Source organism: Halioxenophilus aromaticivorans (assembly GCF_042850945.1).
Lineage (GTDB): Bacteria > Pseudomonadota > Gammaproteobacteria > Pseudomonadales > Cellvibrionaceae > Halioxenophilus > Halioxenophilus aromaticivorans.
Window position 1 is genome coordinate 3,627,791 of the sequence record NZ_AP031496.1, and the last position, 57,671, is coordinate 3,685,461.

Below are 57,671 nucleotides of genomic sequence, written 5' to 3' on the forward strand. Positions count from 1 at the left end.
TTTGCAGATACGGGCACGTCATCTAGTTATCTATTCCAGTGTAATTCTTAGCAAAAATAAAGCGCCGCCATTGCTCTTCGTGGCAATGGCGGCAGGCCAAACCTTAGAGAGCTTTACATCGAGACAAATGTTATTCCTAATTTTACGGTGGGACCGTATTCCTCATATTGAGCATTAAAGCCCCGAGAGCCGGTGTAAACATAGTACGCTTCATCGGTGATGTTCTGCACTTCTAAATTGATATTTAACTGCGGGGTCACAAAATAGTGTGCGGTAAAATCAATAAAGGTTTGCTCGTCAACGTACAAATCGTGGGCAGCGTCATCCAGGCCGGCGACTTCTTGCAAGTATTCAGATTTAAAATTGGCCGACAACCGTAAGCTTAGCTTATTGTTTTCCCACCCCAGCATGGCATTGGCTACCGTATCAGACATATACGGCATATCGATATCCCGACTATCGCCTCCATTGCCTATACTCGCATCGGAGTCACTAAGGGTGAGATTAGCTGCCAGCAAAAGACCGTTCCAAGGCGTCGACAAATGGGAAAGCTGTTGCGACCAAGCTAGCTCTAAGCCATACAAATCAGCGCTATTACCATTGGCAAAGGTTTCTGCCTGATCAAAATCCACCCAAGCGCCTGTGCCCGCTATATCGGTGGCATAGATAAAATTATCGATTTCTTTGTAAAACACAAACGCAGAGATCACGCCGGCTCGGCCTAGATAGCGCTCAACGCCTAGATCCCAATTAACCGATTCTAAAGCCTCTAATTCTGGGTTACCAAAGGATGCCTCTTCGCCATCGATAACGAACCCTGGAGCCAACTGTTCAAAGGAGGGCCGAACCACTGTATTAGTGAACGCAAAACGGAATTGTGTATCATCATTCAGTTCATAACGCACATGTACTCCGGGCAACCAATGGTCATAGTCATTGCCGGCCGATATCGACTCATAGTCGTCACCGTTTAGGCCCGTCCCACGCGCCTTAAACTCGGTAGCCTCGTACCGCAGTCCAACGATGGCATGCATTGCACCGCGCTCGAATGTATTCATCAGGTAAGCAGCAGTAATATCTTCGTTCATCACAAAATCTTCGATTCGAGACTCTTCTTCATCCCAGAACTCTTCTGCTTGCAAACCTGATATCAGTCCACGCAGACCAGCAGCGTTTATCGACGGTCCAAAAGCGCCCAAGCTATAATCAACCTGAGCACCACTGTAGGCAGTCATTAACAATTGATCATCCGCAATGCCAAAATCGGCAAAGTCTTCGTACTTGTACACGTTGGTATTATTATCTTTCTCGCGCTCACTGCGTTTTGCCCCACCCTTAATGGTGGCGTCAATACTACCGATTTGATAATCGTGGCTGATATCAAATTTAAGATTGGTTTCTTGATCCGTAGTTAGTTGATCGGTCCATTCAACTTCCGCCAGTTCAAATTGACTGGCATCGTAAAAGGCTTCCGGGCCAACCAACACTGGGCGGGAATAACTGCGCACGCCCATGTCAGCAAAAACATCTGTGCCTTCAAATACCGCGCCGGCAATATGGTTAGGCGTGTCCTCGGAAGACTCGCTAAAACCCAACTGTGCCGATAAACGCCAGGTATCTAAATCCCAATCCCCCCCGAATACATAGGATTCGATCTTCTGTGTTTCTTCTCTGTCTTTAACTTCGCGCCAGCCCTCAGCTTCACTAGAGCTGCCAGATGTCACGGCATCAGCAAATTCAACCCCTGCGGCTTCTCTTGTCTCGGTGTCAGTGAACTCACTGTAGAGAGTACGCAGATACATTTGTGCGTTGCCGTTGAATTTATAGTCTAAGTTTAAGCCGGCGCCGGAGCGTTCCCGAGTAATGGTGTAATCACGCATTTCAGACTCTTCTAGCGCGGCTGCTTCGTCAAAATCCCAGGCGCCGCCGATTTCTACGTTATCTGAGCCGAAATCGCGCTCTTGCCAACTAAAAGCCAACGCCACACCAAGGTTATTCTCACCGCCTAAGATACTGAACTGGTTACTAAAGGCACCGGATAATTTACCACTGTACTCTTCTTTGTTGTCATCGTAGTTACCTTCGGTGGAGAAAGTGTAAAAGGTGTTATCACGGTCAAAAGCAGTCAAGCTCTCCACCGCAATACTTCCACCCAGAGAATTGGCATCCATATCAGGTGTAACGGCTTTCACGACTGAAAGTGTCTCTACCAATTCGGAAGGCAGAACATCCAGAGCTACCGCTCGTGTATCGCTGTTAGGAGAAGGGATTGTTGTACCGTTAATTTGCACGCTGTTCAGGTCTGGTCCTAAACCACGAACACTGACAAATCTTCCCTCTCCCTGATCACGCTCAACAGACACGCCAGGTAAACGCTGAACCGCCTCTGCGATATTTTCGTCGGGTAGTTGCGCTACCGCATCGGCGCTAATGACAGATTTAATGCTGTCTGCCAAACGCTGCTTGCGGATGGCCTCATCCATACTTGCGCCCTGGCCAACAACCAACATCTGTTCTTGAATTACACCTTGAGTGGTAGCATCACTCTGGGCCAGAGCCGACACAGACACCATGCCCAGCAGGGGCAAGGTACTCTGCATCAAGTGAGATACCAACACGCGTCGTCTACGGTGAAAAAAATCAGCAGCCAAAAAAATCATGAAGTGCCCTTGTGTGTTTTGAATGGGTGGCTCATTTATTCCCGACGGACTATGTCCACTGGGATCAGTTTGGCTGGCAATGCTAGAAACACTAAATGACGAAAAAATGACACTAGTAACGCTAGATAGGCTGAATAACGACCCTTATCTACCTGAATGGTGAAAAATGATCTTTTTTACCCGCCTCCATACATAGGTAAGTCATTAAATTGCAGCGCCTAAACCCAAAACAGAGGAGCCGGCGCGTCACAAATTGGTAATTTCCCCTTAATCCTATCAATGACCTGAGCTAATTCACCCCCCCTGACTGTAAACAAACGGTAACATTGGTTTGTTGAGGTTCACCTTAACCTCTACAAATAGCTTGCAATCCATGCCGAATTTTATACGTCTACATATAACTAAGCTTGTTTTTATTCTACTTAGCGCCAACACGACGCTTTTAATCTTCTTGGCAGCCGGAGATGTTAAAGCTTTGTCGGTTTGGTCCGGAGCCGACATTTTCGCCGAAGGGGGCGCAGGATTATTGACCTTGGTTTGGCTATACCTGATTTTAAAAAGCCGTCCTAGCGGTCGCATCACTAATCTTTTAACACTCGGCTTGGGACTTATGTTTGTCGCTTGGTGGGCGGATACTTTGGATGAATTCATTGCGCTACCAGACGCTATCACTTGGGACCACTGGTTAGAGTCTGGATCCATGAGTTTAGGGTTAGTGCTTCTGACTTATGGCCTGTACCATTGGCATCACGAACAACTGGCCATCAGCCAACAGCGGCAAAAACAGGAACGGCTCGTGAGGGAGCATCGCTACTTTGACCACTTAACGCCCCTCGCCGGTGCTCAATATTTAAAAGACCAAATTGATTCTGACCGTAAGCAAAGCCGTCAATATTCGAGCTCCCTCATTGCTCTGGATTTGGATAATTTCGATGCTGTAAATCAGACCTACGGCCACGCCGAAGGCGACCGGGTGCTTCAGGCCGTGAGCCAAATCATATTATTGAACATCCGAAACCAAGATTTGCTATGTCGCTTAGCGGGAGATAGATTCGTAGTCCTCTTGCCCCACACTGGGGAAAGCCAGGCCAAAATCTTCGCCGATGAAATCACCAATAGCCTTTTCCATTACGCCTATCGCAGTTACACCCATGGCGAAAAGATTTCTATAAGCGCTACAAGCGCTGTGATCATGGCGCACCAAGAATCCAGTGAACAGCTGCTTTCAAGATTGCAGTTAGCCATTGCGAAAGCCAAGACACCTTTAGCGAGGAGAGCCTGATGTGCCAATGGTATACCAGCCAATCACCCTTAATTCCATCACAAGGGATACCGTTAAACCTGCTGGATCTATTCCAAAGCTACGACCCTACCTGCCATCATTTATTACGCAGCACTAAGCTTTTTTTAAGCGACATTATTAATACCGATACCCCCCCAGTCATCAGTACTCATCAGCTTGTTACTTTAATCGGCAATGCTACGAATCTAACGAACACACCAGACACAGCCTTTTTAATTGGCCAGCGTTTTTTTAACAGTGATTCCGGGCCAGCCAACGCAGTGCTGTTGAATTCCCCCAACCTCTACATCGCATTAGAAACGTTGCAGAGATTCCAACCGTTACTGTCGCCGCTAATGACGCTTAAGTTCTTTCACGACGAGCAGGATTGCTTTATTTTTTGGCGTGATGATTCAGGTAGTCACAAACTGAACACCAAGCTTGTCGAAATAATGACAGTAGCCTTGGTAAGCTACTGCAAAAGACAGTTTGGACAGCATCCACCGTGGAAGATCTATTTCAACTATCGCGCACCCAATCACTTAGAACAGTATTGGTTACACATTGGAGAAAATTTGTACTTCAACACAGCCATCTGTGCAATGCGTATCCCTAAGGAATACCTTTTTAAACAATGGCGAGAAGAAAGCCTGTCTTACACTTTACGCAAAACCCAAGCTGAGGCGCAACTTAGCCTGCTACCAGCACAACAATCTTTAATAAGCAGAGTTAACTGCGTTATTGCGACAGGATTACAAACCGGAGACAAACGATACATGCAACTAGAGACAGTTGCAGAAGCTCTGAAAATAAGCAGCGCCACTTTGAAGCGTCATTTGAAATTTTACAACACGAGTTACCAGAAATTGCTGGATCAGGAAAGGCTTTACCAAGCTGTATATTTAATGCATAAAGAGAAACTAACACAAAGCGCAATAGCAGAAAAACTCGGTTTTCATGATAACTCCAGCTATCGCCGTTCGTTGAAACGGTTGACAGGCATTTTGCCATCGGAGCTAGGGCTAATATAGACTTCCTTGGCTAATTATCTCACTGTATTACGACGAGAATAATTCATTTCACTGTCGCTGACCTTAAACTTTTGGATTAGCGAAGAAAGTTTGGTCCCCAGTTTATCGATATCTTGGCCTAAGACTCCCGCCTTGTGAGTGCTCTCTTCAGCGTCACTAAAGTTAGCCGCCATGGATTGATAGCCACTTAGCACCGAATCAAAGTTACGTCGCTGGCCATTAATGGCAGCGGCAATGGTGTCTACTCGCTCGGTAATCAGTGTCATGGCGTCGTTAACAGATCGCAATTCTTCGGATGCACTGTTGACGTGCTCATTGGATTGATCGGTACTTTCCTTACCGCGATTGATATACGCCACCACTTCCTCTGTGCCCTGCACTATCGCATTAACCATATTGGCGACTTCGTCTGTGGATTGGCGGGTTTTTGAGGCTAGCGATCTAACTTCATCGGCTACTACCGCAAAGCCCCTACCGGCCTCACCGGCTCGGGCAGCTTCTATTGCCGCGTTTAGTGCCAACAAGCTGGTTTGCTCCGATATGCTATTGATGACATCTATAACCACCGCAATTTGGTCGGTATCCGATTTTAATTTGTCCAGTGCCGTAACCGCGCTCCCCATGTCGGAAGACAAAGTGTTGATTGATGATAAAACTCCACTCACGGCGGTATTTGCTTTGGTTGCCACTTCAGTACCGTGCTCCGTGGCCGTACCGATCTTGGCCAATTCATTATCCAAGGTATCGGTGGATTGGTTGGTTTCTACAATGCACTTATTTAAATTTTCTGCGTGGTTTTTCTGGGTATCGGTGAGGTTAGACAAGGCGCGATTCACATCGGCCAGATCCTGGCTAAGAGGCACCATCCGGGCAATGGATTTGAGCAACTCAGAAAAAGTGATATCGATGTTTTCTATAAACGTGTTTATTCCTGTGGCTAGGGCAGCCATCTCTGTTTTGTCATTAACGCTTAACCGCTGGGTAAGATCCCCCTCACCTTGTGCCACCTGCTCTACGGTATGCCGCATGGCCTTTATGGGCCGTATGATAACCGCCGCTGAGATATAACCTAAGATAGCCCCAGCTAACGCCGCGATAGAACACACGACAATGGTTAAAAACACCTGTGAGTTACGAAGTTTATACAGGGGGGCCATGGCTTCGGCTTCGTCAATCTCGCTCATAACCACCCACTCGAGATTGACAAGCTGTATGGGTTTATAGGCAGATAAAACCGACACGCCTCTATAGTCGTCAAAGATTGAAAAACCGGTTTCGCCGCTCAACGCCGCGCGTGTGCCCTCTGTAACTACTGCCTGCAAGCCAATGGTGGTTTTTTTTGCCATCATTAACGCCAACTTTGAGGCATCATATCGTATCGTTTCCATTAGCGCTTGGTAGCCCTCGGCATCTTCTAACAGGAAACGACCATCACTGCGCATGGTGGAGTCTTGCCCCACTAAGTAAGTCTCTCCACTCAAACCTAAGCCGGAATTTTGCCAGTTTTTGTCGTGCGTCATTACTTGATTTATGCCGTCCACCGGCATTTGAAAAATCAGCACGCCAGTGAGCGAGTCACCGTTATAGATAGGAGAAGCAATAAAGGATGCAGGCGCATTGTAGGACGGTACGTAGGCTGCAAAATCGGTCAAGAATGCACGCTGATTCTCGCCAGAACCTACCGCCATTTTAAACGCTTTACCTATACCAGAATCAGCGTAGGGCCCAGTCCTTAGAGATGTCGCAAAATCCAACTCCTTAAAAACCGAGTAAACAATGGAGCCGGTCTCGGCGTCCACTAGAAAAATATCGTAGTAACCGAAAGCTCTTTGATACTGACGAATAACCGGATGGACTTTGGCGTGTATTTGATCGTAGCGAGTACCGGCTTTACTGGCTAATAGTTCGTCTTTTTCGCCTAGGGCTGCTGTATTGTCACTGATATAGGCGGTTTGCAAAGCCTTGGCCTGTGGCTGAATTGTAAGCAGGCGAGCTAAATCACTGCCTTGCCCTGAATTCAGCTGCCTAAACTTAGTGTCGAATTGGTTTTCGTAATATTCGGTTAAGGACGTTGAACCAATTGGCTCTGGAGAGAAGGATTTAAATGCCTCTTTAAAATCCTCCATAGCCTCTATGATCATTAGGTTGGAAGAATACGTGATAACCTGCTGTTCAATACTGTTAAAATAGTTTTCAATGCTCGCGGCAGTTGTGTCGCGCACCGCCGTGAGTTTGTTTTCAGCATCTGCGGTTAAAGTCTGAGACGCGTTATTGATGGAAACCCAACTGACCACAATGCTCGCCACAAGCGTTGGCACAAAAGTCAGCATGGTACCCAATATGACCAAGCGCGTCTGAATCTTCATGTATGCCCCAGTGCAGAGTTGCCCAAAACATTAAGCTTAGACAAAATATACAAAATAAAAGGCTGGGCGTGTTCTAAAACCTCTAAATTAAAAGATTGTGGTGCCAGATTTTAAATATTTACGATAGGTAGTTTTACCGCGGAAATATCAGGTGCCAATTCACTCTACAACGGCGCGAACAACAAGCAAAACTCAAATGATCCGGTGGCTGAACGAATTCAGGCTTCCCGATTCAAACGTCATTCCAAAAGCTTAGCCGTGTTTGGCTCTACCCCCAATAACTACGCCAATCCCGCCCAAAATCAATCCTGTCGCCACAGCCAAACGGCTGGTGATTATTTCATCGGCGAATAAAACACCACCCAGGGCTGCTAGCAAGGGTACTAACAATTGCAACACCGCGGCTTGAATTGCGCTTAACCCTGTCAGGGCAACATACCAGACTGCGTACCCTACCCCCGAAGCCAAACCGCCGGAAACCACTGCTAAAATAAATCCCTTTGTGGAGAGCTGGCTGTATGAAAAGGTGACTAAGAGCAAAACCAAGACCAACGGTAAAGTTCTTACAAAATTAAACGTAGTATCTTGAATAGGGTTGGTTGAGCCTTTGCCTGCTAGGGTATATAAACCCCAGGCAATACCGGCAGCAAGCATCATAAAAAAGCTGCCCATGGGCGGGGCTGTTACGCCTGGCAGCATAAGATAGACAAAGCCGATAAATGCGATGATGGCTCCCAACGCTTCTAGCCTGGTCAGCCGGTTACCCTGCAGCAAGCTAACGGTAATCATCGTTAGTTGCACCGCAGCGAATAAAATCAACGCGCCTGTCCCCGTATCCATTTGCACATAGGCATAGGAAAACCCCAGGGCGTACACAAACAACATTACAGCGGATTTCCAACTACCACTGGATTTGGGCTGGTTGTCTGTTGTGAGCAGTCGGTGAATCAGCAGTAAAACGGCGATGCCTGAAATCAACCGTACAATCGTGAACGTGCCTGCATCGATGGCTTCGCCGCCCAAGGCCAATCGGCACAGTATAGAGTTACCGGCAAAAGCGATTAGGGAGAGACTGGTTAGCAGGACAATTTTCACAGGCGCACTTTATTGAGCAGTTTATTGGGCATTATTTAAGCTCATAGTAACGCCGGCACAGACAGCTGGCCATTGGCCCAAGGTTGGAATTAACGGAGGGAACTTTCGCGGCTTTGCATGGTATCGCCTGCTAACTGTGATTTATTAAGCCGTACATCTTCACAGTCAAAACTGAATATGTAGTCAAACCTAGCTATTTTGCCAAAGCTAGATATTCAGTCAAACCTAGATATTTAGTCAAACCTATAGACACCAGTCACATTCTTACAATCAAAAACCATGCAAAGCAATTAACTAAAAGACAGACAGTAAGAACTATGAAAGGGAATGAAACCCAATCATATTGCCTTCGGTATCTTCTGCCACACAGATATGGCCATGATCACCGATAGACATTTTTGGCACTTGCAATTTACCTCCGGCCGCCTCCACTTTGGCGCCTGGCTTAGAGCAGTCTTCGGTATCGAAGTAAACTAACGTGCTGTTGCCGCCAGCACTCACCCCCTTCATTTTGCAGAGTGCACCGCTGGCGCCCGGACGCTGCCCCATTGGGAAAGCCCACATCTCCGGTTGCGGGCAGTCGCCCCCCTCACCTGGCACGTCCAAGCGGGTAAGCTCAACCTCCAGAACCTGCTCGTAAAACGCCTTAGCGCGCTCCATATCATCCACATAAATTTCAAACCAGCAAACCGCATTACTATCCATAGTTGTCTCCAATATTTTTTGAGAAGCAGGCAACACTATCGCTGTGCGGCTAGCTTCATAATAGAGTTGGTGTCGATTTTGCGTATACGTCTATAGATTCAGAAAATCGCTCATATCTTGGGTGGATTTTGTAATTTATTCAAGCAAATTCAAATGACCAGGAGAACTTACATGAGTCGTTTAATCAAAGAAAAGTCGGATAACTTAGTGGCGGCAACCTTTGAAGACGAAGCCCACAGCAAAATCGCGGTAGATACCCTTGTAAAAGAAGGGTTAATCAGTCGCGATAAAGTTGATTTAGTCACACCCAACGACAATGGTACGGATAGAAAACTGGAGCCGGAATCTAGAGCCATTAAAAAAACGCTTTGGTTCTCACACATCAACATGGGCGCGTTCGGTTTTGTATTTGGTTTTATAGCGTCATTGCTTTTAATTATGTTCGGCCCTACGGCCACCCAAGCCTCTCCCTTGTTTACAGTTATTGCAATGACTCTGGTGTGTACGTTGGCCAGCCTGATGCTCGCAGGAGCGCTCAGCCTGCGTCCAGACCACGACCCAGTTGCCTACAACGTAAAGCACGCAGCAAGTGCTGGCCGCTGGTCTGTCGTCGCCCACGCAAACAATCGCCAGCAGGCCAAAGAGATCACCCAGGCGCTTAAGCCCACTGCGAAAATTGTCACGTCGAGCTGGTAATTTAGGCAGTCAACCACATTCACGAATCAGGAAAACGAACCCCATGAATTTTAAAAAAGCAGCTTTCGCAAAACGTACAACAGCGACCCTCGTACTGATTGGCGTTTCCTTCTGCAGCTACGCTGAGCACCATGAGACTAAAGCGGCGGAACTGGAAGTTCCAATGATTGATACCAAGGGCAAAGCAATAGGTACGCTCACCCTAACTGAAACGGCTAATGGCGTCCTAATCACAGGCGAATTAGAAGGGATCAGCAAAGGAGAACACGCTTTCCACATTCACGAAACTGGCAGCTGTGATGTTGCGACCGGGTTCAAGTCCGCGGGCGGTCACTTATCTGGCCAACACAGCCACGGTTACAGAAGCAGTGAGGGCCCACACCCCGGCGACATGAGCAACATCCATGTGATGAGCAAAAAAGCTATTGAAATAGAAACATTTAACGCAGCGGTAACGCTGGGCGATACCGACGTTGCCACGGGTCAAACCTCATTGCTGGATGACGATGGCACAGCCATAGTAATCCACGAGGGCGCTGACGACTACGAGAGCCAGCCCTCTGGCGCGGCTGGCAGCCGGGTGGCCTGCGGTGTGATCATGATGCAAGAGCAAATGAGCTCAGCGGCCCACTAACTCTCGATTATCTGAGAGCTACTAAAGAAAGAACTACGAGAGATTTTGAGTGCGCACCGACGGGGGATAGAATTATCCCCCGATATCTTTATAACCCACTAGCTTTATAACCTGCTATCGTTCATACGTCCACGACGACTTCTACCCCGCCCAATGAGGTCTGCACTTGATTGTCAGCAAAGATGTCGTCGCAGACCCGTTAGCCGATGAGTCATGCGGGCTTTAAGGCACCCGACAACAGATCGGTTAGCTCAGCCCAAGCCGCCTCGGCCTGTGCCTCGTTGTATACTTTCGAATCTGGCGGGCACCAGCCGTGGGAAGTGCCCTCGTAGACCTTGATGGTGGCATCCAATCCAGCATCGCCATAGGCCTCAACCAATAAGGGTTTCATCTCGGGAGATTTCTTATCATCGTCTTCAGCGATGGCATGTAAAGCTACCGCCTTAGACTTAGACACGGATAGATGCGGGCTGTCTGGCTCGTTGGTCGCCAATCCACCACCATGGAAGGATGCCACCGCCGCAACCTTATCTGGGTACATCACTGCCGCTTGCATGGTAAAAGTGCCGCTCATGCAATACCCCAGCACCGCTCTTGGCTTAGCAGTGCTCACCTCAGGCTGCTGATCCATAAAGTCGAACACTGCTTGCGTGTCCATAGCCACAGCCGCCGGCGTCAGCTTGGCTCGCATGGGCCGCAGAATAGAGAAGGCCTCCGCTGATGGAAAACTAACACCCTTTGGTAAGGCTAGGCCCTCTAGGTCTCGGTAAAACGGGTTGACCACAACCACCGCGTAACCCTGGCTGGCCAAGCGCACAGCCATAGACTCAAACGCAGGCCGCAACCCTTTGATATCTGGCCACATCAATACCCCTGGCGCAGCGCCCCCCTTGGGGTATGCTAGAAGAGCATCCATATCGCCCTCTGGCGTTTTAATAGACACGGCTCGTTGGTTCACACCCTGGGCATCAGCGAACTGTGGAAACGCCATGGCGAGACCTCCAGCAGCAGCTAATTTAGTAAAATCTCGTCTATTGATACTGCCGCCAGCCTTCTCGTAGCTCTCATAGGCATTGGCCGTTGTTTCATCGCACATAGATCCCACTCTCCAATTTATTGGTCGTCTATTTAATACAAACGAATTTATAGACACCAAAGTTACCAAATTGTCACACAATCACACCTATTACCGTACAGAATCCTTCCCTTTTAAAGTAATTGATGACAAAGCTTTCGCCTGGAACTCACCCTTCGTCGTCAAAATAACCCCAAATGGCTTTGGCTACCCCATAACAGCTGGCGAAAGCCAAGAGGTGTTCTATAACCAATGAATACATTTACAACTGAACGTTGGCACAAAATTTCACATTAATTAAAAATCTGAAAACATATTTGCCAAACAATAAAAATACACATGTCGCCTCCGTCTTTAGGAGGGAAACCTAGAAATTCAGAGTGTTTGAGCTAGAGTTTGTTGTGGGCCCAAAGGAATCCGAGGCAAAAATAGGTGCTGTCTCCCGGCTCAAAGATAACAACATAGCCCCTTACACCAGGGACGAATCATCAGTTTATGTCATTAGTATGCGACGAGCTCCGGGTCACTCAGATGCAATCCATCAAAAGCTACGGTTTCGAAAGCCTTGAAAGGGAAATTTTAGCGAAGCAAATTCGTACCATCAGCACTCGCATGCACAAAAGCTGGCAATACGACGGAGAAGGCAAGGACGGTGACATCGTGTTGGTTAAAAAGCCCACCCAAGTCGCCACCCATACCATTCAGGTGTATGTAGGCAAACAACCTATAGACCAATCGCTGCCCTTTTTAGAGTCGCCTGTAAGGATGATGCAGCTGATCTCTTTGCTAGAGCAATTAACGCCGTCAGAAACCTCGGTGATTGACAGCATAAACAACCTGATAACCAACAGCCGGCACAGCCAGTTTGTTATCCCCTGTAAATTTGGCCTTGTGGGTTTCAACACAAAAGACAAGAAGCTGTCTACCAAACAACGTAGCCTGGCAACCTTTATTAAGAATTTAGCCTCTGAACCCGGCGAGCAGTTTTCATTAAAGCACGCCAAATCCGTGCCGGCCGACTGCACCTGGGAATTTACCGCGTCTTATCGCACTGTCGCTTGGCACCTTGCCAAACTGCAGGGGCTGAGAAAAATCAAAGATTTGAGCCAAGGGCAAAGTATAAAGCTGGCCTCCTGGCCCAGGGTAACCGAGTGGGATCCCACGCCGCTGAATTTTAAATTGGCGACACTGGTGACTCGGCAGTTTTTACCCATTTCTCAAATCGCTCGGCTGTGCAAAACCTCGGAAGAGGAAGTTGTAAGTTTTCTACATTGCTGCCGAGCCTGTGGTATCACGATTTTGCAGCAGCAAGTTAAACATCCTCCAGCCAACCAGCCACGGCACGTGGTAAAAGATAAAGAGTCCTTGGGTTGGTTGCGCAATAAAATCAGAACAGTATTTAACTATGGCCATTAAAGTTATCTTTGTAGGCCCCATGGGCGCAGGTAAGACCACTGCCATTCGCACAATCAGCGATTTTGACCCCATCTCTACCGAGGCCAAAAATAGCGACAGAGCCTCGGTGGACAAGGCCTTTACTACCGTAGCCATGGATTACGGTGAGCTAACACTGGATTCCGATCGCAAGCTAACGCTGTACGGCGTGCCTGGCCAAAAGCACTTCGATTTTATATGGCCAATCGTCGCCAATGGCGCGTTGGGTGGCGCACTCCTGTTGGATTGCAGCCGCGATGACTGGCAAGAAAGCCTTTTATATTACGTTGATTCATTCCGCGACCTAGCAGACACCGGATCACTGGTACTGGCGTTAAACAGAGCCGCCGATGAAGATGGCGTTGCTGATAGCGTGATTCAACTGTGCGAGAAAATCGATTTAGCCCTGCCGTTTTTCTTCACCGACCCGCGCAATAAAGATGATGTTTATTTATTACTAGAAGCTTTGGCGATCAATGCCGAATTGGATAGCGAATTATACGGAGACATGCATTGAAACTCTCAGCAGAGCAAAAGGAGGCAATAAAAGCCTACCTAACAAATGCACCCGGCAATCGTGAAATGCTAGAAAGCTTATTACTGGCAACCTCCGATGGCCGACGGGTGGTATTTTCAAATTACACAAATAAGCAGTTTGAAAGTAATCGGCTATCCGCCATGGCAGCGTCTCTTTCTGGGCTAAGCCTAACGTTGGCAGAGAGCTGCGAGAAAACCGGCACCGTCGGCGGCATCGTTGAAACTGAGGACGGATTAATCATCAGTGGCTTGATCACAGCGGAGGCGCAAGACTACGTTTTACTCGGCATTTTTTGTAAGGGCATCCAGCACGGCATGGCCTTATGGAATTTTAAAAACCATCAACTAGAATTCAAGAAACTTCTATCTAAATAAGACCAGTATACGAGGAATTTAACATGTCCAACATCAACGAAACATTGGCAGAATTAATGAAAACCGACGGCGCCAAAGCGGCAGCTGTAGTAGATTACAACAGCGGTATGCTATTGGGTGGCACAGGCAGCGGCGTAGATCTTGACCTAGCCGCCGGCGGCAACACCGAAGTGGTTCGCGCCAAAATGAAAACCATGGATATGCTCGGCTTGGATGCGACCATCGACGACATCCTGATTACTCTTACCGATCAATTCCACCTAATTCGCCCCACTAAAAAACTGGACGGCCTATTTTTGTACTTTGTGTTGGATTCGGCCAAAGGTAATTTAGCGTTGGCTCGCCGAATTTTGCAAGGTGTCGAAGATAAGCTAGAAATCTAACAGCGCCTTCAGCCACCGCCACAAAAAAACGCCTTGCTCAATGAAAACTTGAGCAAGGCGTTTTTAGTTTGGGCAACTCAACAGCGACTCGATGAGCAACTGGTGGCTAATGTGACCTATTGGTTGTCAGCGGATTTCTCATTTTCAACTTTAGTAATTATAGATAAGCGCTCCTGCCAAGGGTCGTCCTTAACTTCGGCAGTGGCTTCGCTAGTAAAGTCCATCAATGGCCCATTGGCACCCTGATAAGTCGGCCAAGCCTCAGAACCCGCGTCATTTGGATTACCAGTTTTAATGAAGTTGGTAAATGCATTGATGGCTAAATCCGCCGCCTGTGCATCCTTTGGTGTTAAATCATCGCCGTATTTGGCGGTAACGGTATCCAAAAAGTAAGGAATTTCCGTGGCGTGTGGGGCACCCGTTTGCCATTCGCCCAGCATACTTTCCGCAACATACGAGAACCGGTAAAGCCATACCGGCTGACCAAAGCGCGTGAATTCACGAGCGGCATAATGGGCCGGCTCGGTCATAAACTGATCGGCTCCTACCATCATTTTGAGCACGGGCAAGGGCGCGTCACCTTCGGGGTCGTAGGCTTTACGCGCTTCGTCGGCGTAATCGCCAAACCAGGCAAACAGCTCTTCTTTGCTGTCACCCACGCCAAAACCGATATCCGCACTGGTAGTACCGATTAATACCGGCACCTTAGCGGCCTCGCCACGGGCAATGCGCGCACCAGTAGCATCGGTAATGATATTGTTGTCCCGGATTGGGCCACCACCGTAGGTAATCGGGCCCTGTGGGGGGGCGAACAAATACGTCATGCTAAGGCCATCGGTTACGTCCTCGGCACTTAACGCGCGCAATGAAGCCAAGGCTTCTGGGCCTGTCCCCTCGATACCGTTAGCCTCGGCAAAATTCAGCCCCACCTTTTCCGCTGAGATCTGATCGCCTTGATCTTCGCTTAGCATGCGGGTGCCGCGATTGGATCCACGGCCGCCACCAGACATAATAATGGCCTGCTGGAACAACCCTTGAGACTCTTTAATGAGCATAAGGTTGAATACGGAAAAGCCACCGGCGGATTCACCCATAATTGTGATGGCATTGGGGTCTCCACCAAAGGCTGCTGCGTTGTCTTTAATCCACTTTAGCGCGGCAACCTGATCCATTTGCCCGTAATTCGCCAATGGCCCTTCAGCAGCTGCCGTTAGGGCTGGGTGAGCAAAAAAGCCAAACCGCCCCAAGCGATAATTGATACTGGCAAACACAACGCCTTTGCGCGCAAACGGGCTACCATCGTAAACTTCAGGCGAAGAGCCTCCATTCACCCAACCACCACCATGAATCCATACTACCACGGGCAAACTGGCGTCGTTGCTGTCTGCTTGCTTCCACACGTTTAGCACCAAACAGTCTTCTGCCGGCGTGGTACCCAGGGGCGCAGCATCACTGGGAAATGGCTCTTGCATGCAGTCGTTGCCGTATTGCGCTGCGGATTTTTCCCCCTGCCAACTGATTGGCTGTGGCGCACGCCAGCGTAGATCACCCACCGGCGGCTGGGCATAGGGAATGCCTTTAAACGCCAAAACGTCGCCTTCCACAACACCGCGTACAGTACCGCTGCTGGTGTTGACGACCGTGGCTTCATCCACTGCTGGTGCCACCGGCATGGCGTCACTGCTTTGCTCCTGTGAGGGCTGAGTACTTGGCTCTTTTTGACACCCCATAAGAATACTTCCACATAATGCCGCTGACACGGCTACTGCTCCGAATGAGCGTAAACTCTTCATGGTCTAATCCCTTTTTTGTAATTTTACGACTGCTCGGTTGCCGCACAATACTGTGCGATAAATTCGCTGTGCGATGGCATTTGCGCAAGGTTATTGGCCACAAATGCTTTTAACTTTTCTAGCTGAGCCTGCAACGCTTGGGGCGGTAAAATATGCCCGGCGCCATGACGGCTTTCAGGGAACAAGCCCTGCCCCATCATTACTTGTATCCAAGAGTCCACCCTAAATAAATTAACCGCATCCGGCCAAACATAGCCCTGCTCTTTAAATAATTCTAAGCGGTGGGCTAGGCTTTCGGGTATCGCCATGGTGCGATAGTAATTCCAAAAATCGCTGTCATCGCGCCGGGTTTGCTTGTAATGCAAAATAATAAAATCTCGCACCGCCTCCCATTCAAACCGTGTCTCCCGATTAAATCTATCCGCCAACGGCGCGCTATTACCAGCGAAAGGAAACAAACGCATCAACCGAATTAACGCGGTGGTAATAAGATGGATACTGGTTGATTCGAGTGGCTCTAAAAAGCCATTGGCCAACCCAATAGCGACGCAGTTTTTCTTCCAGGCAATGTCTCGCATCCCGGTTGTGAATTTAATAACACGAGGTTGGGTAAGCGTGTCGCCGGATAAATGTTCGGTCAGTGTTTTTTGGGCGGCGGCGTCATCACAAAACTGGCTACTGTAAACAATGCCATTGCCGGTACGGTGTTGCAGCGGTATTTTCCATTGCCAGCCAGCTGAGTGGGCGGTGGCTTTCGTGTAAGGTATTGGCGGCTCGGTACTTTTGGTTTGCACGGCTTGCGCGCTGTCCGAGGCCAGCCAATGGCTCCAATTTTCGTACTCTACATTTAAAGCCTCGCCCAACAGCAGCGATCTAAAGCCGGTGCAATCGATAAAAAAGTCAGCGTTAAGCTCACGGTTTTTATCAAGCTGTAGAGACTGAATATCACCCGTAGACGGGTTTAGTTTTGTTTCAACGATTTTACCTTCTACCCGGTTAACACCTATGGCTTCGCTTTTTTGCCTCAGAAATTGTGCGTAGGCGGTGGCATCTAAGTGAAACGCGTAGTTAACTGGCGTTTTACCGGCCTTAAGCGCGAATTTACTGGCCTTTGCAGCTTTTAACTCCAGGCAATAATCCTCAAGCGAGCCGCCAAAACCCTGAGCATTGGCCGCCAGCCAATACTGGTGAAACTCGGTGAGCCAGGTGGTTTGACCGATAGCGCCAAAGGAGTGCACATAGGACTCCCCTACCCCACCCCAGTTATTAAATTCGATACCCAGCTTAAAGGTTGCCTGGGTGGCTCGCATAAACTCGCGCTCGTCTATTTCCATCAATTGGTGGAAAGAGCGCATGGTAGGAATGGTCGCCTCGCCGACACCCACGGTGCCAATCTGATCCGATTCCACCAGGGTGATATCCAACAAACTGCCCAGGCGCTTAGCCAAGGCGTAGGCGGTTAACCAACCTGCGGTACCGCCTCCGGCGATGATGACTTTGGTTTTGTTTTGTTGCACCAATTACTCCGAGTCTTTTAGCGGTTTAAACTGCGCTGTAATTGCGCCCGTAGCCGGCGCGCGGTGTTGTCGTCTAACTCAGCTAATAGGCCTTGGCAGGCCTCTGGCAGATGTTCAGTTACCTGGGCCTCATCGCCAAAAATATAGTAATCAAATAACTCTCGCCAGGCGGCTTTCTCGGCATCTGAGCGGCCGCGCAATTCCAACATGGCGTGCATTAATACATCCAGGGGGTTACCCATGTAACGCGGCGCGTTGATCCACCAATAATTCACCATTACGTTAAACGCATCTTTGGCTTCAACCTCATGCCACCACATACTGGGGTAATACAGTGCGTCACCGGGTTCCATGTCTGCAATAACGGCATGTTGTTCGGCTTGTTTAAAACGAGGAAACTTGTCGTAATCCGGTGCCTTTAAATCCACCATGGTAATCACCTGCCCGCCGGGCGTGGGTGACAGCGGCCCTGGGTATAAGTTACTGACTTGGCTGGGCGGGAACAAGGTAAAACGCCTGCGGCCCATCACACAACAGGCAATGTTTTTGGGGATATCGTAGTGCGCAGAAGCTCGGGATTGAGTGCCAATCCAAACCTTTGCAATTTGTTTGCTGCTGGCAAATTCAGGGTGGTTAAAAGCCAAGCTATTACTGCTATCGATGCTTGGAAAGGCCTCGTTTAACAGTAGCGAATTGATGTAGTAGTACGGATGCGATTGAGTACCCATACCATTAGCAATACGGCTAAAAACATCGTTTAGAGTGACAGTTTCGGCGCGGAAATTAAACCCGGTACACTGCTCATTGTAGGCAAATCGAGCTTCAATTTCTGGCTCCCCCACATACACTGTGGCGGGCTTTCCGTTGTAATTTTGCAACAAAAAGTCCATTCCACTGCGAGTAGAAGCCAAGCCAGCTTGAACCATGGGCCAATGGCCTACCACGCCTTTTAAAATGACTGGCTCGTTAGCGTCAAATAATTGCTGGTAGGGAATATCATTCGGATCTACACCGTGTAGCTCACGCGCCGCTTGCGCCATTTTCTCACCTTACCATTGTCTAAACTTAAAGGCCGGCCATGGTTTTCATGTTTTTCTTGTCAATCAATTGGGTAAAGTTGGCCAGTGAGGACACCATAAAATACGCCAAGCCTAACACGCCGGCTTGGTTTAATTTGGCCAAAACATCACCGCCCAGTCTAGCCAAGGCTTCTTGGTCGATGGTGAAGTAGTTTTTGAATTCAATTTGGCTGTCTTCGGTTAAATTGATGGTAATGGCCACTTCTTCCAACAATTTAAATTCCTGCAGCAGTGCAAACAGGACTTTATCCAGGCTGATGCCGGCATCAATCACCTGCAGCACTTTTTTAACATATTCCAAATACGGGCTTTCGCCGCCCTGCTCTAGAAAAACACTTTCGCCGTCTCCGCCACAACGTGGATCGGCCTCATCCAACATGATGACAACGTCCTCGGCCTGGCCTTGCTGCTGATCGGATTTCTGCAAGCCAATGGAAAATGGGCCGCGCGCCAAGGTCGCAGGGATATGGGTGCTCTGCCAAGCTTCGTTTTCTAGAAACAGATTTTCGTCTTTTTCAAAGCCCAAAATAGCATGGGCGTGTAACTCTTGGGTGTTCTCATCACGGTGGATAAGAATCGGGAATTCTTTGTGCAGCTCAGAAAACTCACTGCTAAATATCAAAGTGCGATTGACGTGATCACCAAAGGCTTGGGTAGCTCTAAGGTCGATTTTCAAATCTTTATGGTCTACGTTATTGAGTATTTTTTTTGTCATAAAAACCAGCGTCAATGAAGGAGCTGTATGCGCTCAAGGTGAGTGAAGTATAGGAAGGGGATAGTTTGCCAAAATTACCCCCCGGTGCATAGCACCAGGGGGCAAAGCAGAGCTTCACTTAGAAGCTGTAACGAGCGGACAATACGTAGCGTGGGTCTGCCTCAGCATTCCACCACTGCATACGCTTGGTACGGCTGTACAGGGTCTGACCTTCGCCAGTAATGTTGATGCCATCCAACGCAACAGTGAAGTTGTCGTTGAAAGAGTAACTAACATTAAAGTCGATTTGGTCGTACTCATCTACGAAGTTTGGCAAACCTGCTAAACCAGCATAGGTGGTTGACGCCAAGAACGCATCACGCCAGTTGTAAGCGATACGAGCAGACCAACCGCCCTTCTCGTAGATCAACACGGCGTTGGCAGAATCCGACAGACCTTCCAATGCGAACTGGTTTACGGTAGGAGCTGCGGCTAAGTTGTAACCTACATCACCGTCAACCAAAGTTGCGTTGGCTTGGAAACCAAAGCCACTTTCACCGAAGAAGTGCTGCCACGCCAACTCGAAACCATCAATAATAGCGGTTTCGGTGTTAACCGGCTGAGATACAGAGAACAGGAAGTTAGGATCTGTTGCACCTGGCAAGATATCGTACAAGCCAATGATATCCAATGCCTGCTGGGCACCACCTGGTTGAGACGGATCAACGTAATCTGCCGCTCCACCTGGGAAGTCTGCAGGGTTATCCAAGATAGCCGCCATGGTAAACATATTTTGCTCGTTTACCGTGTAGCCACCGGCAATCAACGCATCTTGCGCCGCACCAGATAAAGTCCCTGCTGCACCCGAGGTAGGATCCTGCAAATCGAACAGTTCTTCTTCAACGGTTTCAGTGCCCACGAAGTTATTAACTGTTTTGCGGTAGTAACCAATCGATGCGTAGCTTGAATCGTTGTAGTAGTACTCTACTGACAGGTCAAAGTTGGTAGATTCCAACGGATCAAGTTGAGCAGTGCCGCGCGAAGCAGTTGGCGTACCACCGAGCGAAGTCAACGTGGCAGGAGCGGTTAGACTGGTGGTCATAAACATACGATCGTAGGCTGGGCGAGCCAGGGTTTGGCTGATAGACGCACGCGCTTTCCATTGCTCGGAAATATCCACCGAGAAATCGATGTTCGGCAGGATATTGTCGTAGCTATAGCTTTGGCCGATGGTGTTCAAACCAACGCTAAAGGCCGGCACAAAGTCGTTGTCCGAAGTCCAAGCGTACTGCTGCACGGTGTTTTGGCGGGCAGACGATTTAACGTCGGTTTTCTCATAACGCACGCCAACAGAAGTTTGGGTGGTCATACCGGCGATTTCACCGTCGAAGGTAGCGCCCACGTACATTGAGAAAATCTCTTCCTCAACGGTGTTGTCGTTAAACGCTGCTTGGTTCAAGTTGTTGAAGTCATAGGAATCGAAAGAAGAATCCAGCGCTTGACCAAAGGCATACGGATCAACGCGGAAGGCTTCACGGCCCAGTACGGTTAGGTAATAGCCATCAGGAATGATGTCAGCGGCACCTGGGTAACCGTTTAAGCTGAAATCATCAAATTCACTGGTGACGTTTTCTTGGTTAAGCAAACTTGGATCCGGAATATCGCGATAGCCCACACCCCAGCCACCCAAGAAATCTTGAGTTTCTGAGTGAGTTTGTTGCATCTCAGACTCTACATAACCGATACCAAAGTCTACGCGAACACCTTCACCTTCATCCCATGTACCATCGAACTGGAACTGGTTGATGTCGGTTTCTTGCTCGGAGTAGATAGAACGCAGGGTTTGGGTAGCGATATCAGCGGCATCTAAAACGCCGTTGCCGTTACCACCGGCAGGGCCAGTGTTTTCTACCACACCCACACTAACCTGAGGCACGCTACCGCTGTAATCTGCTGCCTGCCAACCGGCACCCGCAGCTGCTACGTTGGCACGCCAGCTGTTAGCACCGTTTTTGCCGTCGCCGCCCGCTTTTGCCGTTGAAGTAGCCGCATCAAAACGCAGTACAAGTGAATCGCTGGCGTGGAATTCTGCGTTAAAGCCGAAAGATTGCAATTCATCTTTGGTGGCGTCATCCCAGCTGGCGTAGAACAAATCTTTACCACGGCCGTCGGGCTCAGCAATTTGCTCAACCAAGCGCAGAGGCGTGGCAACCACATCGCTGCCGTCAAACTCTACAAAGCTAAATGCACGTGAGAACCAAATGCCTGGCACCAGGTTTTTAGATTCCAAAGTGTTGGTGGTGTACAGAGCATCTGCGGTTAAGGTTAGTTTGTCAGACGGTGCAAATTGCAGCGTTAACATACCGTTGGTACGTTCGCGGTTAATATCTGCGTTGTTAACACCGACGTTGTAAGGAAGGGCCATCAGCTGGCCTTCTTCCGGCGCATTAACTACTTCAGCACCTTGCAAGAAGCTCAAATCATCGCTGTAGTCGAAAAAGCTGTAACCGGATACGTTAACACCGCGTGAGCCAGAGCTACGCTCTTGGTATGAACCAAACACAGAAACACCGAAGGTGCCTTCGTCGTTGGCCCAGCTGTACAATCCGCTTAATTCAGGCGTGACGCAGTCTTCACCAGACTCATCCATGACACCTTTAATACCGATAGAACCTTTGTTGCCGGCTTCAAGAGGCTTGATGGTTTGAACATTGATGGTGGCACCAACGCCGCCGGTGGGAACAGACGCTTTACCGGTTTTGTACACTTGCAGACCGGCAACACCTTCAGAGGCTAGGGATGAGAAATCGAAAGAACGTGAAGTACCTTGGCTGGCAGCGTCGTCAGAGTTACCCGTAATAGTGGTTACGTTTGCGGCAGGCATCTGACGGCCGTTCAGCGTTACAAGGTTAAAGCCGCCGCCAAAGCCACGTACAGTAACCTCAGAACCTTCACCGTTTACTCGGTTGATGGAAACACCCGTAATACGCTGCAAAGATTCCGCTAAGTTCGTGTCGGGGAATTTACCCATGTCTTCGGCAGAGATTGCGTCAACAACACCGCTAGAATCTCGTTTGATGTCCATGGCACGAGTCAAGCTGCCCCGTACGCCCGTAACAACAACCTCTTCCAGCATCATTGCTGCATCTTGGTCTGATTCTTGTGCGAAAGCTAATCCAGTTCCAGAAAGAAATGCCAGTGTGACACAGGTAGCTAATGGTTTTTTATTAAATGCTGATTTTTGCATTTGCTAGCTCCAGTTTATTTATTAACCAGTTTGTAAACCTATATTTATTAGTATTTTGCTTTTTGTTTTACTTATTTTTTACATATCGCCTCCCGACTTCTCTAACCTGCCCGCCGGTTTAGCCAGCTAGACAGAATCCCTCAAGTGCTGTTGTAAATGGTTTTATTTGTGCCTAGCTCATGGAAAAAGTAGCCTAATCAACTACGCTTTTTTAAACATCGGCTTTGCGACAGCGCTCAAAATTGACAACGCTGTCACCAGAAGTGGTAAATGATCAACAACTCTAATTCTGGCTTAACAGTTTGAATGCGGGCCAAAACTCATACTTTAGACCCAGTACTTTGGGGTGAGAGGAGCTGCTCATTTATCACCTTATATTTTCGGGGCGGCTAGGTGCATCGCATCTCACCCCGTTTTCGTATCCTGACTCAACGCCGATCTAAGCTCGAAGCCCGCGGCAACCATTTTCTACTACTCGTTGCATTTCATTGAGCGACCGAGAACAACTCACAAACAGTCGAAGCAAATATGTGTTTTCCGCCAAACCTAAAGTACTCTTCGTTAAAGCATTGGGTGTGAGCGGTACGATTAATCATCCCAAATACACTCAAGTAATAGCACAAGACTTAATGTGCACAACTGAGCAGACGCACTTACCGGTTAAAAACAGGCTTAAAGCGCCACTATTTGGTTATTTAAAAAATCCCTGTTACTGATGTCAGCCAGCGCCACATTGGAGGCGAGCCGCAATTAGATTTCGCTACTATTTAGGTAATAGCGCCCGAAAACCAATGCCGTAACAATGAAAAACATAAGATGTGGTGAGAGCTAGTGGAGAGACGAGCCCTGTAATGTGATTGGTAGTAGACATAATTATTGTTCGCTCTTTTGGCTTATAAGTTTTATAGGTTTTTTAATAATATTTTTTAAACTTCTGGGCTATTTAATCGCTGCCCAGGCAGTTATCCCATTTGTTGCTGTGTGTAAACCTCTTGCACCTGCGAATGTAACCGATTACATTCACCGGCGCAAGTCTGCAATTGCGAACAAATTTCAGCGTAGATACGCTACTCTAAAAAGAAATAAAAACCGGCTACACAGCCCCATCAGGAGCTTGCAATGACTCAAAGCAAACACCCTCCAAGCCCCCAGAGACGCGCCCTTTTGCAAAATTTAGCATTGGGCCTAGGCTTAGCTAGCCTTTCCCCAGCGCTTATTCGCGCTGCCGAAAGTGCTTCTTCTGGAAACACAGACGCGAGCAGTGTTTTCACTGCTGAACAATATCAGTTCATCACTCAAATATCCGATCTGCTGATCCCAGCCACAGACACCGCTGGTGCTGTAGGCGCCGGCGTACCGGCGTTTATCAACCACTTGGTTACCAACGACTTCAGTAGCGAGCACCAACAGGACTTCCTGCTGGGTTTAGGCGTATTCCAAACAGAAGCGGCAAAGCGCGGAAAATCCTTTGTTACCTTGAGTAACAAAGATCAAGTTAAAGAACTCACTAAATTAGACAAAAAAGCCTATCGCTCTAAGCCACCGGAATGGGCGGAGTTTTATCGAGAATTAAAATCACTCGTATTGTTTGGCTATTACACCTCTGAGCCTGGCGCCACCCAAGAGCTGATTTATTCTGCTGTACCTGGCCCCTACCAAGGCTGTGTGCCCTACGAATCCATCGGCCGCGCCTGGGCGACTTAACCACAAAATCGCCCAAAAACTTGATAAAAATACAGTCTGAGAGAAGATTTTATGAGCACACCCGTTTATGACGCCATCGTCGTCGGCTCTGGTATTTCCGGCGGCTGGGCCGCTAAAGAATTCACTGAAAAAGGCATGAAGACTCTCCTGGTAGAGCGCGGACCAGAATATAAGCACCAGCAGGATTACAAATACGACTTTACTAATCCCTGGGAATTACCGGCACGCGGCAAGGTTGCCGAAGATACGCTGGCAAATGAATACGCTATTCAACAGCGTTGTTATGCAATGAACGAAATGACCCGTGAACGTTTTGTCAAAGACAACGAGCACGAATACATTCAGGAAAAACCCTTTGATTGGATCCGCGGCTATCACACCGGTGGCCGCTCCATCATGTGGGGCCGCCAAAGCTATCGCTGGAGTGACTTGGATTTTGAAGCCAATAAAATTGATGGCCACGGCGTCGATTGGCCTATCCGCTACGCAGATTTGGAAAGTTGGTACGACTACGTAGAAGAATTTGCCGGAATCAGCGGCAACATCGACAACATACCCCATGTGCCCGACGGTAAATTCCAACCGCCCATGGAGTTGAACTGCGTTGAACGCGAAGTCAAAAAACGTTTAGAGTCTAAATACGATAACCGACACTTGATTATCGGCCGCTGTGCGCACCTGACTAAACCCACAAAGGTCCACATGGAACTGGGCCGCGGCGCTTGTATGTCACGTAACCAGTGCCAGCGCGGCTGTTCTTTCGGCGCGTATTTTAGTAGCCAAAGCGCTACCCTCCCCGCGGCTCGTCGCACGGGTAATTTAGAAATGACCCACAACGCCATCGTAAAAGAAGTTATTTACGATGAAGCAACCGGCCGCGCCAAAGGCGTTAAAATCGTCGATCGCACCACCTTGCAGGAGCGCGAGTACCACGCCAAGGTCGTGTTCCTATGCGCGTCCACCATTGGCACCACTCAAATAATGCTGAACTCTCGTTCACGTCGTTTCCCCAACGGTATTGGTAACGACAGCGGCGCCCTGGGCCGGTACTTAATGGATCACACCATGCACGTGGGGGCCACCGGCACCATGGAAGGCTTCGATGAGCACTACTATAAGGGCCGTCGCCCCAATGGTATTTACATCCCTCGTTTCCGCAACCTGAAGCAGCAAGACGCTAACTACGTGCGCGGCTTCGGTTACCAGGGCGGCGCCTCTCGGCCCAGCTGGCAAGCCGGTATGGACCAGCCTGGTATTGGCACAGATTTAAAAGCCAGCCTTAAAAACCCAGGCACTTGGCAATTCCGCTTAATCGGCTTTGGTGAAATGCTGCCCTACGCTCACAATAGAATCACCCTAGATGAGCAAAACACCGATCAATGGGGCATTCCGCTTCTGAGAATGGATTGCGAATGGGGCGATAACGAGCACAAAATGCGTGAAGACATTGTGGATTCGGCCGTTGAAATGCTGAAAGCGGTTGGTGCCAAAGATATCGTCTCCACTCATAATGATCATGCTCCTGGCCTAGCCATTCATGAAATGGGCACAGCCAGAATGGGTAAAGACCCCAAAACCTCCGTGCTGAATAAACACAATCAGTGCCACAGTGTGCCAAATTTATTTGTCACCGACGGCGCGGCCATGGCATCGTCCGCCTGCCAAAATCCCTCACTGACCTATATGGCCTTAACCGCTCGTGCCGTAGATTTCGCGGTCAAAGAAATTGAAACGGGCAGATTGTAAGATCGAACCGGGGCCGTAGCGAAGCCGGCCCCTTTCCTCTAACGCTATCTCTAACTCTAAAAACAACAGCAAGCCGACCATGGAGTGAACACAATGCAAGAATTATCACGAAGACAGTGGCTTAAACTCGCTGCAGGTGCCACCGCCGGCGCCTGTGCACTGGCCAGCCCATTACGCCTGTTAGCGCAATCGGGTAACAGAGGTCCATCATTTGGCGTGCAGCTTTATACTGCCCGCGCACTGATGGAAAAAAATGTCGCCAAAACCCTGGCTAAAACCGCCAAAACCGGGTTTAAAGAAGTCGAACTGGCAGGCTTATTTGACAACGCACCCAAAGAATTTAAAAAAATGCTGGACGACGCAGGGCTAACTGCTCCATCTAGCCACATTCCTTTGCAAGGCTTTGAGAAGGATTTCGGTAAGACGTTAGAATCCGCCCTCACCCTGGGCAACAAATACATTGTTTTACCTTACATAATGCCGGAACAGCGTCAGTCTTTTGATATCTACAAACACGTGGCCGACCTTTTAAATACCTGTGGCGAACAAGCCAAACAAGCCGGCATTACCGTGGCCTATCACAATCACGATTTTGAATTTGAACAATTAGCCGAAGGCCAGCCAATGGCGTTTTTGTTAAATAACACAGACAAAGACTTAGTTCAGTTCGAATTAGATTTATACTGGGCTTCAAAGGTGAACCAAGACCCTGTGGCTATTTTTAAACAGCACCCCGGGCGCTTCCCATTGTGGCATGTGAAGGACATGGCCAAAGATGGCAGCATTGCCAATGTGGGTGAAGGCACCATCGACTTTCAACGTATTTTTGATGCCGCCAACGTGGCCGGCTTGCGCCATGGTTTTATTGAGCACGACAGCACCAAAAAACCCATCGCAACGTTTAAGCGTGGTTACAAAACCCTGCAAACCCTGCAACTGCCAAGCTGATTGGCCAATCAATTACGCAATTACACAAACCAACGTAAGTACAAAGGGCCTTGGGGCCCTTTTTTTTAGCGCTCCTTTTCCATACCCCCCTCGCTTTCCATTTTCTTTTATAACGCAAAAACCGATTACCGCGGTGGCTCTACTTTAAATTCCTGTAACCGACTGACGCATTGATTATTAATTGGTCACTACGCAACTCCGTTCACCCTCAGTTTAATACCGCTTAATTAATAAGGTAATTCTGCAATAGGCGCTGCTGATTTATGCCGGCCACGCACTTATTTCTATACCCGCTAAAGTTGGACCTACGCGCAAAAACTACGCCAGCCAAACTGCCCGCCATAGCCAACAGCCATTGCGCTATACCTATAGAACCTTCCATCACGGCAATTACGCCGTTGGTTTTCTCTTGTTAGACACCCACAATAAATCGGGAGATCGATAGATGCCAGAAATGCGCAAATTCACCATTGCTTTTGGTGGGGTAGTTTTTAGTGCCGGAGCCCTGTTATTAACCGCTTGTAGTGACAGCGGAAGCAGCGGTGGCAATAATCTCGTCAATGGTGGCGGCGGCAACGGTACCACCACCGACCCGGTGTCTTTTTCCGGTGAAGCGGCGAAGGGTATTGTTATCGGCGGCGTTGTTAACGTGTATCCAATTGTGAATGGTTCGGTGGATACAAGCACGCCCCTGGGCTCCGGCGTAACAGACTCTACCGGAACCTACACCGTTGAACTGGCCGACTACGACGGCGAACCAGTACAAATTGAAATTGCGGCTGCTGCCGACGACAGTACGTCCATGATTTGTGACTTATCCGGCGGCTGTGGTGACGGCGTTGGTTTTGGCGACAGCTTCCCAGTAACTGATTTCTCGCTTAGCGCAGTGGTAACCGAAATCACCGACGATACACCCTCGGTAAGTGTTACACCACTTTCCACCGTGGCCTCTCAGCTGGCAATAGAAACCCTAAGCGCAGGTACCGAAACCAATATTTTACAAGCTATCAGTAATGCCAATACCAGCGTCGCCAACCGCTTTGGTATCACTGGCGACATCACCCAGGTGGATGTGGTTGATATCACCAATCCCACGGCGGTGAGTGCCGCAGACGAATCCGCGCTGCAATTCAATTTCTTTAACGCCGCGATCGTGCAGTCAGTCATTAACGACAATGGCGCTGTTGGCCTTGAACAAGCGGTACAAGCGTTTGCAAGCCAATACATAGACAACGGCGGCTTAGCCGATACCGAAACCGCCGGCGCGGCTGGCATAACACTGGAAGATATTCTGAATGGCGCTTCCAGCATTATTGACTCGGTTGAAGTCGCCTTGGCAGATGCGGGTGTAGACGCTGACTTGAGCGCGCTGGAAACCGATATCGACGCACGCGCCAACCTCGCCGCTAACGGAAATACCACCCCCACCAGCGGGACCCCGGCAGCGCCAGCAGACAGCGAATTGCAAACCGTTAAAAACGACGTTGCAGCGCTGCGCAACCTGGCCTACGCCATTGACCTCACCAGTGCCGATACCTTCGCCGACGACATTGAAATGGCCGCCGATGTGGTCGACGCCGACCTTGCCAAAGCTCTAGAGGCTCTGGGTTACGCTGCGCAAGCCATCGCCGACGCGTGGGTTGTGGTGAGTGAATCCGATGTTGCACCGGTGGTGGTGACAGACACCGACACCGGTATTGAAGTTGATATCACCAGCAGTAATTCAATGCACACTTACAGCGTCGACCAAGATGTGGAAGTCATGACCGATGCGGGCACGGTTATGTCGATTCCTGTAACGCTCACCGCCATGGATAACGGCAGCACAGTCAGTGAATCCGAGCCTGCCTTGAGCGAAAATGACGACGGCTCCTACAACGAGAGCAAAACTTACAGTGCAGACGTTGACCTCGCCCTGGAAGGGATGGCAACCGTAGCCAACAGTGTTCGAGTAAGCGTGGAGTCCGGTACGTTTATGGTGTCTCTCAGTGGAGAGGAAGATCATCTTCACAGCTATATGACGCAGAACAGCGACGGCACCATGAGCTACGGATTCACCACCGACGAGGTGTTATCCATCGAAGATTTCTCGCTTAGCCTTGAAACCATGGTGCAGCAACTAAGCGGTACAGATGCTATTACCTTTGAGGGCACTATTGGACTTGAAGTCACGGCCTTTAACGGCACCGCAACGGAGGAAGCCGCCGAGCACTCCAGCGCCATGGGCACGGGTAACATGAGTTATACCGACATGTGGAGCGACCAAGAAACCATTGGCGAGCTGGCGTTTAGCTTGGGTGGCTCTTTTAGTTCTGTCTCGGGTAACGCCTTGGTGGCCAGCTTGAGTGTAATGGCCGACGGCACCGGTTTAGTGTTCGGCTGCGACGGCAACATTGAGTGGAACAATGCAGGCATGTACAGCTATGAAGAAACCTGCGCTGAGGAAACCGAGCAAAATTACGCCGACATAAGCGCTACTTTAGCCGTGCTCATGAGCGTGGACACCCTGGACGATGACGTTACCTTCACCGTGGCCCTGGCCAGAACCGGTTTGGATGACGGCAACCTAACCGTGCGCTTGAGCTCGGGTGCCAATGTGTTTAGCACCACCTATCAAACCGCCAGCACGGGTTTACGCAGCGTAAACATCACCACGGCATCCGGCGCGATTATCAGTCTTGCTGAAACCGACGACCCCGATACTGACGTTGAAGGGACTATCACGCTCAACGGCAGCCAATACGCCACCATCGAGGACAGCGGTAACGGCATTCTTGTCATCACCTACACAGACGGTGAATTCGAGTCACTCTAACTCCGTTAGATCTGTTTTAGCACCGGGTTGCCGGTGCTTTTTTTTATTTTTTGAAATTATTTTTACAATGCTAAAACAAACTTGCGTCATTATCGGTTGGCTGTTTGGTTTACAGCAACTGTGCCACGCCGAGCCTCACAATCAATTCGCCCTGCAGCTTAGCGCAACGAACTTTACTTACAGCGAGGCCATGCCAATTAAGCAATTTATGGACGAGCTGCAAGGCCCGCCCCCGGATGCAGGCGATAAGGCGTTTACCTTTAACCGCGCTGCATTGGACATCCACTGGAACCAATTTAAGGTGAGTGTTTTTCAGCGGCTGGATTATCTACTGGAATACAGCGAAGACACTCTGGCCGTGGCCTACGCCGATGAAAACGACACCCCCTACCCCATTGGCACTCGGCTCACTATAGATCTGCAAGCCAATCATATAGAAGCCAAGGGCTTCGGCATTGGGTATACCTTTACGCCGATTAAAAACCTGAAAATAATCCCCACCGTTAATTACCTACAAGCCGAAGCGCTTACCGACGGCGACCTAACGGGCTATCTTTTTACCCCGGACGGCGATCAAATCGACGGTAGCCTCACACTGGATTACGCCTATAAGGAAGATTTGTTATTGGACCGTGAGCAAGAGACGGTAAGTGGCAAAGGTTACGCAGTAGATATTGCGCTGTATTGGCAATGGCGAGAAAACAGCTCAATTGATCTTAAAATGAATGATGTGATCTCACGGATCACTTGGAAGGACGTTACCTATACTCAGGCCAACGCCGCCACGGACAATCTTAGCTTCGATGCCCAAGGGCATTTATCAGCGGCGAGTTTTTTATTCGGCCGCGCTTGGTATCGCACGCAGCACCAGCGGTTACCCAAAAAAATACTGGCACAAGCCCACTATCAACTCAGTGATCATCAGCGGATTTCATTGGGACACCAAACCCTCGGCAGTTACCAAGACGTGCGCCTGGGCTGGCACAGCCTGTGGCAGCAATGGACATTTACTGCCGGTTACCGCTGGCAGGCCCAGGCATTCGATGCACAGATACAGCATCGTTTCGCCCGCCTTGGCATCACCAGCGACTCAACGGATTGGCAGCAAGCAAAAATGTTAGGTGTAAACTTTTCTGTTTCTGTGCCGTTGTGATTGAGTGATGTGCAGCAGCAATAGAACGTTCGGCAGCGTAATGGCCATAGAGAACTTTTAGATTGGTTAAAGATGTGAAGCCTTTCTTCGCCACAGCGATAGCTATCACGTGGCCATTCCCTGCGCCATTTACACTGCCAAATTGCAGGCAACTTTCTGGCAACACGACCCCGTCACACTCTGCCTCCCCTGACTCACGGCAACTTGGAACCAAGCCACGAGTTAGAGTAACCTAGGCCCTTAACAAGGACCGAGGCGCATTGCCTCAGAATAAGGGGCAGACTCCATGTGTTGGCGTCGTTACAGCAACGCAGTGCGCGTTCTATCAGTAACCATTATTTTCACATTTTTTTGCCAGGCCGCTCTGGCCGTGCGGATCACCGAAAGCCACTACCAAGGCCGACCCCACTTTATTATTGAAACCAAACTTGCCACCTATTACTTTGACCAAGCCGGTGGTGGGTTTTCTCGCTTAATTGATAATGACGGCAAGGATTGGATCGAGTTTAAAAAAGAACCATTAGAGAGCTTTCCGGCCTCTGCTGCGGCCGGCTTCCGTGGCATGCCCAACGCCCTGTTTGGCGACGCCAACCCAGACAACGGCGGCGGCCACCCGGGCTTTAATCAATGCAAGAGCTACGTGGTCGATCGCCAGAGCATCCATACGCAAACCAAAAGCGGGCGCTGGGCTTGGACCTGGAGTTTTACTGAAACCACCGCCACCATGGTGATGACCAAGGCCGACCCCAGCCTACCCTGGTGGTTTTTGTACGAGGGCCCAATAGCCGGCAGTTTTACCCCAAAAGAAAAATATTGGGGCACGGATAAGGGTGGGCCGAGGCGCGACGTGCCCGCTAAAAACAGCCAATACTATGATCACATTCAATGGGCTTATTTTGGCGATATTAACAGCACCAAAGTCCTGTATTTGGCACAGCACCAACCAGACCAGCAGATTGATACAGTGTGGTATTTAGGCAGCAGCAAAAAAGGCTCTGCTAAGGCCGTTGATGGCATGCTAGTGTTTGGCTTTGGCCGCGGCCAAAAAGCACAGCCGCAGTTAACCGGCCAAGGGCAAACCTTTACCGTTGGCTTGCTGGAGTTACCGGCTGTGCCAGCCTTGGATGACGCCCTGCACGGCTCTTTACAAAGTGCGGTAACTCAGGCCCTCACGCAGCCCAGATACCAACCTAAACCCTCGGTGGCGTTAGTTTATCGCCCATTGGCTGTCACCGATCCAATGGCTTTCAACGGCATAATAGCCTTCACAAACCCAGCGACGTCGTCAAACAAAGAAGCCAGCAACCAGCGATCCTGGTCGCCCTTAGAATTGCTGGCCCCGCACCTAATCAGTTTATCGAAAAGCAATATTTTAGAGCTGATGGAAAATCTGCAAGCTGAACCTGGGCCGTGGCCCGAAGTGCTTAAACAGCGCCTCATTGTGGCCAGCCAAAACCGGGCTTACCCACAGGCCGATATTATCCGCGCAGCCATTGGCCGCCAGGCTCGGCCCTAACGCCAGGCAATAGGCAAAGCGACATTACACCAACCAAAACCCAGCCGCGAGATAGCCAACGATGGTGAAGCCAGCGGCAATTAAGGCATAGGGCAATTGCGTTTTAACATGCTCGACGTGGTCGCAGCCCGCCGCCAGGGAAGCAATGATGGTGGTATCGGATATGGGAGAGCAATGATCCCCCGCCACTCCGCCACCCAATACAGCCGCCAGCATTAGCGATGGCGGAATGCCAACCGCCAGAGCCAAGGGCATGGCGATGGGAATGATAATGCCGTAGGTTCCCCAGCTGGTGCCGCTCATAAACGCCGTTAGCGCGGCGATGATAAATATCAGTGCCGGCAGCAAGGCCGGCATAACCAGCGCCTCGGTTAAACTGGCAAGATAAGCACCGGTACCTAAGGCTCGTAGGCTGTCGCCCAGGGCAATGGATAAAAACAACACGGTTACCGGAGCCACCATCTCGCCGATTCCTGCAAAGCCACGGGCCTGTAGTTCGGCCGCGGTAAAGCGTTTTGTGACCAACAACAACACATAGGCCACCGCCAGGGCCAAGCAAATGGCCCACAAAATACTCTGCGAGCCGGAGCCGGACATTATATTGCCCTGCCCGGTCCACCACATAAACCCAAGGCCAGAAACCACCATCACGGAAAATGGCAACCACATATACATTGAGCGGGTGGCTTCCGCCACAGACTCGCTGGGCGCTTCAATGCGGCTATCCGCTCGGCGCATGGGGCCAATCACCTTGCCGGTGGCCACGGTGAAAAACACCCCAAACAGCGTGAAGATAGCGTATAAATTCCAGGGAATGGTACCGGCCAAGGTAGCCACTGGGCTTTCGAAGCCATAGGGCTCAAGCAGCCCTAAAGCATAGGCCCCCCAACCATTTAACAACACCAAAACACTCACCGGCGAGCTGGTGGAATCAATGATGTAGGCCAGCCGCTCCCGGCTTAGCTTGTAGCTGTCATAGAGTGGCCGCCCTAAAATACCGGCGGTAAATAGACTGACGTTGGTCTCGATGAAAATCGCACAACCGGTTAGCGCGGGAACAAACGCCGCCCGCCGCTGTGATCGCACAAAGCCCGTGCTTTTAAGGCGCTCCACCATGGCGGTTACGCCACCGGAATCCCGCATATAGGCAATCACGGCTCCAATCAGTAAACAGAACAGCAGTACCCGGGTATTGCCCGGGCTGGCAAATACGGCCACCGCTCGGTTAATGCCCTCAAGGCCGCCCAACAAGGGGTTGAAGCCAACCATAATGGACTCTGACAAAAGGATGGCTAAGCCCAATGCCCAATAGACGTTGCGGGTTTTAACAGCGACCAAAATCGCCACCACCGGCGGTGTTGCAACTAACCACTCCATCGACTGATCTTCCGTAGCAAAAGGATTAGCTTATAGAAAATTCTATTTCAAAGCACGGCGCAGGGCAGCGCGGGCCAATGGAGGGAATGAAAGGCGAGGTAACAATAAGAAGTAATGCCGGCTGTTGAGCCGGCATTACTAAAAAGATTAACGGGCGTTGGCTTGGCGCAATGGCATGAGAGGTAGTAGCGCCGGTTTATCGCTGACCTTGGGTTTACGGTGGGGTGCTTTACCCAACAGCAATACGCGGGTTAGGTTGAACCGAGCCAGTACCAGCTCCAGCACGATGGGCCCCATTATTCCAGCGACCAAGCTGGTGAAGAATACCACGTCCAGGTCGATACCAAATTTGCCAAATACGATTCTTGGTACTGCGGTGAAAAACACATGGAAAAGGTAGATGGAGTACGAGAACACCCCAATTTTTGCCAACAACGTGGATTTAAAACCGATGGACAGCAAGCATAAGCACGCTAAAACGCCGAGCAACAAGCTAGGCAACGCGCGTTTACCAAACGATGGCACCCATTGGTGATAGATAAAAATTAACACCGCCAGGGTCGCACACATGGCCACAGCAATTAAGCCGCTGTTGATTTTTTTAAAAGCATCGTACCGCTGCACGCCCATGCCCAACAAGAAATATGGCAGCAAATACAAAAAGCCCGAGAAGGAAAAATACTGGCTGTATAGTGGGCTAACGTACAATGCCGCACTGCCAATAAATACCGCGGCCCACCGGCCGCTGCTAGAAAACGCGTTTAACTTTTCTAACACAACGATTAAAACGAACACCAAAAATAGCGACTCAATAAACCAAAAGTGCGCTACCGGCTGAATGTGCAACAAAAGCCAATTGCTGATACTGGAATTGGTGCCTGGAGTAATCGCTTGGAGCAAGGCAAAGGCAGTGCCCACAGTTAACATGGGTAACAGCAGCCTTCGGGCCTTCTTCTGCATAAAATTAGCCACGCCCTCGCGGAACGGACGATAGGCGTAAACAACTCCAGACAAAAACGTAAATAGCGGCATACGCAGGTACATCAAAACGTCGTTTAAGTCTCGATAAATACCGTCAGAAATTCGTAAACCATTGGTCGCTTCAGAGCCGACAACATGATAAGCAACTAGCAGCAGGCACGCTAATCCCCGCAGCGTGTTGATCGACAACTCTCGATTGCTTCGCATATAAACCTTTGCCAAGTAGATTGGATTTTACTGTGCACGCGCGGAGACGTTCATAATAAAGGGGCAACTAGAGGCCTGCTCAATGCCACTGCCCCAACCAATGGTTGTAAGTTCTACAACTCGGCGGTAACAATGGCTAATCGCTGCCCCCAAGCAACGCACCACAAAACAACACGGCAACATAAAAAGGAACTTTGTGCACCAACAACTCAAGCTGGCTACATTACGCACATTCTTCGATGACGGCAGAAAAACCCTTTTTTCTACTCAAATTAGGCGTTCTAACGTGAACAGAGTGCGAAATTCATCACACTGCCTTAGAACAATAATTCAAACCCTTCTATCCATGAAAATTAACCGCTCGTTTTGCAGGCGCACACTACTAGAACAGAGCAAAAACAACACCAGCTGGTTAATTTATTTGTGATCAATTGCGCATAAAAGATAAATGGGTAATCTGAGCCGAATTTGAAAAACTGGCACGAGGCGAAAAGTCAGCTTAAGTTCAGGATAGGTTTGGGGAAGAAACTGAGATGAGATAAGCACGAGCAAAAAACTTGTGGTGCGGAAAGGATTGGCAGAAAAACACTGGCCCGAGACCGGCAGCCAAAGACTGAACAGCGAGACGGCAGGATTGCCGTCTCGCTGCGAAACCGGCTAGCGGTTTGGGAGCTAAATTACACCAGCATTAAAAATGGTACTGATACTTCAAGTACCAAAGAGCGCCGTTAAACCCGAAAGGAGAAAACTGGCTGTAGGGTAAACCCAAACCGGTGGTTTGACCCGGCGCACACTCACAACCTTGTTCACCAAGAATGTTTGTACCACCTAAGGTAATGGCGCTGTCGCCGATGTCGTAACGGCCTTCAACATCCAATGTGTAAGCGTCGTCAAACACGGCGCCGGCTTCGTTGTCGTAGAAGTCATCGTAGTAGCTAGCACGCACCAATAAACGCAGGTCTTCTACCTGGTGGTTAATGGAGAAGTTGTAGCGTGTATCTGGCGTGGTCTCTTCGATTTGGCGAACACGGGCAGCATCTACCGTAGCGGGGTTGAAGTCGGTGACCTCAGTTTTGGTGTGGTTAAACGCCAAGCTGTAGGTGGTTAAACCGAAATCGGTTTCGCTTTCGATGGATGCAACAATATCGATACCCGAGGTTTCGGTGTCGAAATCGTTGGTGAAGAAACGGAATTCGGCAATGTCGTCCACACCCGATACACCTTCTGCGCGCAACTGATCCGCCTGTGCGGGAGTCAACGCGAATTCGGTAGAAAGATTCAAGCGATCGGTTACTTCGATGTGGAAGTAATCTACCGTCAAATCCAGCATGCCGATGTTGGTGTAGAAACCAAAGGCAAAGTTAGTGGATTCTTCCGGCTCCAACGGACGACCACCCACCGCGGCAGCAATAGCACTGGTGGCAGGAATGGTACCTTGGTTGGTTAACACGCCGTTCACAAACTGAGTAGACACGTTAGAGGCGTTAGATTGACCGGGGGTTGGCGCCTTAAAACCAGTGGAGTAGGTAGAACGGATACCGAAGTTATCGGTAATGGCATAGTTTGCACCGATTTTGTAGTTCACTGTGCTACCGAAGTCTTCGAAGTCCTCAGCGCGCACTGCGGTGGTGATCAACAGATCATCGGTTACGTCAAATTCTGCATCTAGGTAGATGGCGTCGTTGGCACGGGTCCAGCTGCCGGCGATTTGTGGCGAAAACCCGGGAAAGCCGTTGGAGGACGTACTAAAGCCCTGCTCACCCAAACCACCATCGATGTAGGATTCCCGCTGACCTGCGCCAATGGTGAACTCTTCTTCGCGGTGCTCAATACCAAAGGCCAAGGCTACCTGCTCATTCACAATGTAGGTAAAATCAGCACTCAGGTTGATGTCCTGTTGCTCGTAGGAACCCGGATCAAAATCACGCGGGGTATCTGGGCCCAAGGAAGCATTAACTGTGTTGTTGATGAAGAAATCAGACTCGTGGCTACCGTAATAGGCGCTCACATCCCAACCGAAATCACCATCCTCGCCACGCACACCCAACAACAGGGCCTGGTCGGTAATGTCACCGCCAAAACGTGGGGTAAAACCACCGGGAATCAGCTCTTGGAAAGTAAAACAGTTGGGATCAGCCGCTACTTGAGCAAATGCGGTAGAGTTCGGGGTACCATCAGCATTTAAAGGAATAGAAGGACAAGAGCCAGTATTACCGTCTAACGCGCCAACTAATAGTGAATTATTCTCTCCATCCCAATAAACACCACCACGGTTTGTGGGGTTACGGTAATAAAAACCGCCTTCTACGGTTTTAGAACCGTGGTTAGCATAACCGTATAGCTCGGTTGTGGTGCTTAGGTCGTAACCGAAATTGGCGAACAATTTAATGTCGTCTTCTACTTCTGGTGTACCCCAAACCATAGCGGGGGTTGGTACGCCGGTGTAACCTGCGTCGATCAAACCTTGGGCATCGGCGCGCTGTACAGCACGGTCTGTGGCTTCGGATTCATTCCAGTCGGCGGTTAGGTTTACGAAACCGGAATCACCCAGGGGCAGGCCTTTGTTGATAGCGATGTTGTAGAGCGCTTCGCCCTCTTCCGCCCACTGGCCGTACTTGACCATGATGGAGCCGCCTTCGGAATCGTCTTTCAATTCAAAATCAATAACACCGGCGATGGCATCGGAACCGTATTGAGCGGCCGCACCGTCGCGCAGAACTTGCACAGATTTGATGGCGCTGGCGGGTATCGCAGCCAAGTCTGGCCCTTGGGAACCGTTGGAAACGCCGTTACCTAGCCAGGTAATTACAGAAGCGCGGTGGCGGCGCTTGCCGTTAACTAGTAGCAGAGTGTGGTCGGGTGCCAAACCACGCAGGTTAGCGGGGCGAACCAGAGTTGCAGCATCACTGATGGGCTGGTCATTCACGTTGTAGGAAGGCACGGTATTGCGAAATAAATCGCTCATATCGGTAACGCCCTGGGATGCCAAATCATCTGCAGAAATTACGTCAATGGGGGCCGGAGAATCGGTAACCGAACGCTCTTTGGCGCGCGATCCGAGAGTAACAACCTCTTCGATCACGCCCTCTTGAGAAAAAGCCACAGGAGAAGCGCTCAACATAAACGGTACGCTAAACGCACCGATCGCCAAGCTTAAGGTTTTTTTGTTCATGAGTTTACTCGCCTTGTGAGTGTGGTGTTGTAATGAATTCTTATCGTGGAACGGGGTGTACCGTTATTTTTTCGTGTTGTTTTCGCTTTGCTGTGAAACTTACTGCGCAAAAGCGACACTAAACTGTGTGGTAATAATCTACCTATAAACTTGTCTTTGGTTTTGTGGGCCAACCAAATGCCATTAGGTTGTGTCCCGTAAACTAAAACCACTTGAAACTAAACCTAATCGGTATAGAACGCAGCGCCCAAGAGTGCACAATACTTAGCCCACGGCTCAGCGTTGCCGTCGGCGCCTGTCGCATGGTGAGCTTCTGCATTTGTACAAGTTCTTATAGCTATACATCCTATAGCTGTACATCCTATAGCACTACAAATGGCGCGAGCACAAATCGATCGCCTTTAACAATCCCAGCCTAAACGCAATTGATTTTAATAGTCCTAACTACTCGCCTAATTTACCTATCCTCAGTAGCTTCCTATTTTATAACTTCCAATTTTAACAACCTAATTTAAAAACGGCCCTTTGGGTTTCAGGCTAGCTCGGTTAGCAAAACCACCAAGTTAAAAAAGCCGCCCCCAAAAGGAACAATCAATCAAACCCTGGGCTCGCCCGCGCCATTATTACTCAACGTTTTTTTAACGTAAACCATCTGTTAAAAAGTGCAATAATTCTTTTGTACAAGGGCGAGCAAAAAATAAAACGAATTTAACGTCATTATTATTTTTGTGACTAAAAATTACACTACAAAAGAACAGAATTTAACCGCACAGCCAAAGGAAGACTCATTTTTCGCCTTTTTCATTTTTAAACCTAAATGCAGGATGAACGACCAGCGACTTTCATTTGTAAAATAAAATGCTCATACCAAGAAATTATTTTTAACAAACCGCTTTGAACAACCGCCCAAATCTGAATTGACGCGCCAAAACGCGGCTAAGGTTGCCGCTGCTGCGCGCAATTCTTATTTAATCAGCGTCTCATACGCAGCCAATATGCGAGAAGATCACGATTAAAAACATCGCCCTTTACTACGAAACGGAATAAATAGGAATTACCCAACAGGCTGAATTTAGCTACATTACTTTATAAAAACGCAGCACGACGCTGTTGGCTTTACGCATGCCCGTGGAGATTACCACCGACTTATTCAACCAGTTGTAGGGGCTAGATTCAGCAACTTCGAAGGTGGCAGAGGTACGCATATAGTATTGGCTGGGAGCCACATCCTCGCCTTTGGCCAACCGCTTTAGCACTCGGGCAGTGGCTGTTCTGATACCGGAGTTTTCAATAAAGATAATGGTGCCATCGTCGGTTTTTAAACTGTAGGTCGCCACCAGGTCTGCTGTGCCGTCCTCTCGTACGGTTTGCCAGTCAGCCCCACCGGGTAGAACCACTCCCTTAATGCGCGGCCCTTCAAAATGCCCGCCATTGATGCCGATAATACGGCGAACACCATATTTGGTTTTACCAACTTCCCGGGGCGGATTTAAGGTGACCGTGGCTTCAAAGATAAATTCTAGGGAGGGTTTATCCAAAGAATGCTCTGCATAAGAGACACTGGATATTACTGCGATAATGAAGAACTGTACTGGCAGCTTCATAGAAACCTTACTGATTATTAGATAATTATTATACTCGTTCAGTTATGTGCAACCTGCGCAAGTTTTGAGTAGAACAGACTGCGGTGGCGTAGCTTATGAATTAGCCCGCCACTTTGCAAGAGGTTAAAGCTGGGATGATTTCGCGCCGCGGCCACAAAAGGGTGAGTTGAAAGCAGCGTCAGCGACGAGTTCACCCCAACCCTTTACGAACCCACTTTGTAGGCTTCGAAATTAAACCTTCTCTATGGATGAGATAAAAACCAATTGGGTGTCGGTGTCAATCCCAGCACTCAATCAATGGCTGCGCCGCAGGCAACCGCATTGTTCATCGGCTGCTATCTAAATCTTCTTTTAAACAGCATTAGCTTTCACCATATCTTCATCCTGGCGAAACTGTATATGGTCTGCAGTTAAAACTGCCTTAGATTGATCACCGTTCGGCGGAGTAATGAGGACACTGGGGTCCGGGTAGTGGAAAAAGATGATGGAGCGTCGCGCGTGAATGGCTTGCTCGCGGGGAGGATTGGCAACTCGATGGGGGTTGGCAGGGATTGTGTTGCCACTCCACAGATTTAGTAAATCGCCGGCTTGCAACAACCAACAATCTTCCGGGATTTGTACGGGCACCCAATCCTTGCCGCCGTTGATGGCAACCTCCAGTCCACCAGGAGCGCTGTCGCCCCACAGTAAGGTTAGAGCGCCAATATCCGTGTGCGGATGAGCCCGCCACTGGCCTCGGTTAGGGTTGGCCGGCTGTGCGTAATAGTGGGTAGCCACCAAATTGGAAAATTGGTTGTCAGTCCAATTATCCGCATCCCAGTCGTCTCGGCCCAAGCCCGCGGCGATTTTGCCCATCACAAAGCCGGCAAATTCACGCATGCGAAAATACATTTTCTCCCAATTTTGCCGAAAATCCACCGGCGCGACTGGCCACTTGGTAAAAGTATCACCCCAGTTCTGGTTATCTGACAGACGCTTATCAACATCCAAACGCAATTCAAAACGCTCCATCAGATCGCCCTTTGGTCCTTTTTCGGATACCGGCTGCCAACCGTACCAGGGGCCATCGCCAGGCCATTCTACCTGTTCTTTTTCTGACCGAGGCAAGGCGAAAAACTCGTCCCAACTATTCAGCATAGCCTCGCGCAGGTTTACATCAACGCCATGATTTTCCAGCAACACACAACTATGCTCTGCAAGCAATGCCACCAATTGGTCAGGGCTACATTGGGTGATATCAATGCGAGGAACTTGATGTAGCATGATCGTATATCTCCTGAGATTGTTTTGTCGTAGCGATGGCCGCATAAAATAAAACCACTGCCACTAAGGTAAATACCGGCACCAGCTGAACACCGAAGTAGATTCCGAAACGGCCCACCAATTGTGAGCTTATTAGAGGGCTAGCGGCGATACCGGCCGCGGCGGCGAACAACAGAAATGTAACCACTCGTTGTGGATGGCTGGTTTGCTCCGCGCTGTAAGAAATACTCAATTTAAAAATACCCGCGTTAGCCAAGCCAAGTACCATCACCAAGACCTGCGTGGTTTTGGTATCGGTTTTGATCAGTAGAAAGGCGGCCAACACCACTGAAATAGCGCCGATGATCATTAACACAGGCTTGGTCGCTATGCGAGTAAGCATAAATACGAGGCACGACTGCCCTACCGCCATGCCCATCCAATAATTACTAATGGCTACCGCACCTGCTTTTATACCGCCCTCAATATAATTGGGCAGCCACAGCAGCATGCACGTTTGTGCAAATAAATAACTGAACAAGCCCAACGCACAAAGCACGGACACGGTTGAGAACATTCGGCCATCCTGTGGCGCCAGGTTGGATTCCTTGGCGGTTTTAGGAAAGGTAAACACCGTAGCGACCACAATGATTACCGCACTTAGGCCGCACAAAATCCAAAATAGAAATGACCAGGCGTATCCTTGGTCAATAAAGTAGGCAGTCATCGGAGATACAAATACACCAGCGCCGGTGAAGCAGACATCCGCTGCCAACAGCATGGATGCTCGCAAACGAGTGCTATACAGTAACGACAACGTTACCGCGCCAGTATTGAGCCCCAAGCCCGCGGCCAGGCCTGCCATAAAAAACAGAACGGGCAAACTCCACCATGCGTCCCAAAGACAAATACTGGCCAAAACGGCAATGAGAATTGCGTAACAGCTAGCCAGGGTGCGCTTTAATGAGAGGTATTCGTAGATAACCAAGCTAACGGCATAGCCCAACATATTACCGGTGCTAAAATAGGTAAACAGCCCTGTCGCCTGGGTTAACGGTTTTTGAAAATTTTCCGCCATTGCCGCGCTCATCGTTCCCGATTGAGTGATCACACCGGCAATGACAGCATAGGTAAGAAAGCAACCAAGGGTAATGGCGACTTGTTTCGATCGTGACGCAACGGTTAAACCCATAGAGCCTTTACTCCTATGTACGCTTGGCTTCGATCCTGAGTATTACTCCTTGGAGCACAAAGCCGCTTGGTATTTACAGATAAAACTGCGTTTCTCCAAATCAGTATCCTGATCAGGAAACCCGTGAGCCAATGTCTCAGCGGTGAACTTCGCGAGCCGTTCGGCATAAAAGTCCAGCGCTGCTTTTTTCTCGTCCGGCGGTAAAAAGCTGTGCTGTAGGGAATTCCTTGCCAGAGAGGTAAGCTCGCGCCAGGATAAATTGAATTCCTTTACTGCCACGTAGTATTCATCGGTCATTGTGCTATCCCACATACCTCGATCATCGGTAGACAGGGCCACTGGAATGTCCAGGCGTAGATATTCACCGAAGGGGTGCTGACTGTAGCTATCAATGTACTCCAACAATAAATTGCTGATTAAATTAATCTCTATGAGATAAGGCCCGTGGCGCATCAACAGCAGAGTATCCGGGTCGGTAATGGTGTTGACACCGTGACCAATACGTTGCGCCCCTAGCAATAAGGTATCGCGAACATGCTGGTTTGGCTCGTCCACCTCACCGGCATGGAACGCCAGCGGCACCGCGGGGTATTGGTGGCGTAATTCACGTAGGGTGGAGAGGAACCGCAACGGGTAGCCTTTGTCGTTGTCCTCTCGGCCAGCCATGTTAATACCGGCAAATAGATCTCTGTGTTGATCTGCAAATTCGTACATCCAACGTAAGGAGTCTTCTGCATCAGGCGCGAATCGAAGTACCATAAATTGGAATTTGGCGGTGACGCCGGTTGCTTTAGCCTCATCTGAGGCCAGCACGTCTCGATAGACTTCCAAGGCGTCTTCCGGCGAGTACAAGCTTCCATCCGGCTTCAAGTTGCCGCGGATTTTGATTTGTGTTTCCAGATATTGCAGGCCCTCTCGGCCAAATGCCTGCATGTTCTTCAACAATATGTAGGCGCTGGCGTGGGGATTTTCCGGCAGTTCATTGAGCCGGTTCCAGTGTGTCTCGAAGAACTCGTTGCGGCCTTCATGGGCTTTGTCCAAGCGAATACTGTTTAAAAAGCCCTGCTTTTCCTGCTCCGTTAACCGCTCTAACGCTTTGTATTCACTGCGCTGGCACTCATCTAACGTTTGATAGGTGGAGTCTTGTATTGTTCTGAACAGCAATAGCTGACGATTGCCGCCAAACTCATCCGTACCATAGCCACCACATTGTTGCACAGAGACCTTGGTGTAGTAGTGATAGCCGCCGTTGCGCTCGGTATCCGTGGCGATGTCATACCACCACTCGCTGAACCCCGCTCCGGTTAGGTGGTTGTGTAGGTCCGCCCCTTTAAGCAATTTCGCCAAAAACGCGTACATCTGTTTAGGCGTTGCCTCGGCTTTGAAAGTCCTAAACCATTCGTCCATGCCGCTAGCAGATAGCAGCCCTGCGTAACCAAAACCAATAACACCAACCAAAGCACTTAATACACGCAGCATAAAACAGTCCAAGAAGAGCGATAGATTAGTTAGTTTAATGAACTGACGCCATTAATATGCGCGCAACGTGCATGGAAACTTGGCTATACACGCACTTTAACGTCTAATCTCAGCTCAGTACTTCCCCTCCGAAACCCAACCTTCAACTTGAATATCCATGCAAGGCTGGTATAACCACGGGGGAATAAAACAGATAACGAAACCAAAGATGCCAAAAGCCCTAATTGTTGCACTCTTATTGATCATCGGTACCACCGCCATTGGCCTGTCAGTGGATGCTGAGCGGGATATTGTCATTGCGTTAGTGATTCTATGGATTGCAGCGGTATTGTGGCTGACCGAATTCATCCACGTTACCGCCACGGCACTGCTGGTGCCGGTGCTGGCCGCCCTCACAGGGCTTACCAGTTTGCAGGAGTCGCTCACCAGCTTTGCCCACCCTATTATTTACATATTTCTCGGTGGCTACGGGCTGGCGGCGGCCATGCACGTACAAAAGCTAGATCTCTACCTGGCTCATAAAATCCTGTCGTTCACCGGTGGCCACCTGCAATGGGCGATCATTCTGTTGTGTTTTGCAGCTTCGTTGCTGTCCATGTGGATCAGCAATATGGCCACGGCGGCGTTAATGCTGCCGCTGATCATGGGCCTAATCGATCAAAAGCAAAACCTAACCCACGCCAGTAAAATGCTGTGTTTGTTGGCGGTGGCCTACTCTGCCAATATCGGGGGCATTGCCACATTGGTTGGCAGTGCGCCCAACGGCATAGCGGCCGGCGCACTGGGTTTGGACTTTGTAGGCTGGCTTGCCTATGGCGGTACTGCCTATTTAATCCTTTGGCCGTTAATGATGGCCGTACTTTGGCTGTTATTGAGACCCAGCTTCGGCACCACCCAAGTCAATCTAGAGAGCTTTGAATTTGAGTGGAACACGCCCAGAAAACTGATGGTGTCGATCTTTATGTTCACTGTCATCGGCTGGGTGTTGAGTAAACCACTGGGCACATGGCTGGCGGTAGCCCGATTCGATGCCTGGGTTGCGCTGACCACGCTAGTGTTGTTAATGCTTAGCCAAGTGGCCACGTGGAAACAAATTCAACGCCACACCGATTGGGGAATACTGTTGTTGTTTGGTGGTGGCTTGGCGCTGGGGGCGCTATTGAAATCCACCGGAGCCAGTGTCTTTATCGGTACCTTACTCAGCCAAGCCATCGCGGATCAATCGACGTTTGTTGTGATTTTAGTATTGGTGGTTTTTGTGGTTTTTCTCACCGAGTTAACCAGCAACACCGCCACTACCGCGTTATTAGTGCCTATTTTTATTACCCTTCCTGCAGACTTGGTGTCTACTCATCAAGCTGCCCTGGCCGTAGGTATCACCGCCTCCTGCGCGTTTATGCTACCCGTTGCAACACCACCCAACGCCCTGGTCCATGGAACAGGCCTGATTACTGGCGGCACCATGATACGTGTGGGCTTTGTGCTGAATATATTGTGTGCGCTGACCATTACAGGGTTGCTGTATTTGATGTGACCCGGGCACTAAATTGAAGCGACGGCGCAGCTACTATGCCAGAGATAGTGGCAGAGATGACACCCGTACCACCGGAGGCTTGGCATTTAATTAAAGAAAACGCTTTGTACGAAAGTAATTATCGTTGTGCTTTGCATTTTACCGCTTTTTACAAAGGCAAAAATTAGGGCCTCGATTTAGTTAATATTGTTACGCAAACGAAAATAATTGTTCAATACGTAACAAAAGTGCCCACTTCAGTGTATTTTTTCGCCCGAATGCAAGCCCGCCAGCGCTGTAACAGTCAATCAACAATCATCAACTTGAATCTGCGTTAAAAAAATCGAGAGTCTTAGCGAAGCCTTGTTGTGTGCCCACAATGTCTCCCCTAACTAATATGTGCAATAATCCTTCAAATTAACCACGCTTCACTTATCCAACCAGACAAAACGTTTACACAAGGCAAGAGCACCGCGCAGCACAAGCGGTATGAGGTAACCACGTGGACCAGCGACCTAAACAACACTTGAATCGGCATTCAGAAAAAAATTCAAGACGATCCGCCGGCCTCCTCCCCATCTTGCCCGCCGCCTTATGCATGGCGGCGGCTTCACCTACAGTGGCGTCCCCCGAAGAATCCCTAGCGAACCTGTATGAATTAAGCTTAGAAGAATTAACAAGCATTGAGGTTTTTAAATCCGCAAACCTCCTACCCGAAAATTCCGCAACGGCTCCCGGTACCGTATACAGCTTCACTGGCAAAGATTTTGAGCGTTTCGGCGTAAGAAGCTTGGATGGCTTACTCCAATTTGTTCCTGGGTTTCAAATAAACCAATACCGCAAACGACACCAATCGGTATGGGCCCGAGGCGCCGTTCAACGCTACAACGATAAATTCGTGCTATTGGTCGATGGCGTGCGCCGCCAGCATCTGTATTACGGCCATTTTTCCGGCGGTGAAGCGTTACCTTTGGAAAATGTCGAAAAAGTAGAAATTATCCTCGGCCCCGCCTCCAGCTTGTACGGTGCCAATGCGTTCAGTGGGTTGATCTCGGTAACCACCAAAGGTTTATCTGAAAACCCTACAGCCAGTATCAGTGCAGAGCTGGGAAATTTTAGCCGGCAAAAAGTCACTGGCAGCTATGCCAACCAGCATGTTCAAGTATTCGCCAGCTATCTGGACCAAAATGCGCCGTTTAGTAAGGATCGTGTTTCTTTTATTGGTAGTGAGGTCGTTCAGCCCACCGATGAAGAATATAAGGAGCTTTCCTTTAAAGTGGGTCTCGCCCCAGGGTTAACTTGGTTGGGAGAATATCGAAAATCCAGCACGCCATTTTTATTTATCCCCTCTACCCAGGATGCATTGGTAGACACCGAGTTCTATTCCACCTCTCTTAATTTCCAAGCCGGCTCGGTGGAACAGGGGCAAATCGACTTTAGTCTCTTTTATCAAAACGACAAAGCACTGGAATACGAAATAGAACGCACGACCCGCAGAATCGGCCTGCAAGAGCGGCAAAATGCCAATATGGCAGGAGCCAAACTGGTCGGCCTAAAGCAGTTTGGCGAACATACCTTAGCCATGGGTAGCGCATGGCGGCTGGAATCTGCCGAAGAAATGGATTTTTACCGAACCTACCGCTTTAACGAAGGCTTTCTTAGCCAGCCAGAGCAAGGTAGCCTGCTGGCCAAGCCCAACATTCGTACCCAGGATTACGCCACATTTTTACAAGACGTTTGGCAATGGAATGATGAATTAAAAGTTACACTGGGGCTACGCTATGATTTGTTCGACGACTTTGAGAACCATTTCAACTACCGCGCTGCTGCAGTATACAGTCCAAACGACCAACAAAATTGGAAGTTGTTGTACGGCACCGCCAATCGACAGCCCACATTCCGTGAGTATTTAAAAGTTTTAGAAGCGACAACTTTTACGCCGCCATCGTTGCGGGCAGAAAAAATTCGTTCATTAGAACTCAGCCATCATTACGCCAATAAACGTTTTTCCAGCAGCATCACCGCCTATCGAAATGTTCTGCGTCACTATATCCGCGAAGAGCCGACCCCAGATGGCGCTGACGAATATTTCACTAATGTCGATGGCGAAATCACCTTCCACGGCGTAGACACTGTTTTAACCTATCAACTCAATAAGCGCATAAATGTGCGAGCCAGCTTGGCCTACATCGACGTTAATAGCAGTGAGCAAAACACTGACGATACGCTTTACTGGTCCCCCTGGAGCGGAAGTTTAAATGCCGATTTCCAACTCAGTGCCAACCATCATTTAGGGTTTTCCCTACTATTTATTGACAATCGTTCTGACGCGAACAGCTACGAAGATGAGGCAAAAGCCTTTACGTTGTTTAATATTCACTACCGCGGTCAGCTGACCGACAATATCCGCTACAAGCTTGGTGTTGATAATCTGTTTAACGACCAAATTATGGACACCGCAGCGGACTACGGCAGCTACTACAACAGTGAAAAGTCCAGACGCCAATTGTGGCTCAATGTGACCTGGACGCCTAAATAACCATGCTAGGGTTGTTACTCTCACGTCGTCGGTTTACTGCCAAACTAGCCATTGCGTTAGCTGGCGTGTATTGCGGCTTAGTTATGGCTGAAGACCCGAAGCAGCAGGTCGTTAAAGCGGCTTTCGTCTTTAATATTGCCAAATTTGTCAGTTGGCCGGCGACGAATCAAAGCACTAACCAGCTCCGGATTTGCTCCTATAACACCAGCCCGCTTGGCACAGGAGGGGAACTGCTCAAACGTCGAAAATTTCATGGTAAGCCTGTTGTATTGGCAACGCTTGAGCAGTGGGAAGGCATCAACCGATGCACTATTTTACTCGTATCGGCTGACAATTTGACTCGGTTTGAATCCGATCGCCTAACCGCCGAACCCAAATCGACACTTGTCATTGCGGATTTTACACAACACGACGATCTAGCCGGCGTGGCTTACGAGGGCGTGCATGTTAGCCTGGTTCGCAAAGGCACTAGAATCGGTTTTGAAATCAATCTCACAGGGTTAGAAGAGTCCGGCCTAAAGGTGAGTTCAGAGCTGCTTAAACTGGCGGACATTGTGGAAAGGCCGCGCTGATTATGCAGTTCTTTAATCGATCGTCCATTCGCAAAACCTTACAGTTAGTACTGCTCACTGTGAGTAGTGCCGCCCTGTTAATGGCTATTATCGGGTTCGCCATAAACGATTGGTACGTTTCTAAACAACAGCTGTACTCCCAACTGCGTTCGGAAGCGTCAATCATTGCTAATAACAGCATAGCCGCGTTAACCTTCGGCGATCTAGAGTCGGCTCAGAGAACCATCGCAAGCCTGAGAAACGAAAACAATATTATCGCCGCAGCACTCTACTCCAGCGACAGCACTCTATTTGCCAAATTTGAAAACAAGCCTGGTTATCTTCCCCTAAAACCACTGAGCAATGGCCAAGGCGAGTACCAAGGCCTGCTGTATCAACAACTTGCTATCGCGTTAGACCAAGACAATATCGGCTCAATATTGTTATTAGCGGATCTCAGCCAGTGGCGGCATCAGCAATACGACCGCTTACTAACGGTGTTCAGCCTGTTTATATTGGCCCTTTTGGGCGCGCTTTTTATCGCCTCACGACTGCAGAACTTTGTGACCCAGCCATTGATTTCATTGGCCAAAACGGTTCGCACCATCACCAAAAGCAAGGATTATCGACTGCGCGCTCAGGTATTGTCCAAAGATGAAATTGGCCTGTTAGCATCGGACTTTAATCAGATGCTAGACCAAATTCAGCTGCGTGATGAAAGCCTACGCCTTGCACAAGAACAGCTGGAAGAAAAAGTAAAAGAGCGAACCCAAGAACTGCAAATACTGACCAAAGAGCTGCAACACCAAGCACACCACGATGCTCTAACCGGTTTGGCGAACCGAACCCACTTTGATGAGCGTTTACGCACCAGCATTGCGGGCGTGAACGACACGGGCGCTGGGTTTTCAGTGATGTTTTTGGACCTCGACCGGTTCAAAATGGTCAACGATACTTTGGGGCACGATGTCGGCGACGCCCTGCTTGTGGCCATCGCACAGCGGTTAAAGGCCTGCTTAGGCGCTGAAGACACCTTGGCCCGATTGGGTGGCGATGAATTTGCGGTGCTATTAAACGATGCCAATCATGCCCACACACAGACCATAGCAACACAGCTCTTAACACAGGTGTGCAACCCCGTGGAGGTTAACGGTTACAACTTACAAATGAGCACCAGTATCGGTGTTGCCATGGTTCCAAAAGACGGCTCAGACGTTGCCACAATACTTAAAAATGCCGATACCGCCATGTACCACTCGAAAGAATCCGGTCGCAATCGAGTGACATTTTTTAACCAAGATATGAACCTACGACTGGAACGACGGCTACTGCTGGAAAACCATCTACGCGATGCCATTGAGCAGAAACAATTATCGGTTCACTACCAAGCCAAATGGTCCTGTGCGGAGCATCGATTAATTGGTGTTGAGGCCCTAGTGCGTTGGTTTCATCCAACCTTGGGTGAAGTGTCACCCGAGGAATTTGTGCCCTTGGCTGAAGAGTGCGGAGTGATCGTGGATATCGATCGCTACGTTATGAATTATGCCTGCCAAGACCTACTGGCTCTGCACACGATGGGCTTTACGGACTTGCAGCTTTCCGTTAACTTTTCGCCGCGTCACTTTTCCCAGCCCGACACAGCCAAAGCTGTAGCCGAAATTCTCCACACCACAGGCTTTCCTGGCGCTAGATTAGAATTGGAAATTACCGAGAGCCTATTAGGCCCTGATACAGAGGATATCTACGAGCAATTGCAGGCGATTCACGCGCTAGGCGTAGAGATCTCCATCGACGACTTTGGCCGTGCCTACTCCTCGCTCAGCCGAATAAAGCAATTGCCATTACATACGTTAAAAATCGACCGAGACTTTATCAGAGACCTTGGCCAAGATGCAGACGACGAAACCTTGGTTGTCACCATTATTACCATGGCCCACAATTTAAACTTGAAAGTTGTTGCAGAAGGTATTGAGACAGAGGCTCAGTACCGATTCGTTGTCGAGAATAATTGCGACCTAGTGCAGGGCTTTTTATTCAGTAGGCCGGTGGAGTTTTCGCAGCTGTTGGGTTTAGTGAAACAACCCGGTGCGGTAAGAGGCTAACGTGCGTTAGCTATTTAAAGCCGTTGGCTTCGGCAAGAAGAGTCGGCTAGCTCGTCAGCCTAAAACGGCACTCCTGCTATTGTAGGCTGCGAACTGCATGGTTTTTCTCACCAAGTCAAAGACTTGGGCCAGAGTGCAAGCGCTGGAGAGCCAGCCTGCAAAATTAGAAACAATCCCCAGGAATATAAATAACACCTTCCATCAAACGCCGTGCACTGCGGCTCATAATGGCTTTTGTTGCCGTCCATTCGCCATCCACTTGTTTGGCTTCGGCACCTACCTTTAATGTACCAGATGGGTGACCAAAGCGTACCGAGTTGCGTTGTCCGCCGCCGGCCGCGAGATTTACCAAGGTGCCAGGAATGGCCGCTGCCGTGCCGATGGCCACCGCCGCCGTACCCATCATAGCGTGGTGCAACTTACCCATGGAAAGCGCACGTACGCAAAGGTCTATGTCGTCCTTGGTGACCGCCTTACCACTGGAAGAGGTGTATTCTGTGGCTGGCGCCACAAAGGCAATCTTCGGTGTATGCTGACGCGCAGCGGCCTCTTCCACCGAGTTAATCAGACCCATTTTAATGGCGCCGTGGGCGCGAAGGGTTTCAAAAAATGCCAACTTTTCAGGATCGCTGTTGATAGCCTCCCGCAGTTCAGTACCGGTGTAGCCGATATCCGCGGCGTTGACGAATATGGTAGGAATACCGGCGTTGATCATGGTGGCCTTTAAGGTACCTATGCCGGGTACTTCCAAGTCATCCACCAGATTGCCTGTGGGAAACATAGAACCCTCGCCATCGGCAGGATCCATAAATTCAATTTCGACTTCAGCCGCTGGAAAGGTCACTCCATCCAACTCGAAAGTGCCGGTTTCTTGTACCTGACCACTGGTAATAGGCACATTGGCGATGATGGTTTTTTTGATATTTTTTTGCCAAATGCGAATTACCGCGATACCATTTTCTGGGATTCGATCCGCATCAACCAGGCCATTGTTGATGGCGAAAGCGCCCACCGCCGCGGTTAAATTGCCGCAGTTACCACTCCAATCAACAAAGGCCTTATCGATGGACACTTGGCCAAATAGATAGTCGACATCGTGATCCGGCTGTTCGCTCTTGCTTAAAATAACCGTTTTACTGGTACTGGAAGTGGCACCACCCATGCCGTCAATCTGTGCGCCATAGGGGTCTGGGCTGCCAATGGTTCGCAACAAGATTTTATCTCGCGCCTGACCCGGCCGTTGGGCCACCTGGGGCAAATCGGAAAGGCTGAAAAACACACCTTTGGAGGTGCCGCCACGCATATAGGTTGCGGGAATTTTTATCTGAGGGGTTGAAGCCATGTTAAATCCCTTATCGTTAAATCGGAAAAATAAAACCCGATACGCACTCGCGTATCGGGTTGCGGGCCGGGCGTGCACAATACACTCGCCCGCACAATGCGCTTAATACGTCTAAGCGCTGGCTGAATCCAAAAAGTCTTTGGCAAAACGTTGCAACACACCGCCGGCTTGATAAATGGAGACCTCCGCCGCGGTGTCTAAACGGCAGGTAACGGGCACTCGCTCTACCTCTCCGTTAGCACGATTAACCACTAACGTGAGTTCGGCTCTGGGTGATAATTCGCCTTCCACATCGTAGGTTTCGGTGCCGTTTAAGCCCAGGGTTTTACGCGTGGTGCCGGCTTTAAATTCCAGCGGCAACACACCCATACCCACCAGGTTGGTGCGGTGAATTCGCTCAAACCCTTCTGCGGCAATGGCTTCTACGCCGGCTAAGCGTACCCCTTTAGCGGCCCAGTCTCGTGACGATCCCTGGCCATAATCGGCGCCAGCTACAATAATCAACGGTTGCTTGCGCTCCATGTAGGTCTCAATGGCCTCCCACATGCGCATCACCTTACCCTCTGGCTCTAAGCGAGTCAGCGAGCCCTGCTTAACCTCACCATCGACAACCGCCATTTCGTTGATTAACTTGGGGTTGGCAAAGGTAGCGCGCTGAGCGGTGAGGTGGTCACCACGGTGGGTGGCGTAGGAGTTGAAGTCTTCCTCCGGCAACCCCATTTTGGCCAAATACTCACCGGCCGCACTGCTGGGCAAAATAGCGTTGGAAGGCGACAAGTGATCGGTGGTGATGTTATCTGGTAACACCGCCAACGGGCGCATGCCTTTCAGTGTTCGCTCTCCGGCCAAAGCGCCTTCCCAATAAGGTGGCCGGCGAATGTAGGTACTCTGCGGACGCCAGTCATAAAGCGGGCTTTCGGCTTCTTCAATGGCGCCTAGGTCAAACATCGGAATATAAATCTGATTAAACTGCTCGGGCTTCACAAACTCGCCCACAATAGCGTCGATCTCTTCATCCGTTGGCCACAGATCTTTAAGCGTAATATCGTTACCGCTGGCGTCGGTACCCAAAACGTCTTGCTCAATATCAAAGCGAACGGTACCGGCAATAGCGTAGGCCACTACTAACGGCGGCGACGCCAGGAACGCTTGTTTGGCATAGGGGTGAATTCGACCATCAAAATTACGGTTACCAGATAGTACTGCGGTAGCATAGAGATCCCGGTCTATGATTTCTTGCTGAATTTTTGGATCCAACGCACCGCTCATACCGTTACAGGTGGTACAGGCGTAGGCGACAATGCCGAAGCCCAGTTTCTCTAGCTCAGGCAATAAACCCGACTCTTCCAAGTACAACTTGGCAACCTTGGAACCCGGTGCAAAAGAGGATTTAACCCAAGGCTTGCGTATTAAGCCCAGTTCGTTGGCTTTTTTCGCCAACAAACCTGCGGCTACAACATTGCGTGGATTGGAAGTATTGGTACAGCTGGTAATAGCCGCAATAATGACCGCGCCATCGGGCAGTTTGCCTTCTTTCTCTTCGGCTTGGGCGGCGTCTAGGCCAGCCGCAATACCTCGGTCGTGCAGCGCAGTGGTCGGTAATCGGCGGTGTGGGTTGGAGGGGCCAGCCATATTGCGAGTTACGGTGGACAAATCGAACTCCAACACGCGCTCGTATTTAGCCTCTGTTAGGTCATCAGCCCAAAGGCCGGTGGTTTTGGCATAATTTTCTACCAATTTCACCTGCTCCGCCTCTCGGCCGGTGAGGGTTAGATAATCCAAGGTTTGCTGATCGATATAAAACATTCCCGCGGTGGCGCCGAATTCTGGCGTCATGTTGGAAATAGTGGCGCGGTCACCAATAGTAAGGCTGTCAGCGCCTTCACCAAAGAATTCCAAGTAGGCCCCTACCACTCGCTCTTGGCGCAAAAACTCAGTAATGGCCAAAACAATATCCGTGGCAGTGATGCCGGGTTGACGCTTACCGGTTAATTTGACGCCAACAATATCGGGTAGGCGCATCATGGAGGGCAAGCCCAACATAACGGTTTCTGCTTCCAGGCCACCCACACCAATGGCAATTACGCCTAGCGAGTCGACGTGTGGCGTGTGGCTGTCGGTACCCACGCAGGTATCTGGGAAAGCAACACCGTCGCGCGATTGAATAACCGGCGACATTTTCTCTAGGTTGATTTGGTGCATGATGCCGTTACCCGCAGGAATAACATCAACATTTTTAAACGCGGTTTTGGTCCACTCAATAAAATGAAAGCGATCTTCGTTGCGGCGATCTTCGATATCACGGTTTTTCTGGAAGGCATCCGGCTCAAAACCACCGTGCTCTACGGATAGGGAGTGGTCGACAATAAGCTGAGTGGGTACTACCGGATTTACCAGATAGGGATCACCGCCTTTATCAGCAATGGCATCGCGCAGGCCGGCCAAGTCAACCAACGCGGTTTGACCAAGAATATCGTGGCATACCACACGGGCCGGATACCAAGGAAAATCCAGATCCCGCTTGCGTTCAATCAACTGTTTCAAACTGTCAGTTAGGCTCTCCGGTTCGCAGCGGCGAACCAATTGCTCCGCTAACACTCGTGAAGTGTAAGGCAGAGTTTTATAGCTGCCGGGCGCAATGGCTTCAACTGCGGCACGAGTATCGAAATAATCCAGGTCGGTACCCGGTAGTTGCTTACGATATTCAGTGTTCATAATTATCATACTCAGGTGAGTGTACGGTTTAAAATAATACGCTAGCACCACATAAAGATAAGTGATGCAGCCAAAACCAACTTGCTACAGACTCACTGCAACGATGGCTAATACTTTGGTTTATTTAGACTTTTTTGTTACTGGCAATCATCCTGGCGACATATTGACTGTGTTGCTGAACAATAAGAATCTACGCCAGCCGCAATTAACAGTAAAAAGTAACGGCTAGAAGTAACAGCAACAAGCAAAACTCATTAGCAATAACAGTCAGCGCTTGCGCAGGTTTTAGGAAACGCCTATCGGCATACGTACAAAGGCTGACTTAAAACAACGATTAAGGGCGGCAACTTCTATTCATCACAATATAGTAATCAGTACTCAGTAATCGATGTTTGCGGTAATGCCGCCCCAGGATGAACCGGGCGGCATACCACTGCTCGCAATTAACGCTGTGCGATTGGCGTAACCTTACGTAGATCTTCACCGGTGTATTCGGCCGATGGACGAATAATTCGGTTGTCGGCGCGCTGCTCCATTACGTGAGCAGCCCAACCGGTTAAACGCGACATCACAAAGATTGGCGTAAACAACTTGGTGGGAATACCCATAAAATGGTAGGCAGATGCGTGGAAGAAATCTGCGTTACAGAATAGTTTTTTCTCGCGCCACATAACTTCTTCGCAACGAACAGATACCGGGTAAAGGGTGGTATCACCAACATCGGCGGCCAGTTTTTCGGACCAAGCTTTAATAATTTCGTTACGAGGATCACTGGTAGAATAAATCGCGTGGCCGAAGCCCATGATTTTTTCTTTTCGCTCCAGCTTGCCCATCATCTCGCGTTCTGCTTCTTCGGCAGAAGTCCAGTTTTCGATCATGTCCATGGCCGCTTCGTTGGCGCCACCGTGCAGTGGGCCACGCAGAGAACCAATGGCGGCAGTAATACAGCTGTGGATGTCGGATAGCGTAGATGCACACACCCGAGCGGTGAAAGTTGACGCATTAAATTCATGCTCGGCGTACAGAATAAGCGACACGTTCATAACGCGTTCGTGCAGCTCATTGGGCTTTTCGCCACGCAACATATGCAGGAAATGCGCACCGATGGAATCGTCGTCGGTTTCGGTTTCAACTTTAACGCCGTCGTGGCTATAACGATACCAATAGCAAATTATGGATGGGAAAGCCGCCACCATTCGATCGGTGCATTCCATTTCTTGAGGAAATTCACCCATAACGGAGGTATCTTCTTGCTCCAAATTACCCAACATAGAACAGCCGGTACGCATAACGTCCATTGGGTGAGCATCTTTAGGAATTCGCTCCAACACTTCTTTTAGCGCCGCCGGCAAGCCGCGCATACGTTTTAATTGATTTTTATAGGCATCCAACTCGGCTTGGTTTGGTAATTTCCCTTTTAAAATTAAATAGGCAACTTCTTCAAACTCACAGTTTTCGGCTAGGTCTTTTACATCGTAGCCACGGTACGTTAAGCCAGAACCAGAAACCCCAACGGTAGACAAAGCAGTTTTACCTGCAACCTGGCCACGTAGCCCCGCGCCTTCTAGTTTTTTACCTTCTGCCATGGTTTTACCCCTTTTAAATTTGCACTTTAATTAATAATGGTGAAAACGTTTTATTAGCGACAATAAGAACAACCGCCCTAACAGTGCTCAGGCTTATTTATTTTTACCCTGAGCAAACAACTCATCCAGCTTGCGTTCGTAGTCGTGATAACCAAGGTAATCGTAGAGTTCCATGCGAGTTTGCATCATGTCAACCACCGCCCGTTGATCTCCATCCTTAAGGATGGCTCTGTAAACGGTTTCAGCCGCTTTATTCATCGCCCGGAAGGCGGAAAGTGGGTACAACACCATGGCGGCTCCCCACTCACCCAATTCTTTTCGATTCCATAACTCCGTTTGTCCAAATTCGGTGATGTTGGCTAGGATCGGAACATTTAGCGCCTCAGAGAAAGCTCGGTAGTGCTCTTCAGTTTTTACCGCCTCTGCAAAAATGCCATCTGCGCCAGCCTCTACGTAGGCCTGAGCACGTTCTATCGCGGCATCCAAGCCCTCTTGTGCAAACGCATCGGTACGAGCCATTAAAAAGAAGTCTGGGTCGGTCTTCGCATCTACCGCGGCTTTAATTCGATCAGCCATTTCTGCGGTGGAAACGATTTCTTTATTAGGTCTGTGGCCACAACGCTTTTGGGCCACCTGGTCTTCTATGTGAACCGCCGCGGCACCCGCTTTAATCATGTCTTTTACTGTTTTGGCGATATTAAAAGCACCACCCCAACCAGTATCGATATCCACCAACAACGGCAAGCTGGAGGCGGCTGTGATGCGCTGAACATCAACAATGACATCGTTTAGGGAAGTCATACCAAGATCTGGCAGACCATAGGAGGCGTTGGCAACACCGCCGCCGGACAAATAAATAGCTTGGTGGCCAATTTGCTCCGCCATCATCGCGGCGTAAGGATTAATGGTGCCAACAATCTGTAACGGTTTATTTTCTTCTAACGCTTTGCGAAAGCGTGCTCCGGGCGATTGCAATGTTGCCATAGTGATTAGCTCTTTAGTTGTTTTTCAATGTTTTCACGAGCGCGAACGATATGCTTACGCATAATCAGCTCTGCCAACTCTTCGTCTCTCTGCTCTAGCGCCAGCACCAAGTGCTGGTGCTCTTTAAATGCGTTGTGCGAACGTGAGGGTTGTAGGGCCGCTTGATAACGGTACATTCGTATTAAGTAGTACAGCTCTTCACACAAGGTATGAATCAGCATTTGATTACCACTGCTTTGAATGACTTGGTAATGAAAATCTATGTCGACATCAGCTTGCAGATAAGCACCACCGCTGGTCGCCATGTGCTTCTGGGCCAAATCCAACAAGTGCTTAAGTTTATCGACGCCCTCGTCGGTAATATTGCGTGCCGCCAGTGCCGCGGCCTTACCTTCTAGGGCTTCTCGGATGTGATATATCTCTATGACCTGGGGGAGTTCTAGGGTGGTGACTCGCACCCCACCCCGAGGTACATACTTTACCAACTTCATGCTCTCCAGGCGGCGAATCGCCTCCCTTAGAGGGCCTCGGCTGATGCTGTACTCTTTGGCTAACTTGGGCTCACTCAGCTTGGTCCCGGGCTTTATCTCGCCACAGACG

At 49.5% G+C, this 57,671-nt stretch carries 41 protein-coding genes (1 of these 41 cut by a window edge); 19 read left to right on the plus strand and 22 right to left on the minus strand.

What is annotated here, in order from left to right:
- Window positions 1-113: 113 nt before the first annotated feature.
- A complete protein-coding gene (locus tag ACGHM3_RS15655; protein ID WP_345427853.1) occupies window positions 114-2,660 on the minus strand; it encodes a TonB-dependent receptor in 2,547 nt (848 codons plus the stop codon).
- A 373-nt stretch (window positions 2,661-3,033) separates the two neighbouring features.
- Between ACGHM3_RS15655 and ACGHM3_RS15660 the strand changes: the two genes are divergently transcribed.
- Both ACGHM3_RS15660 and ACGHM3_RS15665 read left to right on the plus strand, forming a co-directional pair.
- Window positions 3,034-3,942 (plus strand): GGDEF domain-containing protein, encoded by a 909-nt coding sequence (locus ACGHM3_RS15660; protein ID WP_345428001.1) that lies wholly within the window; start codon window positions 3,034-3,036, stop codon window positions 3,940-3,942.
- Window positions 3,942-4,973 (plus strand): AraC family transcriptional regulator ligand-binding domain-containing protein, encoded by a 1,032-nt coding sequence (locus tag ACGHM3_RS15665; protein WP_345427854.1) that lies wholly within the window; start codon window positions 3,942-3,944, stop codon window positions 4,971-4,973. The genes ACGHM3_RS15660 and ACGHM3_RS15665 overlap by 1 nt, the downstream gene beginning before the upstream one ends.
- A gap of 14 nt (window positions 4,974-4,987) precedes the next feature.
- On the opposite strand, the gene ACGHM3_RS15670 is transcribed toward ACGHM3_RS15665, so the two are convergent.
- The 3 genes from ACGHM3_RS15670 to ACGHM3_RS15680 all read right to left on the minus strand — a co-directional run bounded on the left by ACGHM3_RS15670 (window position 4,988) and on the right by ACGHM3_RS15680 (window position 9,139).
- Window positions 4,988-7,339, minus strand: coding sequence for a methyl-accepting chemotaxis protein (locus tag ACGHM3_RS15670; protein ID WP_345427855.1), 2,352 nt, complete (start codon window positions 7,337-7,339; stop codon window positions 4,988-4,990).
- Window positions 7,340-7,591: 252 nt separating this feature from the next.
- Window positions 7,592-8,434, minus strand: a complete 843-nt coding sequence (locus tag ACGHM3_RS15675; RefSeq protein WP_345427856.1) for a DMT family transporter — start codon at window positions 8,432-8,434, stop codon at window positions 7,592-7,594.
- Window positions 8,435-8,749: 315 nt separating this feature from the next.
- Complete coding sequence (locus ACGHM3_RS15680) at window positions 8,750-9,139, minus strand: VOC family protein (protein ID WP_345427857.1); 390 nt, start codon at window positions 9,137-9,139, stop codon at window positions 8,750-8,752.
- A 171-nt stretch (window positions 9,140-9,310) separates the two neighbouring features.
- On the opposite strand from ACGHM3_RS15680, the gene ACGHM3_RS15685 reads away from it, so the two are divergent.
- Both ACGHM3_RS15685 and ACGHM3_RS15690 read left to right on the plus strand, forming a co-directional pair.
- The gene (locus tag ACGHM3_RS15685) at window positions 9,311-9,835 is read left to right on the plus strand and encodes a hypothetical protein (RefSeq protein WP_345427858.1); all 525 of its coding nucleotides are present in this window, start codon (window positions 9,311-9,313) and stop codon (window positions 9,833-9,835) included.
- A 43-nt stretch (window positions 9,836-9,878) separates the two neighbouring features.
- Entirely contained in the window at window positions 9,879-10,469 is a 591-nt protein-coding gene (locus ACGHM3_RS15690) for a superoxide dismutase family protein (protein WP_345427859.1), read from the plus strand.
- Window positions 10,470-10,680: 211 nt separating this feature from the next.
- On the opposite strand, the gene ACGHM3_RS15695 is transcribed toward ACGHM3_RS15690, so the two are convergent.
- Window positions 10,681-11,565 (minus strand): dienelactone hydrolase family protein, encoded by an 885-nt coding sequence (locus ACGHM3_RS15695; protein WP_345427860.1) that lies wholly within the window; start codon window positions 11,563-11,565, stop codon window positions 10,681-10,683.
- Between the two features lie 474 nt (window positions 11,566-12,039).
- Here ACGHM3_RS15695 and ACGHM3_RS15700 point away from each other — a divergent pair, with 474 nt between their 5' ends.
- The 4 genes from ACGHM3_RS15700 to ACGHM3_RS15715 are packed head-to-tail and all read left to right on the plus strand — an operon-like array spanning window position 12,040 to window position 14,273.
- Complete coding sequence (locus tag ACGHM3_RS15700) at window positions 12,040-12,960, plus strand: hypothetical protein (protein WP_345427861.1); 921 nt, start codon at window positions 12,040-12,042, stop codon at window positions 12,958-12,960.
- A complete protein-coding gene (locus ACGHM3_RS15705) occupies window positions 12,950-13,495 on the plus strand; it encodes a hypothetical protein (RefSeq protein WP_345427862.1) in 546 nt (181 codons plus the stop codon). The genes ACGHM3_RS15700 and ACGHM3_RS15705 overlap by 11 nt, the downstream gene beginning before the upstream one ends.
- A complete protein-coding gene (locus tag ACGHM3_RS15710; protein WP_345427863.1) occupies window positions 13,492-13,890 on the plus strand; it encodes a hypothetical protein in 399 nt (132 codons plus the stop codon). Before ACGHM3_RS15705 ends, ACGHM3_RS15710 begins: the two co-directional genes overlap by 4 nt.
- 23 nt (window positions 13,891-13,913) lie before the next feature.
- Window positions 13,914-14,273 (plus strand): hypothetical protein, encoded by a 360-nt coding sequence (locus ACGHM3_RS15715; RefSeq protein ID WP_345427864.1) that lies wholly within the window; start codon window positions 13,914-13,916, stop codon window positions 14,271-14,273.
- A 116-nt stretch (window positions 14,274-14,389) separates the two neighbouring features.
- Here ACGHM3_RS15715 and ACGHM3_RS15720 read toward each other — a convergent pair whose 3' ends face one another.
- The 5 genes from ACGHM3_RS15720 to ACGHM3_RS15740 form a co-directional block, all read right to left on the minus strand.
- On the minus strand, window positions 14,390-16,066 hold the full coding sequence (locus ACGHM3_RS15720) for a carboxylesterase family protein (protein WP_345427866.1): 1,677 nt from the start codon (window positions 16,064-16,066) through the stop codon (window positions 14,390-14,392).
- Between the two features lie 23 nt (window positions 16,067-16,089).
- Window positions 16,090-17,586, minus strand: coding sequence for a tryptophan halogenase family protein (locus ACGHM3_RS15725; protein ID WP_390517206.1), 1,497 nt, complete (start codon window positions 17,584-17,586; stop codon window positions 16,090-16,092).
- Window positions 17,587-17,600: 14 nt separating this feature from the next.
- Complete coding sequence (locus tag ACGHM3_RS15730; protein ID WP_345427868.1) at window positions 17,601-18,623, minus strand: cupin-like domain-containing protein; 1,023 nt, start codon at window positions 18,621-18,623, stop codon at window positions 17,601-17,603.
- A gap of 25 nt (window positions 18,624-18,648) precedes the next feature.
- Window positions 18,649-19,377, minus strand: a complete 729-nt coding sequence (locus tag ACGHM3_RS15735; protein WP_345427869.1) for a SapC family protein — start codon at window positions 19,375-19,377, stop codon at window positions 18,649-18,651.
- A 118-nt stretch (window positions 19,378-19,495) separates the two neighbouring features.
- Window positions 19,496-22,603: a TonB-dependent receptor gene (locus ACGHM3_RS15740; protein ID WP_345427870.1), complete on the minus strand. Its 3,108-nt coding sequence runs from the start codon at window positions 22,601-22,603 to the stop codon at window positions 19,496-19,498.
- Between the two features lie 1,119 nt (window positions 22,604-23,722).
- Between ACGHM3_RS15740 and ACGHM3_RS15745 the strand changes: the two genes are divergently transcribed.
- The 6 genes from ACGHM3_RS15745 (at window position 23,723) to ACGHM3_RS15770 (ending at window position 32,485) form a co-directional block, all read left to right on the plus strand.
- Complete coding sequence (locus ACGHM3_RS15745) at window positions 23,723-24,307, plus strand: gluconate 2-dehydrogenase subunit 3 family protein (RefSeq protein WP_345427872.1); 585 nt, start codon at window positions 23,723-23,725, stop codon at window positions 24,305-24,307.
- A gap of 51 nt (window positions 24,308-24,358) precedes the next feature.
- Window positions 24,359-26,053 (plus strand): GMC family oxidoreductase, encoded by a 1,695-nt coding sequence (locus tag ACGHM3_RS15750; RefSeq protein WP_345427873.1) that lies wholly within the window; start codon window positions 24,359-24,361, stop codon window positions 26,051-26,053.
- A 93-nt stretch (window positions 26,054-26,146) separates the two neighbouring features.
- Window positions 26,147-27,001, plus strand: coding sequence for a sugar phosphate isomerase/epimerase (locus ACGHM3_RS15755; RefSeq protein ID WP_345427874.1), 855 nt, complete (start codon window positions 26,147-26,149; stop codon window positions 26,999-27,001).
- 445 nt (window positions 27,002-27,446) lie between these two features.
- Window positions 27,447-29,816: a hypothetical protein gene (locus tag ACGHM3_RS15760; protein ID WP_345427875.1), complete on the plus strand. Its 2,370-nt coding sequence runs from the start codon at window positions 27,447-27,449 to the stop codon at window positions 29,814-29,816.
- Between the two features lie 67 nt (window positions 29,817-29,883).
- Window positions 29,884-30,969: a hypothetical protein gene (locus tag ACGHM3_RS15765; RefSeq protein WP_345427876.1), complete on the plus strand. Its 1,086-nt coding sequence runs from the start codon at window positions 29,884-29,886 to the stop codon at window positions 30,967-30,969.
- 286 nt (window positions 30,970-31,255) lie between these two features.
- Window positions 31,256-32,485 (plus strand): hypothetical protein, encoded by a 1,230-nt coding sequence (locus ACGHM3_RS15770; protein WP_345427877.1) that lies wholly within the window; start codon window positions 31,256-31,258, stop codon window positions 32,483-32,485.
- A gap of 24 nt (window positions 32,486-32,509) precedes the next feature.
- On the opposite strand, the gene ACGHM3_RS15775 is transcribed toward ACGHM3_RS15770, so the two are convergent.
- The 7 genes from ACGHM3_RS15775 to ACGHM3_RS15805 form a co-directional block, all read right to left on the minus strand.
- Window positions 32,510-33,862: a Na+/H+ antiporter NhaC family protein gene (locus ACGHM3_RS15775; RefSeq protein ID WP_345427878.1), complete on the minus strand. Its 1,353-nt coding sequence runs from the start codon at window positions 33,860-33,862 to the stop codon at window positions 32,510-32,512.
- A gap of 147 nt (window positions 33,863-34,009) precedes the next feature.
- Window positions 34,010-35,050: an acyltransferase gene (locus ACGHM3_RS15780; protein ID WP_345427879.1), complete on the minus strand. Its 1,041-nt coding sequence runs from the start codon at window positions 35,048-35,050 to the stop codon at window positions 34,010-34,012.
- A 688-nt stretch (window positions 35,051-35,738) separates the two neighbouring features.
- Entirely contained in the window at window positions 35,739-38,222 is a 2,484-nt protein-coding gene (locus tag ACGHM3_RS15785; protein WP_345427880.1) for a TonB-dependent receptor domain-containing protein, read from the minus strand.
- Between the two features lie 1,076 nt (window positions 38,223-39,298).
- On the minus strand, window positions 39,299-39,826 hold the full coding sequence (locus ACGHM3_RS15790; RefSeq protein WP_345427881.1) for a DUF3237 domain-containing protein: 528 nt from the start codon (window positions 39,824-39,826) through the stop codon (window positions 39,299-39,301).
- Between the two features lie 351 nt (window positions 39,827-40,177).
- Window positions 40,178-41,089: a 2OG-Fe(II) oxygenase family protein gene (locus tag ACGHM3_RS15795; protein ID WP_345427882.1), complete on the minus strand. Its 912-nt coding sequence runs from the start codon at window positions 41,087-41,089 to the stop codon at window positions 40,178-40,180.
- Entirely contained in the window at window positions 41,064-42,260 is a 1,197-nt protein-coding gene (locus ACGHM3_RS15800) for an MFS transporter (protein WP_345427883.1), read from the minus strand. Before ACGHM3_RS15800 ends, ACGHM3_RS15795 begins: the two co-directional genes overlap by 26 nt.
- 42 nt (window positions 42,261-42,302) lie before the next feature.
- Window positions 42,303-43,739 (minus strand): adenosine deaminase, encoded by a 1,437-nt coding sequence (locus ACGHM3_RS15805; protein WP_345427884.1) that lies wholly within the window; start codon window positions 43,737-43,739, stop codon window positions 42,303-42,305.
- 208 nt (window positions 43,740-43,947) lie between these two features.
- On the opposite strand from ACGHM3_RS15805, the gene ACGHM3_RS15810 reads away from it, so the two are divergent.
- From ACGHM3_RS15810 to ACGHM3_RS15830, 5 genes are all read left to right on the plus strand, one after another.
- On the plus strand, window positions 43,948-45,273 hold the full coding sequence (locus ACGHM3_RS15810; protein WP_345427885.1) for a DASS family sodium-coupled anion symporter: 1,326 nt from the start codon (window positions 43,948-43,950) through the stop codon (window positions 45,271-45,273).
- Between the two features lie 35 nt (window positions 45,274-45,308).
- Window positions 45,309-45,440, plus strand: a complete 132-nt coding sequence (locus tag ACGHM3_RS15815) for a hypothetical protein (RefSeq protein ID WP_345427886.1) — start codon at window positions 45,309-45,311, stop codon at window positions 45,438-45,440.
- Window positions 45,441-45,754: 314 nt separating this feature from the next.
- The gene (locus ACGHM3_RS15820; protein WP_345427887.1) at window positions 45,755-47,791 is read left to right on the plus strand and encodes a TonB-dependent receptor domain-containing protein; all 2,037 of its coding nucleotides are present in this window, start codon (window positions 45,755-45,757) and stop codon (window positions 47,789-47,791) included.
- Window positions 47,792-47,874: 83 nt separating this feature from the next.
- A complete protein-coding gene (locus tag ACGHM3_RS15825; RefSeq protein ID WP_345427888.1) occupies window positions 47,875-48,363 on the plus strand; it encodes a YfiR family protein in 489 nt (162 codons plus the stop codon).
- A gap of 2 nt (window positions 48,364-48,365) precedes the next feature.
- Window positions 48,366-50,444 (plus strand): EAL domain-containing protein, encoded by a 2,079-nt coding sequence (locus ACGHM3_RS15830; protein WP_345427889.1) that lies wholly within the window; start codon window positions 48,366-48,368, stop codon window positions 50,442-50,444.
- 163 nt (window positions 50,445-50,607) lie between these two features.
- Here the strand turns inward: ACGHM3_RS15830 and prpF are convergent, their stop codons facing one another.
- The 5 genes from prpF to ACGHM3_RS15855 form a co-directional block, all read right to left on the minus strand.
- Window positions 50,608-51,786 (minus strand): 2-methylaconitate cis-trans isomerase PrpF, encoded by a 1,179-nt coding sequence (gene prpF / locus ACGHM3_RS15835; RefSeq protein ID WP_345427890.1) that lies wholly within the window; start codon window positions 51,784-51,786, stop codon window positions 50,608-50,610.
- 111 nt (window positions 51,787-51,897) lie between these two features.
- Window positions 51,898-54,501, minus strand: a complete 2,604-nt coding sequence (gene acnD / locus ACGHM3_RS15840; RefSeq protein WP_345427891.1) for a Fe/S-dependent 2-methylisocitrate dehydratase AcnD — start codon at window positions 54,499-54,501, stop codon at window positions 51,898-51,900.
- Window positions 54,502-54,944: 443 nt separating this feature from the next.
- The gene (gene prpC / locus ACGHM3_RS15845; RefSeq protein WP_345427893.1) at window positions 54,945-56,087 is read right to left on the minus strand and encodes a 2-methylcitrate synthase; all 1,143 of its coding nucleotides are present in this window, start codon (window positions 56,085-56,087) and stop codon (window positions 54,945-54,947) included.
- Between the two features lie 93 nt (window positions 56,088-56,180).
- Entirely contained in the window at window positions 56,181-57,071 is an 891-nt protein-coding gene (gene prpB / locus ACGHM3_RS15850; RefSeq protein WP_345427894.1) for a methylisocitrate lyase, read from the minus strand.
- Window positions 57,072-57,076: 5 nt separating this feature from the next.
- Window positions 57,077-57,671: the 3' portion of a GntR family transcriptional regulator gene (locus ACGHM3_RS15855; protein ID WP_345427895.1), read on the minus strand. 65 nt of this gene lie beyond the right edge of the window; only the last 595 of its 660 coding nucleotides appear in the window; its start codon lies off the right edge, out of view; the stop codon is at window positions 57,077-57,079.

Bases quoted from the DNA above. Each gene is read 5' to 3' on its own strand.
- acnD (WP_345427891.1), bottom strand. From the start codon at position 54,501: ATGAACACTGAATATCGTAAGCAACTACCGGGTACCGACCTGGATTAT.
- ACGHM3_RS15730 (WP_345427868.1), bottom strand. From the start codon at position 18,623: ATGGCGCAAGCGGCGCGTGAGCTACACGGTGTAGATCCGAATGATATT.
- ACGHM3_RS15690 (WP_345427859.1), top strand. From the start codon at position 9,879: ATGAATTTTAAAAAAGCAGCTTTCGCAAAACGTACAACAGCGACCCTC.
- ACGHM3_RS15660 (WP_345428001.1), top strand. From the start codon at position 3,034: ATGCCGAATTTTATACGTCTACATATAACTAAGCTTGTTTTTATTCTA.
- ACGHM3_RS15665 (WP_345427854.1), top strand. From the start codon at position 3,942: ATGTGCCAATGGTATACCAGCCAATCACCCTTAATTCCATCACAAGGG.
- ACGHM3_RS15720 (WP_345427866.1), bottom strand. From the start codon at position 16,066: ATGAAGAGTTTACGCTCATTCGGAGCAGTAGCCGTGTCAGCGGCATTA.
- ACGHM3_RS15765 (WP_345427876.1), top strand. From the start codon at position 29,884: ATGCTAAAACAAACTTGCGTCATTATCGGTTGGCTGTTTGGTTTACAG.
- ACGHM3_RS15795 (WP_345427882.1), bottom strand. From the start codon at position 41,089: ATGCTACATCAAGTTCCTCGCATTGATATCACCCAATGTAGCCCTGAC.
- ACGHM3_RS15750 (WP_345427873.1), top strand. From the start codon at position 24,359: ATGAGCACACCCGTTTATGACGCCATCGTCGTCGGCTCTGGTATTTCC.
- prpC (WP_345427893.1), bottom strand. From the start codon at position 56,087: ATGGCAGAAGGTAAAAAACTAGAAGGCGCGGGGCTACGTGGCCAGGTT.
- ACGHM3_RS15695 (WP_345427860.1), bottom strand. From the start codon at position 11,565: ATGTGCGATGAAACAACGGCCAATGCCTATGAGAGCTACGAGAAGGCT.
- ACGHM3_RS15830 (WP_345427889.1), top strand. From the start codon at position 48,366: ATGCAGTTCTTTAATCGATCGTCCATTCGCAAAACCTTACAGTTAGTA.
- ACGHM3_RS15785 (WP_345427880.1), bottom strand. From the start codon at position 38,222: ATGAACAAAAAAACCTTAAGCTTGGCGATCGGTGCGTTTAGCGTACCG.
- ACGHM3_RS15680 (WP_345427857.1), bottom strand. From the start codon at position 9,139: ATGGATAGTAATGCGGTTTGCTGGTTTGAAATTTATGTGGATGATATG.
- ACGHM3_RS15780 (WP_345427879.1), bottom strand. From the start codon at position 35,050: ATGCGAAGCAATCGAGAGTTGTCGATCAACACGCTGCGGGGATTAGCG.
- ACGHM3_RS15825 (WP_345427888.1), top strand. From the start codon at position 47,875: ATGGCTGAAGACCCGAAGCAGCAGGTCGTTAAAGCGGCTTTCGTCTTT.
- prpB (WP_345427894.1), bottom strand. From the start codon at position 57,071: ATGGCAACATTGCAATCGCCCGGAGCACGCTTTCGCAAAGCGTTAGAA.
- ACGHM3_RS15805 (WP_345427884.1), bottom strand. From the start codon at position 43,739: ATGCTGCGTGTATTAAGTGCTTTGGTTGGTGTTATTGGTTTTGGTTAC.
- ACGHM3_RS15770 (WP_345427877.1), top strand. From the start codon at position 31,256: ATGTGTTGGCGTCGTTACAGCAACGCAGTGCGCGTTCTATCAGTAACC.
- ACGHM3_RS15655 (WP_345427853.1), bottom strand. From the start codon at position 2,660: ATGATTTTTTTGGCTGCTGATTTTTTTCACCGTAGACGACGCGTGTTG.
- ACGHM3_RS15815 (WP_345427886.1), top strand. From the start codon at position 45,309: ATGCCAGAGATAGTGGCAGAGATGACACCCGTACCACCGGAGGCTTGG.
- ACGHM3_RS15790 (WP_345427881.1), bottom strand. From the start codon at position 39,826: ATGAAGCTGCCAGTACAGTTCTTCATTATCGCAGTAATATCCAGTGTC.
- ACGHM3_RS15685 (WP_345427858.1), top strand. From the start codon at position 9,311: ATGAGTCGTTTAATCAAAGAAAAGTCGGATAACTTAGTGGCGGCAACC.
- ACGHM3_RS15740 (WP_345427870.1), bottom strand. From the start codon at position 22,603: ATGCAAAAATCAGCATTTAATAAAAAACCATTAGCTACCTGTGTCACA.
- prpF (WP_345427890.1), bottom strand. From the start codon at position 51,786: ATGGCTTCAACCCCTCAGATAAAAATTCCCGCAACCTATATGCGTGGC.
- ACGHM3_RS15775 (WP_345427878.1), bottom strand. From the start codon at position 33,862: ATGGAGTGGTTAGTTGCAACACCGCCGGTGGTGGCGATTTTGGTCGCT.
- ACGHM3_RS15700 (WP_345427861.1), top strand. From the start codon at position 12,040: ATGTCATTAGTATGCGACGAGCTCCGGGTCACTCAGATGCAATCCATC.
- ACGHM3_RS15810 (WP_345427885.1), top strand. From the start codon at position 43,948: ATGCCAAAAGCCCTAATTGTTGCACTCTTATTGATCATCGGTACCACC.
- ACGHM3_RS15800 (WP_345427883.1), bottom strand. From the start codon at position 42,260: ATGGGTTTAACCGTTGCGTCACGATCGAAACAAGTCGCCATTACCCTT.
- ACGHM3_RS15705 (WP_345427862.1), top strand. From the start codon at position 12,950: ATGGCCATTAAAGTTATCTTTGTAGGCCCCATGGGCGCAGGTAAGACC.
- ACGHM3_RS15760 (WP_345427875.1), top strand. From the start codon at position 27,447: ATGCCAGAAATGCGCAAATTCACCATTGCTTTTGGTGGGGTAGTTTTT.
- ACGHM3_RS15755 (WP_345427874.1), top strand. From the start codon at position 26,147: ATGCAAGAATTATCACGAAGACAGTGGCTTAAACTCGCTGCAGGTGCC.
- ACGHM3_RS15735 (WP_345427869.1), bottom strand. From the start codon at position 19,377: ATGACAAAAAAAATACTCAATAACGTAGACCATAAAGATTTGAAAATC.
- ACGHM3_RS15745 (WP_345427872.1), top strand. From the start codon at position 23,723: ATGACTCAAAGCAAACACCCTCCAAGCCCCCAGAGACGCGCCCTTTTG.
- ACGHM3_RS15715 (WP_345427864.1), top strand. From the start codon at position 13,914: ATGTCCAACATCAACGAAACATTGGCAGAATTAATGAAAACCGACGGC.
- ACGHM3_RS15670 (WP_345427855.1), bottom strand. From the start codon at position 7,339: ATGAAGATTCAGACGCGCTTGGTCATATTGGGTACCATGCTGACTTTT.